At 73.0% G+C, this 57,320-nt stretch carries 53 protein-coding genes (1 of these 53 cut by a window edge); 19 read left to right on the top strand and 34 right to left on the bottom strand.

Annotated features, from left to right (window positions below; genetic code table 11):
- Nucleotides 1–167: 167 nt before the first annotated feature.
- The 11 genes from CFP66_RS31045 to CFP66_RS31095 form a co-directional block, all read right to left on the bottom strand.
- Complete coding sequence (locus CFP66_RS31045; RefSeq protein ID WP_094928768.1) at nt 168–848, bottom strand: uracil-DNA glycosylase; 681 nt, start codon at nt 846–848, stop codon at nt 168–170.
- Nucleotides 848–1,369: a gamma carbonic anhydrase family protein gene (locus tag CFP66_RS31050; protein ID WP_094928769.1), complete on the bottom strand. Its 522-nt coding sequence runs from the start codon at nt 1,367–1,369 to the stop codon at nt 848–850. Before CFP66_RS31050 ends, CFP66_RS31045 begins: the two co-directional genes overlap by 1 nt.
- Before the next feature lie 10 nt (nt 1,370–1,379).
- Entirely contained in the window at nt 1,380–1,763 is a 384-nt protein-coding gene (gene mnhG, locus CFP66_RS31055) for a monovalent cation/H(+) antiporter subunit G (protein ID WP_094928770.1), read from the bottom strand.
- Nucleotides 1,760–2,026 carry a monovalent cation/H+ antiporter complex subunit F gene (locus CFP66_RS31060; RefSeq protein WP_094928771.1) on the bottom strand — a complete coding sequence of 89 codons (267 nt, stop codon included), beginning with the start codon at nt 2,024–2,026 and terminating at the stop codon, nt 1,760–1,762. Before CFP66_RS31060 ends, mnhG begins: the two co-directional genes overlap by 4 nt.
- Nucleotides 2,023–2,613, bottom strand: coding sequence for a Na+/H+ antiporter subunit E (locus CFP66_RS31065; RefSeq protein ID WP_094928772.1), 591 nt, complete (start codon nt 2,611–2,613; stop codon nt 2,023–2,025). Before CFP66_RS31065 ends, CFP66_RS31060 begins: the two co-directional genes overlap by 4 nt.
- Nucleotides 2,613–4,145: a Na+/H+ antiporter subunit D gene (locus CFP66_RS31070; RefSeq protein ID WP_094928773.1), complete on the bottom strand. Its 1,533-nt coding sequence runs from the start codon at nt 4,143–4,145 to the stop codon at nt 2,613–2,615. Before CFP66_RS31070 ends, CFP66_RS31065 begins: the two co-directional genes overlap by 1 nt.
- Nucleotides 4,142–4,609 carry a Na(+)/H(+) antiporter subunit C gene (locus tag CFP66_RS31075; RefSeq protein ID WP_094928774.1) on the bottom strand — a complete coding sequence of 156 codons (468 nt, stop codon included), beginning with the start codon at nt 4,607–4,609 and terminating at the stop codon, nt 4,142–4,144. Before CFP66_RS31075 ends, CFP66_RS31070 begins: the two co-directional genes overlap by 4 nt.
- On the bottom strand, nt 4,606–5,172 hold the full coding sequence (locus tag CFP66_RS31080) for an MnhB domain-containing protein (RefSeq protein WP_094928775.1): 567 nt from the start codon (nt 5,170–5,172) through the stop codon (nt 4,606–4,608). Before CFP66_RS31080 ends, CFP66_RS31075 begins: the two co-directional genes overlap by 4 nt.
- Nucleotides 5,169–7,502 carry a hydrogen gas-evolving membrane-bound hydrogenase subunit E gene (mbhE, locus tag CFP66_RS31085; protein WP_094928776.1) on the bottom strand — a complete coding sequence of 778 codons (2,334 nt, stop codon included), beginning with the start codon at nt 7,500–7,502 and terminating at the stop codon, nt 5,169–5,171. Before mbhE ends, CFP66_RS31080 begins: the two co-directional genes overlap by 4 nt.
- Nucleotides 7,503–8,062: 560 nt before the next feature.
- The gene (locus CFP66_RS31090) at nt 8,063–8,338 is read right to left on the bottom strand and encodes a hypothetical protein (RefSeq protein ID WP_094928777.1); all 276 of its coding nucleotides are present in this window, start codon (nt 8,336–8,338) and stop codon (nt 8,063–8,065) included.
- Between the two features lie 11 nt (nt 8,339–8,349).
- Nucleotides 8,350–10,035, bottom strand: a complete 1,686-nt coding sequence (locus CFP66_RS31095; protein ID WP_369805215.1) for a sodium:solute symporter family protein — start codon at nt 10,033–10,035, stop codon at nt 8,350–8,352.
- Between the two features lie 320 nt (nt 10,036–10,355).
- Between CFP66_RS31095 and CFP66_RS31100 the strand changes: the two genes are divergently transcribed.
- From CFP66_RS31100 to CFP66_RS31110, 3 genes are read left to right on the top strand one after another with little or no spacing between them, the layout of a single operon-like run.
- Nucleotides 10,356–11,255, top strand: coding sequence for a carbohydrate ABC transporter permease (locus tag CFP66_RS31100; protein WP_094928778.1), 900 nt, complete (start codon nt 10,356–10,358; stop codon nt 11,253–11,255).
- Nucleotides 11,252–12,064: a carbohydrate ABC transporter permease gene (locus CFP66_RS31105; protein ID WP_094928779.1), complete on the top strand. Its 813-nt coding sequence runs from the start codon at nt 11,252–11,254 to the stop codon at nt 12,062–12,064. The genes CFP66_RS31100 and CFP66_RS31105 overlap by 4 nt, the downstream gene beginning before the upstream one ends.
- 6 nt (nt 12,065–12,070) lie before the next feature.
- Complete coding sequence (locus tag CFP66_RS31110; RefSeq protein ID WP_094928780.1) at nt 12,071–13,348, top strand: ABC transporter substrate-binding protein; 1,278 nt, start codon at nt 12,071–12,073, stop codon at nt 13,346–13,348.
- Between the two features lie 117 nt (nt 13,349–13,465).
- Here the strand turns inward: CFP66_RS31110 and CFP66_RS31115 are convergent, their stop codons facing one another.
- The 4 genes from CFP66_RS31115 to CFP66_RS50030 all read right to left on the bottom strand — a co-directional run bounded on the left by CFP66_RS31115 (nt 13,466) and on the right by CFP66_RS50030 (nt 17,662).
- Nucleotides 13,466–13,981 (bottom strand): GNAT family N-acetyltransferase, encoded by a 516-nt coding sequence (locus tag CFP66_RS31115; protein ID WP_369805211.1) that lies wholly within the window; start codon nt 13,979–13,981, stop codon nt 13,466–13,468.
- A 43-nt stretch (nt 13,982–14,024) separates the two neighbouring features.
- Entirely contained in the window at nt 14,025–15,290 is a 1,266-nt protein-coding gene (locus CFP66_RS31120) for an MFS transporter (protein ID WP_369805212.1), read from the bottom strand.
- Nucleotides 15,283–17,433: a malate synthase G gene (locus tag CFP66_RS31125; protein ID WP_094928782.1), complete on the bottom strand. Its 2,151-nt coding sequence runs from the start codon at nt 17,431–17,433 to the stop codon at nt 15,283–15,285. The genes CFP66_RS31120 and CFP66_RS31125 overlap by 8 nt, the downstream gene beginning before the upstream one ends.
- A gap of 94 nt (nt 17,434–17,527) precedes the next feature.
- Nucleotides 17,528–17,662, bottom strand: coding sequence for a hypothetical protein (locus tag CFP66_RS50030; RefSeq protein ID WP_255413904.1), 135 nt, complete (start codon nt 17,660–17,662; stop codon nt 17,528–17,530).
- Nucleotides 17,663–17,800: 138 nt separating this feature from the next.
- Between CFP66_RS50030 and CFP66_RS31130 the strand changes: the two genes are divergently transcribed.
- Together CFP66_RS31130 and CFP66_RS31135 are read left to right on the top strand one after the other, a co-directional pair.
- Nucleotides 17,801–19,285 (top strand): FAD-linked oxidase C-terminal domain-containing protein, encoded by a 1,485-nt coding sequence (locus CFP66_RS31130; RefSeq protein WP_094928783.1) that lies wholly within the window; start codon nt 17,801–17,803, stop codon nt 19,283–19,285.
- 67 nt (nt 19,286–19,352) lie between these two features.
- A complete protein-coding gene (locus CFP66_RS31135) occupies nt 19,353–20,591 on the top strand; it encodes an FAD-binding oxidoreductase (protein ID WP_094928784.1) in 1,239 nt (412 codons plus the stop codon).
- 45 nt (nt 20,592–20,636) lie between these two features.
- Here CFP66_RS31135 and CFP66_RS31140 read toward each other — a convergent pair whose 3' ends face one another.
- Complete coding sequence (locus CFP66_RS31140; RefSeq protein ID WP_198961778.1) at nt 20,637–21,830, bottom strand: RNA-guided endonuclease TnpB family protein; 1,194 nt, start codon at nt 21,828–21,830, stop codon at nt 20,637–20,639.
- 137 nt (nt 21,831–21,967) lie between these two features.
- Here CFP66_RS31140 and CFP66_RS31145 point away from each other — a divergent pair, with 137 nt between their 5' ends.
- Nucleotides 21,968–23,314 (top strand): (Fe-S)-binding protein, encoded by a 1,347-nt coding sequence (locus CFP66_RS31145; RefSeq protein WP_094928785.1) that lies wholly within the window; start codon nt 21,968–21,970, stop codon nt 23,312–23,314.
- A gap of 15 nt (nt 23,315–23,329) precedes the next feature.
- On the opposite strand, the gene CFP66_RS31150 is transcribed toward CFP66_RS31145, so the two are convergent.
- Complete coding sequence (locus CFP66_RS31150) at nt 23,330–23,965, bottom strand: TetR/AcrR family transcriptional regulator (RefSeq protein ID WP_094928786.1); 636 nt, start codon at nt 23,963–23,965, stop codon at nt 23,330–23,332.
- Nucleotides 23,966–24,094: 129 nt separating this feature from the next.
- Here CFP66_RS31150 and CFP66_RS31155 point away from each other — a divergent pair, with 129 nt between their 5' ends.
- Nucleotides 24,095–24,574 carry a peroxiredoxin family protein gene (locus CFP66_RS31155; protein WP_094928787.1) on the top strand — a complete coding sequence of 160 codons (480 nt, stop codon included), beginning with the start codon at nt 24,095–24,097 and terminating at the stop codon, nt 24,572–24,574.
- Nucleotides 24,575–24,599: 25 nt separating this feature from the next.
- Here CFP66_RS31155 and CFP66_RS31160 read toward each other — a convergent pair whose 3' ends face one another.
- From CFP66_RS31160 to CFP66_RS31180, 5 genes are all read right to left on the bottom strand, one after another.
- Complete coding sequence (locus CFP66_RS31160) at nt 24,600–25,481, bottom strand: carbohydrate ABC transporter permease (protein WP_094928788.1); 882 nt, start codon at nt 25,479–25,481, stop codon at nt 24,600–24,602.
- 3 nt (nt 25,482–25,484) lie between these two features.
- Nucleotides 25,485–26,420: a carbohydrate ABC transporter permease gene (locus CFP66_RS31165; RefSeq protein WP_233159862.1), complete on the bottom strand. Its 936-nt coding sequence runs from the start codon at nt 26,418–26,420 to the stop codon at nt 25,485–25,487.
- Nucleotides 26,421–26,434: 14 nt separating this feature from the next.
- Entirely contained in the window at nt 26,435–27,472 is a 1,038-nt protein-coding gene (locus CFP66_RS31170) for an ABC transporter ATP-binding protein (protein WP_094928789.1), read from the bottom strand.
- Between the two features lie 43 nt (nt 27,473–27,515).
- Nucleotides 27,516–28,937, bottom strand: a complete 1,422-nt coding sequence (locus tag CFP66_RS31175; protein ID WP_233159863.1) for an ABC transporter substrate-binding protein — start codon at nt 28,935–28,937, stop codon at nt 27,516–27,518.
- A gap of 113 nt (nt 28,938–29,050) precedes the next feature.
- Entirely contained in the window at nt 29,051–30,052 is a 1,002-nt protein-coding gene (locus tag CFP66_RS31180; protein WP_094928790.1) for a thiamine-phosphate kinase, read from the bottom strand.
- Between the two features lie 70 nt (nt 30,053–30,122).
- Here CFP66_RS31180 and CFP66_RS31185 point away from each other — a divergent pair, with 70 nt between their 5' ends.
- Genes CFP66_RS31185 through CFP66_RS31195 form a run of 3 tightly spaced genes read left to right on the top strand, consistent with a single transcriptional unit; the run spans nt 30,123 to nt 31,614 of the window.
- Nucleotides 30,123–30,359, top strand: a complete 237-nt coding sequence (locus CFP66_RS31185) for an Lrp/AsnC ligand binding domain-containing protein (RefSeq protein WP_094928791.1) — start codon at nt 30,123–30,125, stop codon at nt 30,357–30,359.
- Nucleotides 30,360–30,365: 6 nt separating this feature from the next.
- Nucleotides 30,366–30,923, top strand: a complete 558-nt coding sequence (locus CFP66_RS31190; RefSeq protein ID WP_094928792.1) for a DUF3515 domain-containing protein — start codon at nt 30,366–30,368, stop codon at nt 30,921–30,923.
- 25 nt (nt 30,924–30,948) lie between these two features.
- Nucleotides 30,949–31,614, top strand: a complete 666-nt coding sequence (locus CFP66_RS31195; protein ID WP_094928793.1) for a metal-dependent transcriptional regulator — start codon at nt 30,949–30,951, stop codon at nt 31,612–31,614.
- Nucleotides 31,615–31,622: 8 nt separating this feature from the next.
- Here CFP66_RS31195 and CFP66_RS31200 read toward each other — a convergent pair whose 3' ends face one another.
- Entirely contained in the window at nt 31,623–32,732 is a 1,110-nt protein-coding gene (locus CFP66_RS31200; RefSeq protein WP_094928794.1) for a D-alanine--D-alanine ligase family protein, read from the bottom strand.
- 204 nt (nt 32,733–32,936) lie between these two features.
- Between CFP66_RS31200 and CFP66_RS31205 the strand changes: the two genes are divergently transcribed.
- The gene (locus tag CFP66_RS31205; RefSeq protein ID WP_094928831.1) at nt 32,937–33,350 is read left to right on the top strand and encodes a pyridoxamine 5'-phosphate oxidase family protein; all 414 of its coding nucleotides are present in this window, start codon (nt 32,937–32,939) and stop codon (nt 33,348–33,350) included.
- A 20-nt stretch (nt 33,351–33,370) separates the two neighbouring features.
- Here CFP66_RS31205 and putP read toward each other — a convergent pair whose 3' ends face one another.
- Together putP and CFP66_RS31215 are read right to left on the bottom strand one after the other, a co-directional pair.
- Nucleotides 33,371–34,882, bottom strand: a complete 1,512-nt coding sequence (gene putP, locus CFP66_RS31210) for a sodium/proline symporter PutP (RefSeq protein WP_094928795.1) — start codon at nt 34,880–34,882, stop codon at nt 33,371–33,373.
- Between the two features lie 104 nt (nt 34,883–34,986).
- Nucleotides 34,987–35,910, bottom strand: a complete 924-nt coding sequence (locus CFP66_RS31215; protein ID WP_094928796.1) for a proline dehydrogenase family protein — start codon at nt 35,908–35,910, stop codon at nt 34,987–34,989.
- Between the two features lie 240 nt (nt 35,911–36,150).
- Here CFP66_RS31215 and CFP66_RS31220 point away from each other — a divergent pair, with 240 nt between their 5' ends.
- A complete protein-coding gene (locus tag CFP66_RS31220) occupies nt 36,151–37,728 on the top strand; it encodes a CdaR family transcriptional regulator (protein ID WP_233159864.1) in 1,578 nt (525 codons plus the stop codon).
- A 9-nt stretch (nt 37,729–37,737) separates the two neighbouring features.
- On the opposite strand, the gene CFP66_RS31225 is transcribed toward CFP66_RS31220, so the two are convergent.
- The gene (locus CFP66_RS31225; protein WP_198961780.1) at nt 37,738–38,118 is read right to left on the bottom strand and encodes a MerR family transcriptional regulator; all 381 of its coding nucleotides are present in this window, start codon (nt 38,116–38,118) and stop codon (nt 37,738–37,740) included.
- Nucleotides 38,119–38,143: 25 nt separating this feature from the next.
- Here CFP66_RS31225 and CFP66_RS31230 point away from each other — a divergent pair, with 25 nt between their 5' ends.
- A complete protein-coding gene (locus CFP66_RS31230) occupies nt 38,144–38,947 on the top strand; it encodes an aminotransferase class IV family protein (RefSeq protein ID WP_094928798.1) in 804 nt (267 codons plus the stop codon).
- Between the two features lie 122 nt (nt 38,948–39,069).
- The gene (gene pruA, locus CFP66_RS31235; RefSeq protein ID WP_094928799.1) at nt 39,070–40,695 is read left to right on the top strand and encodes an L-glutamate gamma-semialdehyde dehydrogenase; all 1,626 of its coding nucleotides are present in this window, start codon (nt 39,070–39,072) and stop codon (nt 40,693–40,695) included.
- Nucleotides 40,696–40,825: 130 nt separating this feature from the next.
- Here pruA and CFP66_RS31240 read toward each other — a convergent pair whose 3' ends face one another.
- The 5 genes from CFP66_RS31240 to CFP66_RS31260 form a co-directional block, all read right to left on the bottom strand.
- Nucleotides 40,826–42,238, bottom strand: coding sequence for a four-carbon acid sugar kinase family protein (locus CFP66_RS31240; RefSeq protein ID WP_094928800.1), 1,413 nt, complete (start codon nt 42,236–42,238; stop codon nt 40,826–40,828).
- Nucleotides 42,235–43,002: an SDR family NAD(P)-dependent oxidoreductase gene (locus CFP66_RS31245; protein WP_094928801.1), complete on the bottom strand. Its 768-nt coding sequence runs from the start codon at nt 43,000–43,002 to the stop codon at nt 42,235–42,237. The genes CFP66_RS31240 and CFP66_RS31245 overlap by 4 nt, the downstream gene beginning before the upstream one ends.
- The gene (locus tag CFP66_RS31250; protein ID WP_094928802.1) at nt 42,999–43,883 is read right to left on the bottom strand and encodes an NAD(P)-dependent oxidoreductase; all 885 of its coding nucleotides are present in this window, start codon (nt 43,881–43,883) and stop codon (nt 42,999–43,001) included. The genes CFP66_RS31245 and CFP66_RS31250 overlap by 4 nt, the downstream gene beginning before the upstream one ends.
- Nucleotides 43,880–44,605 carry a FadR/GntR family transcriptional regulator gene (locus CFP66_RS31255; protein WP_198961781.1) on the bottom strand — a complete coding sequence of 242 codons (726 nt, stop codon included), beginning with the start codon at nt 44,603–44,605 and terminating at the stop codon, nt 43,880–43,882. Before CFP66_RS31255 ends, CFP66_RS31250 begins: the two co-directional genes overlap by 4 nt.
- A 74-nt stretch (nt 44,606–44,679) precedes the next feature.
- Nucleotides 44,680–46,044, bottom strand: a complete 1,365-nt coding sequence (locus tag CFP66_RS31260) for a PLP-dependent aminotransferase family protein (protein ID WP_233159865.1) — start codon at nt 46,042–46,044, stop codon at nt 44,680–44,682.
- Between the two features lie 69 nt (nt 46,045–46,113).
- Here CFP66_RS31260 and CFP66_RS31265 point away from each other — a divergent pair, with 69 nt between their 5' ends.
- From CFP66_RS31265 to CFP66_RS31285, 5 genes are all read left to right on the top strand, one after another.
- On the top strand, nt 46,114–46,788 hold the full coding sequence (locus CFP66_RS31265; RefSeq protein ID WP_094928804.1) for a pyridoxamine 5'-phosphate oxidase family protein: 675 nt from the start codon (nt 46,114–46,116) through the stop codon (nt 46,786–46,788).
- Between the two features lie 90 nt (nt 46,789–46,878).
- On the top strand, nt 46,879–48,972 hold the full coding sequence (locus CFP66_RS31270) for a prolyl oligopeptidase family protein (RefSeq protein WP_094928833.1): 2,094 nt from the start codon (nt 46,879–46,881) through the stop codon (nt 48,970–48,972).
- Nucleotides 48,969–49,970, top strand: a complete 1,002-nt coding sequence (locus tag CFP66_RS31275) for a mechanosensitive ion channel family protein (RefSeq protein ID WP_233159866.1) — start codon at nt 48,969–48,971, stop codon at nt 49,968–49,970. Before CFP66_RS31270 ends, CFP66_RS31275 begins: the two co-directional genes overlap by 4 nt.
- 19 nt (nt 49,971–49,989) lie before the next feature.
- The gene (locus tag CFP66_RS31280) at nt 49,990–50,373 is read left to right on the top strand and encodes a globin (protein WP_094928805.1); all 384 of its coding nucleotides are present in this window, start codon (nt 49,990–49,992) and stop codon (nt 50,371–50,373) included.
- A 73-nt stretch (nt 50,374–50,446) separates the two neighbouring features.
- Nucleotides 50,447–52,072, top strand: coding sequence for an alpha-amylase family glycosyl hydrolase (locus CFP66_RS31285; RefSeq protein WP_233159867.1), 1,626 nt, complete (start codon nt 50,447–50,449; stop codon nt 52,070–52,072).
- 54 nt (nt 52,073–52,126) lie between these two features.
- On the opposite strand, the gene CFP66_RS31290 is transcribed toward CFP66_RS31285, so the two are convergent.
- From CFP66_RS31290 to CFP66_RS31300, 3 genes are all read right to left on the bottom strand, one after another.
- Nucleotides 52,127–52,750, bottom strand: a complete 624-nt coding sequence (locus CFP66_RS31290) for a hypothetical protein (RefSeq protein ID WP_094928836.1) — start codon at nt 52,748–52,750, stop codon at nt 52,127–52,129.
- Nucleotides 52,747–53,163: a thioesterase family protein gene (locus CFP66_RS31295; RefSeq protein WP_198961783.1), complete on the bottom strand. Its 417-nt coding sequence runs from the start codon at nt 53,161–53,163 to the stop codon at nt 52,747–52,749. The genes CFP66_RS31290 and CFP66_RS31295 overlap by 4 nt, the downstream gene beginning before the upstream one ends.
- Before the next feature lie 210 nt (nt 53,164–53,373).
- Nucleotides 53,374–57,320: the 3' portion of an NAD-glutamate dehydrogenase gene (locus tag CFP66_RS31300; RefSeq protein ID WP_233159868.1), read on the bottom strand. The gene runs 763 nt beyond the window's last position; the window shows 3,947 of its 4,710 coding nt (coding positions 764–4,710); the start codon falls outside the window, past its right edge; its stop codon occupies nt 53,374–53,376.

The following is a 57,320-nucleotide window of genomic DNA, read 5'->3' on the forward strand; positions in this document are numbered from 1 at the left end:
ACGACGGGTCGCGTCGTCGTACCCGGTGATCGTATGAGCGCCCCCGGCGTCCTGCCGGGGATCGTGCACGGCATGCCCCGAACGGGGCGGATCGCACCCACGAGGGTGATCACCCGGGCGTGGGCCCCGGCAACGTGGGGTGAGGGGGAGTCAGCGGTGGCGGAGGCTCAGGGCAGCTTCCACTCCACCGGTTCGCCGCCCAGCTCCTCGAGCAGGGTGTTCGCGCGGCTGAAGGGGCGCGAGCCGAAGAACCCGCGGTCGGCCGACATCGGGCTCGGGTGCGCCGATTCGACGCACGGCACGTCCTCGAGCAGCGGCACGAGGTTGCGCGCGTCGCGGCCCCACAGGATCGCGACGAGCGGCTCGCCGTCCCGGTCCACGAGCGCCCGGATGGCCTGCTCGGTGACCTTCTCCCAGCCCTTGTCGCGGTGGGATCCCGGGTTGCCGGGTTCGACCGTGAGCACCCTGTTGAGCAGCAGCACACCCTGCTCGGTCCACGGGGTGAGATCACCCGTGGACGGGGTGGGGTGCCCGAGGTCCTCGGAGTACTCGCGGAAGATGTTGGCCAGCGACCGCGGCACCGGGCGGGTCTCGGGTGCCACCGAGAACGACAGCCCGATCGCGTGCCCCGGCGTCGGGTACGGGTCCTGGCCCACCACGAGCACGCGCACCTCGTCGAAGGGCTGCTGGAAGGCGCGCAGCACGTGGGCGCCGGGCGGCAGGTAACGGCGTCCCGAGGCGAGCTGGGCCCGCAGGAAATCGCCCATGTCGGAGATCACCGGCGCCACGGGGGCGAGCGCCCGCGCCCACCCCGCCTCGACGACCTCCTCGAGCGGCCGGGCGGCCATCAGGAGATCCTCCGCAGCTCGACGCGGAACCGCTTCCCGCGCTGGACGTAGCTCCGCACGGCGTGGTCGAAGTAGCCCTCGGGCACCTCGTGGCCCTCGCGGACGCGCGCAGGCACGCCCATCGCCATCCGGCGGGGCGGGATCTCCGCCTTCGGCGAGACGACGGCGCCGGCCGCGACGACGGCACCCTCGCCGACGCGCGCGCCGTTCAGCACGACCGAACCGGAGGAGACCAGCGCGCGGTCGCCGATCACGGCGCCCTCGATGTGCACGTTGTGCCCCACGGTCACCTCGGCTCCGATGATCGTCGGCTCGTGCGGGGTGCAGTGGATGATCGAGCCGTCCTGCACGCTCGTGCGGGCACCCACCTCGATGCGGCCGTCGTCGCCGCGCAGCACGGCGGTGGGCCAGATCGAGGCCTCGGCCCCGATCGTCACGTTGCCGATCACCACGGCGTCCGGATGGACGTAGGCCTCGGGGTGGATGTCCGGTTCGACGTCGCCGAGCGCGTAGAGGGGCACGACCGGCAGCTTAGGAGGGCCGTTCCTCCTGCATCCTGTCGGCTGGTCCCTTGTCCGCCGGCGTCGTGTCGGCCGGCATCTTGTCGGCCAGCTCGTCCACGACCAGCCGGGCGCGACGCACCGACCCGCTGCGGTACGCCGACCGGCCGACGAGCTGCGAGATCACCGGTGCGGTGATCACCTGGAACAGGCCGACGAGCAGGAGGGTGACGGCGCTGTCGAGCGGCACCCGCAGGGCGGTGCCCATGAGGATCAGCAGCAGCCCGAGCGTCTGTGGCTTGGTGGCGGCCTGCAGCCGGGCGGGCACGTCCGGCAGGCGCACGAGCCCGAGGGCGCCCAGCAGGCAGGCCAGGGAGCCCAGGAGCAGCAGCGCGGCGGAGAAGACGTCGGTCACCGCGACCGCCCCTTGCGCTCGGCCAGGCGGGTGGCCGTGGCCGACCCGACGAACCCGAGCAGCGCCACCGCGGCGAGCAGCGGGATGTTGGAGCCGTCGCCGTAGATCGCGACGTACACCGAGGCGGCCGCCACGATGAGCACCACGAACACGTCGAGTGCCGCGATCCGGTCGAGCGTGTCCGGCCCGCGCAGAAGCCGCACGAGGGTGAGCACGCCCGCCACGCACAGCGCACTCAGGACGATGACGAACACGACGCTCACGACGCCCTCCCCACGGGCACCGCCGCCATCAGCCGCTCCGCCTCCGCCAGCTCGGCCGGCGTGCCGAGCGCGGTGAGCACCCGACGCTGCATGTCCAGCGTGCGCCTGCGGGCCCGCTGGACGCCCTCGTGGTCGCGGGGCCCGAGCGAGTAGACATACCAGACGTTGTGGTCGGGGTCGATCTGCAACGCCATCGAGCCGGGCGTGAGCGCGAGCGCGTTGGCCATGACCGTCACGACGCGGTCGGACGTCGACAGCAGCGGGACCGCGATGATCGCCGCGCGGGCACCGGAGCCGTACCGCAGCGCCTGCCAGCTCACCTCGGCCCCCGACACCACGAGGTCGTAGGCGAGGTAGCCGATCAACCCGAACAGCCGCACCGGGCGGATCGGCAGCCGCTCCCGCGACAGCGGCAGCCGGAACAACGCGGTGACCAGCAGCGCCACCAGCACACCGCCCACGACCGAGGCCGGCGTGAACGTGCCCCACAGCAGGACCCACACCACGGTCAGCCACACCACGGACGGCAGCCGGGCGCGGATGCGACGGGCGAGGGTGGGCCCGTCGCTCTCATCGGGGATCGTCATCAGCCCTCCTCCTGCACACCCAGTACGGCGACCCGGTAGGGCTCGCGGTCGAGCAGGTCAGCACCGGCCCGTTCCGTGATGGCCGCGAGCGGGCCCGCGAACACCGCGATGGCCAGGCTGGCCGCGACGAGCAAGCCGGTGGCGAGGTACATCGGCGCCGCGGTACGGACCGTGCCGACCACGACCTCGTCGGTGGGGTCGACATCGGGCAGCGGCGGTTGCGGCTCGCCCCAGAACACCTGCACCCACACGCGGACCAGGGCGTAGAGGGTGAGCAGGCTCGCCACTACCACGACGCCGGCCACGACCTGCGCGCCCACGCTGCTCGCCGCACCGGCCTGCAACAGCGCGAGCTTCGCGACGAACCCCGCCGTGGGCGGCACCCCGGCCAGGGTCAACGCGGGGATGGCGAACAGGATCGCGAGCCCGGGCGCGTCACGCAGCAGGCCACCCATCCGGTCCAGCGCCACGGTGCCGGTGCGGCGTGTGATGAGGCCGCTGACCAGGAACAGCGTGGCGAGCACGGTGATGTGGTGCGCGGCGTACAGCGCGGCCCCGGACACTCCGGCCGGGTCGAACACCGCGAGCCCGAACAGCAGGAAGCCGATGTGGCTGACCAGCAGGAACGACAGCAGCCGGTTGAGGTCGTTCTGGGCGAGCGCACCGAACACCCCGACCAGCATCGTGGCGACCGCCAGCACGAGCATGAGCGTCCACGGCTCGTCGCGCGGGAACAGCAGCGTCTGCGTGCGGAGCAGCGCGTAGAAGCTCACCTTGGTGAGCAGGCCGGCGAACAGCGCCGCCACGGGCCCGGGCGCGTTGGGGTAGCTGTCGGGCAGCCAGAAGTGCAGCGGCACGATCGCCGCCTTGATGCCGAAGACGACGAGCAGCATCATCGCCAGCACCGTCTGCAGCCCGGGAGGCAGGGCGCCGACCCGCCCGGCCAGATCGGCGAGGTTCACCGTGCCGGTGGCCGCGTAGACCATCGCCACGGCCGTGAGGAACAGCAGCGACGACAGCAGGCTGACCGTCACGTACGTCATGCTCGCCCGGATCCGCGACGTCCCGGTGCGCCGGGTGATCAGCACGTAGGACGCGGTGAGCATCAGCTCGAACGCCACGAACAGCGTGAACAGGTCACCGGTGAGGTAGGCCAGCGACACGCCCGCGCAGAGCATCAGGTACATGGGGTGGAACGTGGTGCTGGCGGTGGTGCGGCCGTACTCGGCGATGCGCTGGTCGATGGCGAAGACGAGCACCGAGAGCGTGACCAGCGTGGAGACGAGCAGCAGCAACGCCGAGAGCCGGTCGGCCACCAGCGCGATCCCGACGGGCGCGGGCCAGCCGCCCATCTCCGCGACGATGGGGCCCTGCTGGTCCGCAACCACCAGGAGGACGCCGGCGAGGAGCGCCACGACCGTGAGCACGACGACCCCGACGATGCGCTGCAGGGCCGCAGACCGGCTGCCGACGACCGTCAGCGCCGCGCCGAGCATCGGCAGCAGCACCGGGAGCGTGAGCAAGGTGCTCATGCGTCATCCCGTCCCTTCGCCGCCGACTCGACCTCGTCGTCGGCGTGCTCGGCACGCGCGAGGGGATCGGGCTCCTCGTCGTCGTCCTCCAGCGGGACCGACGGGCCCTTCTGCCGCGCGATCCGGCGGTCCTCGACGTCGTCCTGCACCTCGTCGTGCCCGACGAGCACGTAGGAGCGGTAGCCCAAGGCGAGCAGGAACGTCGTGAGGGCGAAGGTGATCACGATGGCGGTGAGGGCGAGGGCCTGCGGCAACGGGTCGGTGAAGGTCTCCGGCGCCGCCGAGCCGAGGATCGGCGCCCGGCCGGGCGGACCCCCGACCAGCTGCAGCAACAGGTTGGTGCCGTGGCCGAGCACCACCACCCCGATCAGCACCCGCATCAGCGAGCGCGAGAGCAGCAGCGTGAACCCGGTGCCGTAGAGCACGCCGACCGTGCCGGCCATGACCAGGTTGATGGCGTTCATCGCGCCTCCCCCGCGTCGTGCATGTCGCGCTCGATCCCGGCCCCGAGCGAGCGCAGCAGGTCCAGCACGACCCCGATGAGCAGCAGGTACACCCCGATGTCGAGGAACAGGCTCGTCTGCGTCTCCAGGTGCCCGAGCAGGGGGACGTCCACGGCGAGCGGCGCGGTGGAGAGCACCGGCGCCCCGAACGCCACCGGTGCCAGCGCGCTGAGCAGCGCGATCGTGAGGCCGACCCCGTAGACCACGGGTGGGCGCACGCGCACCGCCGCCCCGAGGTCGTCGCTGCCCCCGGCGATGTGGCGCAGCACGAACGCGAGCCCGGCCACCAACCCGGCGGCGAACCCGCCACCGGGCCCGTAGTGGCCCACGAGCAGCAGGTAGAGCGAGAACACCAGCACGGTGGAGAACAGCGCCCGGGTGGTCATCTCCAGCAGGAGGCTGCGCTGCCGGTGAACCCGGCAGATGCCGGACAGCAGCCACGCCTCGCGCGGGTGGTCCCACTCCTCGAACGGGAGCGGCTCCCCGCCGGGACCGTCGCCGCGGGCGTCGTCGATCGTCGTCATCCGAGCGCGTCCTCCTCGTGCCGGGGGCTGGCCTGGCCGCTCTCCACGGCCCCGCGGACGCGCCGGTCGTAGCGGGTGGCGTGGACGAGGCTGGCCACGCCGGCCGCCGCGACGAACAGCACGCCGATCTCGCCGACGGTGTCCAGGGCGCGGAAATCGACGATGATCGCGTTGACGACGTTGTACGCACCCGCCTCCGGGGCGAGGCGGGCGAACTCGCCGCTCACGGCGGACGGCTCGCTCCGAGCACCGGACAGCACGATCGCGAACACCGCGACGGCCACCCCGCCCACGGTGCCGAGCAGCATCTTCGGTACCCGCACCCGCCGGGTCGGGCGGCGCTCGGTGAACTGCGCGGGGAGCCTGCGCATCACGAACACGAACGCGACGAGCGAGAGGGTCTCCACGAGGAACTGCGCCAGCGCGAGGTCGGGCGCGCCGTCCACGATGAACAGCCCACCGACGCCGTAACCGATCACGCCGACCAGCAGGACGGCGGTGAAGCGGCGACGGGTCCGCGTGACCGCCACGGCCGCGACGACCACGACGAGGGCGAGCGGCACCTGGATGGCGGCGTGGTAGAGCGGCGGGAGCGTCGGCCACGCGCCCGACATCACGGTGGCCGCCCCCGGCAGGAGGATGAACGCCACGATGATCGTGGCCAGGTACGAGGGCAGCGACCCGACCTGCAACCGCCCGGTGATCACCACACCGAGCCGCCCGATGCCCGCGATCGTCTTCTCGTAGGCGCGTTGGGCGTCGAGCGGGCTGTGCCCGGCGAGCGCGCTCGTGCGCGCCCGGGCGGCATGCAGCGCCAGCCCGCCCGCCACCGCGATCGCGGAGAAGAGCAGAGGAAGGCCCAGCCCGTGCCACAGCGCCAGGTGGTAACCGGCCTCGCCGGGGTACGCGGCCGCGTAGCCGGCGGCCTCGGCGTCGACGATCGGGGTGGCGATCCCGAGCACGGGGCCGGCCACGGCGCACAGCCACACCGGGACGGTGAGGGTGGCACCGAGCCGGTGCACCGGTGTGTCCTCCCGCCCGGGCTTGCGCGCGAACGCACCCCACAGGAAGCGCGCGCTGTAGGCCACGGTGAGCACCGAGCCGAGCAGCAGCCCCGCCGCCACGGCGTAGTTCTGGACGGTGCCGTGCAGGAACGCCTCGAACGCCGCCTCCTTGCCGACGAAGCCGATCAGCGGGGGGAGCCCGGCCATCGACGCGGCGGCGAGCGCGGCGGCCACGGCGAGGCCGGGCAGCGCACGGCCCACGCCGGACAGCTCGCGCACGTCGCGGGTGCCGGTGGCGTGGTCGACGGCGCCGACGGTGAGGAACAGGGTGGCCTTGAACAGGCCGTGCGCGAGCAGCATCGCGATGCCGGCCATCGCGGCGACCCGGCCACCGGCGCCGAACAGCACCATCAGGAACCCGAGCTGGCTGACCGTGCCGAACGCGAGCAGCCGTTTGAGGTCGGTGGCCGACAGCGCGCGCCAGCCGCCGATCAGCATGGTGGCGATGCCGGCGACGAGGATCGGCACCGTCCAGACCGCGAGGTCGGCGAACGCGGGCGAGAGCCGGCCCACCAGGTACACACCCGCCTTGACCATCGACGCCGCGTGCAGGTAGGCGCTGACGGGTGTGGGAGCGACCATCGCGGCCGGCAGCCAGGGGTGGAACGGCAGCTGCGCCGACTTGGTGAACGCGCCGAGCAGGATGAGCAGCAGGGCCGGCACGACCAGCGCGCCGCGCGGCGGGTCGGCGAGGATCTCCGAGATCCGGTAGGTGCCTGCGGCCTCTCCCAGCAGCACGAACCCCAGGAGCATGGCCAGGCCCCCGAAGACCGTGACCAGTAGCGCCTGCACCGCGGCGCGACGCTCCTCGCGACGTTCCCCGCCCTGCCCGACCAGCAGGAACGACGCGATCGAGGTGAGCTCCCAGAACAGGTAGAGCGTGAGCAGGTCGTCGGCGAGGACCAGGCCGAGCATCGCGCCGGCGAAGGCGAGCAGCAGCGCCGCGGACCGCGGGGCCTCCGGGGAGTCGCGGCCGAAGTACCCGACGCAGTAGACGAGGATGACCGCGCCGATCCCGGAGACCAGCACGATCATCGCGAGTGCCAGCGCGTCGAGCCGGAAGGACAGGGTGAGCCCGAGCGCGGGCGACCACGCGGTGGTCTCGGCCACCCCGCCGCTCAGCGCGGCACCGGCGTTCGCCAGCCCCCACACCAGGGTGGCGGCCGGCAGCACGGCCGCCACGCCGAAGGCCGCGCGCCTGCTGCGCCTGGACACCAGCGGTAGCAGGCCTGCGACCACGAGGTGTGCGGCGACGAGCGCGAGCACGCGGTACTCCTCCCGGTCAGGGCCGATGTCCGCGCCGCCGAAGCTCCCGCTCGGCGGACGGGCGAGGCCTCCCTCGGGCGCGAGGTACCCCGGATCGGGCCGATCATCGTCCGGCGGCCCCGCATACCGCCGATGGCATCGCAGGAATGGACATTCCGGGCCGGGGCCGCGAGAACCACCTTACCGACCGGCACCGTCACTCCCGACCACCGCGGGGCGTGTCCGCAGGTCCGACGCCACCGTGGGTCGACTCACAGCAATCAACTGGAACGATCCAGACCTCCCGTGCGCTGTACACGGTGGAACCGGACACCGAGACCCCCGAGGAGGACCCCATGACCGGCACCACTCGCCTCACCGGCGCCGTCCGGCGGGCCCTGCGTCGCCTCGACGCCTGGACCCTGACGACGTTCAACCCGCGCTACCCCACCCCGCGCGACTGATCACGCCGCTGACCGGGCGCGGCCGGCCCGCCCACGAGACGTACGTGAGCGCGGTCGAGAGGACCCTGGCGTGCGGCTCGTCGCTGACGAAGCCGGCGGCCGCATGTGGTCGACGCGCTACTCGGGCCCGCTCGACGGGATCAGCGGCCGCAGCCGCGCCCACAGCAGGAACAGCGCCGCCACCACGAGCATCACGATCCCCGACCAGAGGTTGATGTCGATGTCCCCGGCCTTCGCCAGCTGGGCCTCGTCCTCGAAGAACGCGCCCTGGACCGTCAGCACGATCCCGTAGACGCCGAACAGCACCGCGATGACCGTGCGCAGGTCGAACAGCTGCGACGCCGCGCTGGGCGTCGCGCCCTGGTCGACCGCGGACTCCTCGGGCTCGGACATCACAGCACCTCCTACGCGAAGACCAGGTACAGGGCGAGGGTGAGGACGAGCACGATCCCGCCGAGCACGACCGGGGACTGCCACCAGCTGCCCTCGTCCTCACCGCCGCGCCCCCGCTCCCGCGGGGTCAGCGACCAGACCAGCCCGGCCAGCTCGGACTCCGGGCGCGGCGCGGTCACCATCGTCACGACCACGCTCACCGCGATCCCGACGACGAACGCGGCGCTCGCCCCGATGAACGACCCCGCCTGCGACGACACCCCGATCACCCCGGTCCGCACCAGCGCGTCCACGGTGACCGCCGCGATCGTGCCCGCGATCAACCCGGTCCAGCCCGCCGTGCCGCTCATCCGCTTCCAGAACAGACCCAGGATGAAGATCGCGAACAGCGGGGCGTTGAAGAAGCTGAACAACGCCTGGATGTAGTCCATCAGGTTCTCGAAGCTGCCCGCGATGAACGCCGTGCCGATCGCCAGCAGGCAGCCCACCACGGTGACCGCCCGCCCCACCCGCAGGTAGTAGTCGTCCGGGCGGCCCGGGCGGATCCAGTCCTGCCACAGGTCGTAGGTGAACACCGTGTTCAACGAGCTCACGTTCGCGGCCATGCCCGCCATGAACGAGGCCAGCAGCCCGGCCAGCGCCACCCCGAGGATCCCGTTGGGCAGGACCTCACCCATCAGCAGGGTCAGGGCGTCGTTGTAGGTGACGTCGGACTGACCGCCGGTCTTCAGCGTGGTCAGCTGCGGCACCAGCACCCCGGCGATCATCCCCGGGATGACCACCACCAGCGGGATCAGCGCCTTCGGGAACGCCGCGATGATCGGTGTGCGGCGCGCCGCGGACATGCTGCGCGCCGAGAGCGCCCGCTGCACCTCCGCGAAGTTCGTCGTCCAGTAGCCGAACGACAGCACGAAGCCGAGCCCGAACACGATCCCCAGCACCGACAGGAACGGGTTCGCGATCTCGGTCAGCGACGTGCCCGGCCACGACGACACCTGCTCCGGGCCCGGCGGCAGCGCACTCACCCGCTCGACCAGCCCGTCCCACCCCCCGACCCGGGCCAGCCCGGCGACGGTGAGCGGGATCAGCAGCGCCAGGATCACGAAGAACTGCAGCACCTCGTTGTAGATCGCCGCCGACAGCCCGCCCAGGAACGTGTAGCTCAGCACCACAAGCGCCGCGACCGGGATCGCCAACTGCAGAGACCAGCCCAGCAGCGCCTCGAGGATCAGCCCCAGCGCGAACAGGTTCACCCCGGCGATCAGCACCGACGCCAGCGCGAACGTCACCGCGTTCACCCGCTGCGTGGTCGTGTTGAACCGCTTCCGCAGGAACTCCGGCACGCTGCGCGCCTTGGAGCCGTAGTAGAAGGGCATCATCACGATGCCCAGGAACACCATCGCCGGGATGGCACCGATCCAGTAGTAGTGGAACGTCGCCACCCCGTACTGGGCGCCGTTGGCCATCATGCCGATCAGCTCGATCGCGCCCAGGTTCGCCGACACGAACGCCAGGCCCGTCACCCACGCCGGCAACGACCGCCCCGACAGCAGGAAGTCCAGGCTGGAGGCGATCGACCGGCGCGCCAGCACGCCGATGCCCAGCACCAGCACGAAGTAGAAGACGATGAACACGTAGTCGATCCACGTCGTGTCCAGCCGCTGATCGGTCTGCGCCAGCACCGCCGCTTCGGTCAGCACCAGATCCCCCCTCTCGCTCCGGCCACCACGCTCCGCGGATCATTCGCCACCCTCTGCGATCCCGCCACACGGGACCACCGATCGGGCGCCGGTACCGCAGGATCCGCATCACCGGTCGTCCACAGCAGTAGCCACGACCGCGGGCGACCGGAACCACGGATCGTGGACGGCCGCCGTCGGCGGCGCTGCAGTGATCATCGCGGCGCGCTCTTGCCTCCGCGCGCTGTGCGTGCCACCGTCGCGACGGCGTCCGGCGACGGTGCGGACACAGGAACGGTGGGGGGCAGCGTGCACGTGGGTCGCCGCGCCGGGATCCGATGACGCGCGCCGCCCTGCGCGCGGCCGACCCGGTGCCCGGCCCGCCGGCCGCGCGCGCCCGGCGACGGCGGTCGGACGCGTGGCCGCTCGTCCTCCCGGCCTTGCTGCCGGTCGCGCTCTTCAGCGTCTACCCGCTGGTCCAGGGCCTGTACCTGGGCTTCACCGACGCCCGCGCGGGCCGCGGTGTCGTCACCAGCTTCACCGGGTTCGACAACCTCACCCGGCTGCTGTCCGACGAGCTGTTCTGGTCCTCGTTCCGCATCGGGATCATCTGGGCGTTCTCGGTGACCGTGCTGCAGTTCGCCGCGGGCATGGGGCTCGCGCTCCTGCTGAACGAGGACCTGCGCCTGCGCTGGTTGGCCCGCACGCTGGCGCTCGTGCCGTGGGCGATGCCGCCGGTGATCATCGCGATCATGTGGCGGCTGCTGCTCAACCCGAACCACGGCCCGCTGCCGGGCGGGGTGAACTGGCTCGGTGAGTTCTCCACGGCGCTGCCGGCCGTGATCGTCATCGGGGTGTGGGCGGGCATGCCGCAGACCACGATCACGCTGCTCGCCGGGCTGCAGACGATCGACGGTGCCCTGCACGAGGCGGCCGCCGTGGACGGGGCCGGGCCGTGGCGCCGGTTCTGGCACGTCACGCTGCCCGGCCTGCGCCCGGTGATCGTCGCCATCACCACGCTCGACCTCATCTGGAACCTCAACTCGTTCGCCCTGGTCTACGTGCTCACCGCGGGCGGCCCCGGCGGGCAGACGATGCTGCCGATGCTCTTCGCCTACAACGCGGCCTTCCGCTACGGCGAGTTCGGCTACGCCTCGGCGATGGGCGGCGTGATGGTGGTGCTCGTCGTCGGGTTCCTGCTGTTCTACCTGCGCGCGCAGCTGCGGAGGATGCCGTGAGGCGCCCGCTGCAGTACGTCGCGCTCGCCTGCTACCTGGCCTTCCTGGGCTTCCCGCTGCTCTGGCTGCTCGGCACCGCGTTGAAGGGGCCCGGCGAGCTGGCCACGGGCGGGCTGGTGCCCCTCTCCCCCACGCTCGCGAACTTCGGCGACGCGGTGGCGCGCGCCGACCTCGTCACGGCCGCGACCAACAGCCTGGTCGTCGCGCTCGGCACCACGGTGCTCGTGCTCGTGCTCGCGCTGCCCGCCGCGTACGCGCTGGCCCGCTACCGCACCCGGCTGAAGCTCGTGGCCAACGGCTGGGTGCTGGTCAGCCAGGTGTTCCCGGTGATCCTCGTCGTGGTGCCGCTGTTCCTGATCCTGCGCCAGTTCCGGCTGGTGGACAGCCTCGTCGGGCTGACGCTGGTGCACGCCGTCTACTCGCTGCCCTTCGCGCTGTGGATGCTGCAGGGCTTCATCGCCGCCATCCCGCGCGACGTCGAGGAGGCGGGTGTGGTCGACGGCGCCGGCCGCGTGCGGGTGCTGGCGAGCATCGTGGCGCCGCTGCTGGCACCCGGCCTCGTCGCCACCGCGATGTTCACCATGATCTCGTCGTGGAACGAGTTCTTCTTCGCGCTCGTGCTGATCCAGGACCCGGCGAAGGTGACCCTCCCGCTCACCCTGGCCCGGTTCGTCGGCGCCGAGGGCCAGGTCCAGCTCGGGGCGCTCGCCGCAGGCGCGCTGCTGGCCACGGTGCCGAGCCTGCTGTTCTTCGCCGCGGTCCAGCGGCGGCTCACGTCCGGGCTGCTCAGCGGCGCGGTGAAGGGATAGGAAGACATGCACCTGCGCAGGCTGGGTCTCGCCGTCGCGGCTGTCCTGCTGACCGGCTGTGCCACCACGCCGGTCGGGCCCGAGGTCGACGAGGGCACCGGCCCCGTCACGCTCACCTTCCAGAGCCTCGCGTTCCAGGAACCGAGCGTCGCCGCCACGGAGCGGATCGTCGCCGCCTGGAACGCCGCGCACCCCGACGTCCAGGTGGAGCTGACGCAGGGCAGCTGGGACTCGGTGCACGACCAGCTGGTGACGCAGTTCCAGGGCGGCACGGCACCTGATGTCATCCACGACGAGTCGGCCGACATCAGCGGCTTCGCCCGCCAGGGCTACCTCGCCGACCTCGCGCCGCACCTGTCCGACGAGACCCGCGAGGCCGTGCCGCAGGGCGTGTGGGACGCCGTCACCGTCGACGGGACGACCGTCGCCGCCCCGACGCTGCTGCAGTCCTACGTCGTGTTCGCGAACACGACGATGCTGGAGCAGGCGGGTGTCCCGATCCCGACGAGCCCGACCCTGACCTGGGACGAGCTCGCCGCCGCGGCGCGCAGCACCACCACCGCGACGACCACCGGGCTGGGCTGGGGCCTGCGGCAGCCGACGGCCACGGTCATGAGCCTCGGCATGGGCTTCGGTGGCACCTTCTTCACCGGCACCGGCGAGGCCACGGCCGTGCAGATCGGCGACGCCGAACTGGAGGTGCCTCGACGCATCCACGAGATGGCCTACGTCGACCGGTCCCTGGACCCGACCTCGCTCACGCAGAGCGGCTCCGACGTGGTCACCACGTTCCTCGACGGGCGCTACGCCATGGTCGTGGCCGGCAGCTACCTGGCACAGCAGATCGCGGAGGCCGCGCCGCCCGGCTTCTCCTGGACCGTGCTCCCCGCGCTGGCCGGCACCTCACCGGAACAGGCCGCCAACCCGCAGACGCTCTCGGTGCCCGCCGACAGCCCGCACGTCGCCGAGGCCGCCGACTTCATCGAGTTCTACCTGCAGGCGGAGAACCTCGCGGCGGTGGCGCAGGGTGAGTGGCTGATCCCCACCACCGGGGCGGCGCGCGGCATGGTGGCGACCCACACGCGCGGGCAGAACGGCTGGGCCTCCACCCTCTCGGGGGCGGAGTACCTGACCACGGCCCCGTTCCAGGCGGTGACCGACTACCCGCAGTGGAAGGACCAGATCGCCACTCCCGCCCTGCAGCGCTACCTGGGCAACCAGAGCGACCTCGCGACCCTGCAACGCGAGCTGCAGGAAGGTTGGACGCAGGTGAGCGGCGGCTGAGGCCCCCGGGCGCAACGAACGGCACTTTCGTCGCTTCCTAGCCGACGAAAGTGCCGTCCGTTCGGCAGGGGTGGCGCGTGATCGGTGTGAGCGGCACGTCAGCGTGCTCGCCGCCGCTCAGCCCGGCGAGATCAGGGTGCCGGACGCCGCCCGCGACGGCAGCGGCTTCGCGAAGTAGCGGCTCGACTCCGAGTCGGCGTAGTGGCCGAACGCCGGCATCGGCGCGTAACCCGAGCTCGCGTACAGCGCGATCGCCTCGGGCTGGCGGGTGCCGGTCTCCAGCACGAGGCGCGCGTGCCCGGCCGCGGCGGCGGCGCGCTCCAGCTCGGCCAGCACGGCGCGGGCGTGGCCGTGCCCGCGGTGCGCGGCGTTCACGTACATCCGCTTGACCTCGGCGTCGCCGTCGCGCAGGGCGGGCGCCTCCCCAGCGCGCCGCGACCGCCAGCCGCCGCACGCCACCGGCTGCCCGTCCGCGTACCCGACGACGAAGAAGCCGGCGGGCGGCGCGAACTCCCCCGGGTCGAGCACCGTGGCGTCCTCGCCGCCGTAGCGCTCGACGTAGACCTGCTGGACCTCGGCGATCAGGCGGGCGGCGTCGGGGTGGTCAAGGGGCGTCGGGCGGAGATCGAGCACGCCGTCGATCCTACGAGCGGTCACTCGCCGGTCCGCCCGTCGATCAGCTCGCGGACCGCGTCGAGGTGTCCTGCATGCCCGCCGTCGGCTCCCGCACCCGGCCCGCGCTCATCACGGCCGCCAGGCTGAGCGCGGCCAGCAGCGCCACGACCACCAGCAGCACCGGGTAGCCGGCCAGATCGGTGAGCGCCGCGAGCAGCACGGGCAGGAGGAAGCCGATGTAGGTGAACGCGTAGTAGACGGCCGTGAGGCCGGCGAGCTGGGCGGGCTCGGCCATCCGCTGCACCTCGATCAGGCCGGCCACCAGCAGGAGCCCGTATCCCGCGCCGAGCACGACCGCGGCCGGCACGGCGAGCACGGGGGACGTCAGGGCGGCGGCCGCCGCGGCGCCGAGCAGTCCGACGACGAGGGCCACGAGCCCGAGACGCGCGCCCGTGGCCGGCGAGAGCTTGCGGGCCCACGACTGCACGGCGATGCCGGTGCCGAGCGTCACCGTGGTGAGCAGCGTGGCGTAGACCAGCCCGAAGCCGGCCAGCTGCGGACTCAGCGCGGCGGGCTGCACGGCGAAGGCCAGCGCGGGCGCCCCGAACACCCAGGGCGCCATCGGCACGACGACCCGGCGGAACCGCCGCGGCAGGTGCACCCGCAGGCCGGACCGGAACGCCCCGGGCGGGCGCGTCTCGGGCAAGCGCACCACCAGGGCCACCACGACGGCGGTCAGCACGATGTGCACGAGGTAGGGCAGCTCCATCGGCAGCGGGGCCCATTGCGCGAGCACCCCGGCCACCAGCGGCCCGGCGCAGAACCCCGCCGACAGCCCGAGCGCCGCCCGGCGCGCGCCCGCCGCGGCGTCCGCCCCCGGGTCCCACGGTGCCTGCGACAGCTCCTTGACCCACGTGGTGCCCACGGCCATCGCGATGCCGGTGACCGCCCCGAACAGGAACCGGCCGGTGTAGAGCGCGGGCTCGGACACCGCGGCCACACCGCCGAGCGCGAGCACGCCACTGGCCGGCGCCGACACCACCAGCGAGGGCAGCAGCAACCGCCGCCGCCCCCACCGGTCCGACGCCGGGCCGCCCAGCAGCAGGCCGGGCACGAGCCCCGCGGCGTAGACGCCGAAGAACGCCGCCACGGTCACCGCCGAGTAGTGCGCCTGCTCCCGGTACATCACCATCAGCGAACTGAACTGGTTCGCCCCGTACCCGATCGCGAACAGAGCCGCCGCCGCCCGCATCCATCCCTGCACGCCCACCATGCTGCGCGCCGGACGGTTCGGCCGCGCCCGAACTGTGGCCGGAAGCTCAGGCACCGGCCTTGGCCGTACGACGCCAGGTGGTCAGCACGCGCTCGGTGTAGCCGTTGGGCTCGGTGCGGCCGGTGAACACCAGCTCCAGCGCCGCCTGGAACGACGGGCTCGCGTCGAGGTCGGACGCCATCGGCGCGTAACCCGGCTCCCCGGCGTTCTGCTCGTCGACGAGCACGGCCATCCGTGCGAACGTCTCGCGCACCCCTGTCTCGTCGACGAGGCCGTGGTGCAGCCAGTTGGCGATGAGCTGGCTGGAGATCCGCAGCGTGGCGCGGTCCTCCATCAGCCCGACGCCCTCCAGGTCCGGCACGGTCGAGCAACCGATGCCCAGGCCCACCCAGCGCACCACGTAGCCGAGGATCGACTGGGCGTTGGTCTCCAGCTCGTGCTGCTTCTCCTCCTCGGGGAGCTCACCGGTGAGCAGCGGGACCTCCAGCAACAGCCGCCGGCCGGTCTCCCGGCCGGCGAGCTCGCGCTGGCGGGCGGCGACGTCGATGCGCAGGTAGTGCAGCGCGTGCAGGGTGGCGGCCGTCGGAGAGGGCACCCAGGCGGTGTTGGCGCCCGCCTGGGGGTGGGCGCCCTTCGTGGCGAGCAGCTCGGCCATCGCGGCGGGCTTCGCGAACATGCCCTTGCCCACCTGCGCGTTGCCGACGAACCCGGCGCGCAGCGCCACGTCGACGTTGCGGTCCTCGTAGCCCTGCAGCCACGCCGTGGACTTCATGTCGTTCTTGCGCACCACCGGGCCGGCGAGGAAGTCGGAGTGGATCTCGTCGCCGGTGCGGTCGAGGAACCCGGTGTTCACGAAGATCACGCGGTCCTGCGCCTGCGCGATGCACGCGTCGAGGGTGAGCGAGGTGCGCTTCTCCTCGTCCATGATCCCGACCTTGAGGGTGGCGGGCACGAGCCCGAGCGCCTCCTCGACGGCGGCGAACAGCTCGGCGGTGAGCGCGACCTCGTCGGGCCCGTGCTGCTTGGGCTTGACGATGTAGACGCTGCCGGCGCGCGAGTTGGAGTAAAGGCCACGCCCACGCAGGTCGTGCAGGGCGGCGGTGGCCGCGACGAGCGCGTCGAGCACGCCCTCGCCGACCGGCTGCCCGTCCACCAGCACGGCGTCGGTGAACATGTGGTGCCCGCAGGTGCGCACGAGCATCAGGGAGCGCCCGTGCAGGGTGAGCGCCGAGCCGTCCGGTGCCGTGTACTCCCGGTCGCCGTTGACCCGCCGCTCGACGGTCTCGCCGCCCTTCTCGAACCGCGAGACCAGCTCACCGGTCATCAGGCCCAGCCAGGTTCGGTAGGCCAGCGCCTTGTCCTCGCCGTCGACGGTGGCCACGGAGTCCTCGAGGTCGACGATCGTGGTGATCGCTGACTCGAGCGCCACGTCGGCGACGTCGGCGTGGTGCTGGCGCCCGACCTGGTGCTCGGGGTCGATCGTGAGCTCGACGTGCAGGTTGTGGTGGCGCAGCAGGATGGCCTCGACGGCGCCCTGCGACCCGCCGCCGCCGTCGGAGCCGCTGCGGTGGCCGGCGAACTGCCCCGCGTCGGCGAGGCCCGTCTCCCCCGTGCCCGTCGCGACGACCAGCCGCCCGTTCTCCACCCGGTAGGCCGTGGCGTCGGCGTGGCTGCCCTGGGCGAGCGGGAAGAACTCGTCGAGCAGGCGGTCGGACTCGGCGATGACCTGGGCCCCGCGCTTCTCGTCGTAGCCGCGGGCGAGCTCGTGGTCGAGCGGGAGGGCATCGGTGCCGTAGAGCGCGTCGTAGAGCGAGCCCCAGCGGGCGTTCGCCGCGTTCAGCGCGTAGCGCGGCACGGTGGCCGGCACCACGAGCTGCGGGCCGGCGATCTCGGCGATCTCCGGGTCGACGCGGTCGACCGCCACCTTCGGCTCGGCCGGCGGCACCAGATAGCCGATCTCGGTGAGGAAGGCCTCGTAGGCCGCGGCGTCTCCCCCGCCGTTCTCGGCGTGCCACGCGTCGAGCTTCGCCTGCAGCTCGTCGCGACGCCGCAGCAGCTGTGTGATCCGGCCGTCGAACCGGCCGTGCAGCGCGGCGAGCGTGGACCAGAACCACTCCGGCTCCAGGTCGAGGCCGGGCAGCAGCTCGTCGGCCACGAACGCCCTCAGTGCCGGGTCGACCTGCAGTTGCGCACTCATCTCTCACCCTCCGGTCGGCAGGACGCACGACGGGTACCCGCCCGGCGACTTTTCTACCAGACGGACTTGCACTTCCGCATCGCGGAAGCAACACTCAGCGTGTGAGGACCGCGGCAGGCGCAGGGATGGGGTCGACCGACGCGGGGCCGACGACGCCGCTGAGCGCCAGGACCACTGCGACGGCAGCCATGACGACGAGGCACAGCTGCAGCTTCCGGCGAGGACCCACCGATTCGACCTCCCAGGGGCACTTCGTTGGTGCGCGGCCGGTCCGGGAGCCGTGGGGGCCGCTGAGGACCGGGCGGCCCGTGGACCGCCGCCGTAGTCTCCATGGACGCCAGCAGCCCGTGACGGAGGGGGCCGGTCGATGAGCCTCGACAGCACGATTTCCGACAGCACGATCTCCGACAGCGTGATCCTCGGGGCGTTCGCGTCCGCCCTCGATCCGGCCGACGTCATCAGCGACCCGGTGCGGTGCCGGTCCTACGAGTGCGACGGGCTCACCGGCTACCGCGTGGTCCCCCGGCTCGTGCTGCTTCCGCGCAACGCGGAGCAGGTGGCCGCCGCGGTGCGGGTGTGCCACGAGCACGGGGTGCCGTTCGTCGCGCGCGGGGCGGGCACCGGCCTGTCGGGCGGCGCGCTCCCGGTGGCCGACGGCGTGGTGATCAGCCTCGCCCGGCTCAAGCGGGTGCTCGAGGTCGACCCCGTCGACCGGCGCGCCGTCCTCGAGCCCGGCGTCACCAACCTGGAGATCACCGCGGCCGCGGCCCCCTACGGGCTCTACTACGCGCCCGACCCGTCGAGCCAGCAGGTCTGCACGATCGGCGGCAACGTCGCGGAGAACTCCGGCGGCGCCCACTGCCTCAAGTACGGCTTCACCACCAACCACGTGCTGTCCTGCGAGGTGGTGCTGCCCGACGGCTCGCTGGTCACCCTGGGCTCCGACACCGGCGAGCAGGCCGGCCCCGACCTGCGCGGGGTGTTCCTCGGCTCCGAAGGCACGCTCGGCATCACCACGAAGATCACCGTGCGGCTGCTGCGCGCGCCGGAGTCGGTGCGCACGCTGCTCGCCGACTTCCCGTCGATCAGCGCGGCGGGCGACGTGGTGTCCGACATCGTCGCCGCGGGCATCGTCCCGGCGGCCGTCGAGATGATGGACACGCTCGCCATCGAGGCGGCCGAGGAGGCCGTGCACGCGGGCTACACGGTCGGGGTGCCTGCCGCGCTCGTCGTCGAGCTGGACGGGCCCGCCGAGGAGTGCGAGATCCAGTTCGAGCAGGTGAAGCAGATCTGCGACCGGCACGGCTGCACTCGCCTGCACATCGCAGGCTCCCCCGAGGAGCGCGCCGCGATCTGGCGGGGGCGCAAGGCCGCCTTCGCGGCGGTGGGCCGGATCTCCCCCGACTACTTCGTGCAGGACGGCGTCGTGCCGCGCACCCGGCTCGCCGAGGTGCTCGACCGGATCGCCGCGATGGGCGAGGACGCGGGCCTCCGCGTCGCCAACGTCTTCCACGCGGGCGACGGCAACCTGCACCCCCTGGTGCTCTACAGCGCCGCGGCGGGCGAGACCGAGCGCGCCGAGGAGCTCTCCGGGAAGATCGCGGAGCTGTGCGTGGAGCTGGGCGGGTCCCTGTCGGGCGAGCACGGCATCGGCACGGACAAGGCGTGCTCGATGCCGAAGATGTTCGGTGCGGACGACCTGGCGGTCATGGGCCGCGTGCGCTCGTCGTTCGATCCGCGCGGGCTCTGCAACCCCGGCAAGGTGCTGCCCACGCCGCGGCTGTGCGGCGAACGGCCCGGCAAGTACCGCCCCCACCCCCTGGAGGAGTCGGGAGCGATCGAGCGCCTGTGAGTGCCCCCTCCGCGAGTCGCGGTCCGAGTGCGAGCGTGTCGCGCGATCAGCGCGAGGAAGGAGACGGATGAGCCAGGGCAACGCGACCGCGTCGCCGCTGCGGCCCACGGACCTGCGGTCCCTGCGCGACGCGCTGCTGGACACCGCGGGCACCGTGCGGATCGCAGGTACCGGCACGGCCGCAGGCTGGGCGGGCACACCCGCGCCGGTCGACACGGTGCTCGACACCACGGGCCTCACCGGCGTGATCACCCACAACCCCGGCGACATGACCGTCTCGGTCCGCGCCGGCACCCCGCTGCGGGAGCTCCAGGCCGAGCTCGCCCCGCACGGCCAGCACGTGGCGTTCGACGCCGCGCGCGTCGCGGACGGCGCCACCGTCGGCGGCCTCGTCGCCACCGCCGACGCCGGCCCCGCGGCGCTGGTCTTCGGCTCGATGCGCGACCTCGTCATCGGCGTCACGGTCGTGCTCGCCGACGGCACGGTGGCCCGCAGCGGCGGGCACGTCATCAAGAACGTCGCCGGCTACGACCTCGCGAAGCTGCTGCACGGCTCCTACGGCACGCTCGGCGTGCTGGCCGAGGTGGTGCTGCGGCTGCACCCGGTGCCGAAGCGCACCGCCACGCTGGCCGTCGCCTGCTCCCTGGAGGAGGCGGCCGCCCAGGCCGCCACGGTGCTCGGCGGCCCGTACGAGCCGGCGGCCCTGGAATGGACGAGCGACGGCACGCTCCTGATCAGGCTGGAAGGCACGGAGGACGCCCTGGACGCGAGGCTGCAACGCCTGCGCGAGGCGCTGGGCCCGGCGACGTCGGACGAACGGCACGTTCGTCGGCTAGGTAGCGACGAAAGTGCCGTTCGTCCGGAGGCGAGCGCCGCGCCCGGGCCGGACCCGTCGGACCAGTGGCACGTTCGTACCACTAGATCGGACGAGGGTGCCGCTCGTACAGGGGATCCGTGGGAGCGGCACGCCTCCCTCGTGCTCGGCACCTCCTCGCACGCCTCGCTGCGCATCGGCTTGCGGCCCTCTCTGCTGCCTCACCTCCTCGGCGCTCTGCCTGCCTCGGCTGTCACCGCGGGGTTGGGCACCGGGGTCGCCACCGTCTCGCTCCCGCTCGACGCCGTCGCCGAAGCCCATGAGCGTGTCTCCGCCGCGGGTGGCACCTCCGTGATGCGCTCCCGCCCGCCGGGCGCGGACGTCCCCGCGTGGGGGCCGCCGCCGTCCGCGATCGCCGTCCTGCGCGCCGTCAAGACCGAGCTCGACCCGCGGGGTCGTCTCGGGCCGGGCCGCTTCGACCCCTGGATTTGACGTCCTCCCCGGCCTGGCGGCGGGGATTCCAACCTTTTCGCCCACCTACGCGGCAGGAGATTCTGGTTGAGGTTCACGGTTCACAGCCCCACCTGGTGGTTGAAGGGCTCCCCGTGCTGCCAGGGTCGTCCTACCCCGGTTGTTGATGTTGATCGCCGCGTTGATGTCGGCATGCACCTCATGCCCGCAGGCCACGCAGCGAAACCGCGCTTGGCTCTCACGCGATTCCGCTGCAATGTGCCCGCAGACGGAGCATTCCTGGGACGAGTACGCCGCATTCACCCCGTCGACTCGGCCTGGCGCCTTGTGTCTGAGGCGTACCGCCAGCAAACCCCATCCGGACGCGAGGATCCGCCGGTTGAGGCTGGCTTTCTGACGTACGTTGCGGCCCGGCGCTGTGACCGTGCCGCGCGCCGACTTGGACATTGCGCGAATGTTCAACTTCTCGACGTAGACTCGGTCGAATCGGCGAGCCAAGTCTGTGCTCGTCTTCTCGGCCCAGTCTTTGCGGCGGTCCGCCGCGCGGGCCCGCAGACGGGCGGCCGCGCGCTTGAGGCGCTTGCGCCGGTTCGAGCCCCGCTTGGCCCGAACGAGCCGCCGTTGCAACCGAACCAGCCGCTCAGCTTCTTTCACCGACAGGTCCGGGCAGCGCAGCAGTTCGCCCGTCGACAGTGCGGCGGACACCGCCACGCCTCGGTCCACACCGACCGTCTCGCCGGTGCCGGGTGCGGGGATCGGTTCTGGAACGGCAGCGAACGCGACATGCCACCGCCCGGTCCGATCCCGGGTCACCCGATAGGACCTCACCCCTCCGGGCACGGCGCGGGAGCGCCGAGACCGCACCCACCCGATCTTGGGCACCGACACGGCCGAGAGCTTCCGGTTGAGCTTGCGGATGTGCTCGGGCATCACGCCAACCTGCCGAAATCCCTCGTGCACCCCGGCCTTGCGCCATGTCGGCCGCCGATGCGTAGCGCTGAAGAAGTTGCGCATGGCCTGGGCGAAGTCCCGCAGTGCCTGCTGCTGCACCGTCACCGAGCCCGCCGCAAGCCAGTCGAAAGCCGCGCGTGCCTCGGTGAGCTGGCGACACTGGTCGTTGTAGCCCGGCGCCGCGGTGCGACCCTGCCGCCAGTGCGCGTACTGCTCAACCGCCAGGTTCCACACGAACCGCGCATGCGCACAATGCGTCAGCAGCGCCGCCTCCTGGGCGGGATCGGGCAGCAGCCGGAACCGGGACACGAGAACGACGCTAACGTCCATGTCCGACAGAGCCCGGCAATGTCTTGCCGACGCCGCCCCGGCTTGACAGGGTTCGCCCTGGTGAGCTCGGGATTTCTCCCAGCCCAAGAAGCATACGTCTCCGTCGGAGGGCCCCGATGACCACACCCGCCGGTTCCGCCGACACCAACCTGCCGCAGACGGGCGCGTCCCGCTTCGACGAGCACCGCCCCCCGGAGCGGGAGCTGCTCGACGACTGCGTGCACTGCGGCTTCTGCCTACCGACCTGCCCCACCTACCAGCTGTGGGGCGAGGAGATGGACTCCCCGCGCGGCCGCATCTACCTGATGGACCTCGCGGAGAAGGGCGAGATCGAGCTGCCCGGGCCGTTCACCGAGCACATCGACCGGTGCCTGGGCTGCATGGCGTGCGTGACGGCGTGCCCGTCGGGCGTGCAGTACGACCGGCTGCTGGAGTCGGTGCGCCCGCAGATCGAACGCAACGTGCCGCGCGAGCGGTCCGACGCCTGGTTCCGCAACGCCATCTTCGCGTTGTTCCCCTACAAGCGGCGGTTGCGCGCCGCGGCCGTGCCGGGCGCGTTCTACCAGCGGCTCCGGAAGATCCCCGCGGTCGCGAAGCTCGCGGGGAAGCTCCCCGGGCGGCTCGGCGCGATGGAGTCGCTGCTGCCGCCGGTATCGGTGCGCGAGGCGTTCGCCCGGCTGCCCGTGCACACCCCCGCGGTCGGTGAGCGCCGGGCACGGGTGGCGCTGCTGTCGGGCTGCGTGCAGGACGTGTTCTTCCACCGCGTCAACGAGGCCACCGTGCGGGTGCTGGCCGCCGAGGGCTGCGACGTCCTCGTGCCGCGCGAGCAGCAGTGCTGCGGCGCGCTCGAGCTGCACGCCGGCCGCGAGGACAGCGCGCTGGCCAGGGCGAAGCGCGAGATCGCGGTCTACGAGAAGCTGGACGTCGACCACGTCGTCACCAACGTCGCCGGCTGCGGCTCCTCGATGAAGGAGTACGGCCACCTGCTCGACGACGACCCCGAGTGGGCCGAGCACGCGAAGGCGTTCAGCGCCCGGGTGCGCGACGTGCACGAGGTGCTCGCCGACCTGCTGTCCGACGGGGGGCCGCGCGCACCTCGGCACCCGTTCCGCGGCCGGGTGGCCTACCACGACGCCTGCCACCTCGGGCACGCCCAGCAGGTGCGCAGCCAGCCGCGCGACGTGCTGCGCTCGATCCCGGACCTGGAGCTGGTGGACCTTCCCGAGGCTGCCCTGTGCTGCGGCTCTGCCGGCATCTACAACATGCTCATGCCGGACGCCGCGGCCGACCTCGGCGCCCGCAAGGCCGCGAACGTCCGGTCGGTGGAGCCGGACCTGGTCGTCACCGCCAACCCGGGTTGCCTGCTGCAGATCGGCAAGCACCTCGGGCAGGACCTCCCGCTGCTGCACCCGGTGCAGCTGCTCGACGCGTCGATCCGCGGGGTCGCGGTGCCCCGCAGCTGAGGCAGGCGCGCGCGTCTAGGGCAGCGTCAACGTCACGCTGCCCGGCACCGCCGCGAACGCCGTGCGCACGCACTCGGCGAGCGCGTCGCGGCTCAGCGGGCCCGGCCGGGCGGTCCACTGCTCGAGCGCCCCGTGGAAGGCGGCCACGAGCAGGTCCAGGACCAGCCGCACGCGCAGGTCGTGCTCGGCGAACCCGTAGTGCTCCCGCAGGATCGCCATCGCGGCGCGGGTGGTGCGGTCGCAGAACTGCAGGCCGTGCGCGTTCATCGAGGGGGTGACCGCGGCCAGGCGAGCGCTGACGGCCGCCCGCTCGGCCCACTCCTGCCCGGGCATCCGGGCCAGCGTGGCGAGCAGCGTGTCCTGCAGCAGCTCCAGGAGGGTCTCGCCCGACGCAGGCCTGCGGGCGTCGAGCTCGACCAGGAACGCCGTCCACAGGTCGCTGGTCGGCGCCAGCGCGACGTCCTCCTTGCTCGTGAAGTACCGGAAGAAGGTGCGCTTGGAGACCTCGACCTCGGCGCACAGGTCGTCCAGCGTGGTGGCCTCGAAGCCCTCGTCGGTGAACCGCCGCAAGGCGGTGTTCACGAGGGCCTGCCGCGTGCGGAGCTTCTTGCGCTCCCGCAGCGGTAGCTCGGCGGCCGACAGCGTGTCCATCACCGCTCACCGTATCCCGTGGTGCCCCTGAGTGCCATTTGCTACCCGGTGGAGGACCGACTTCTTAAGAGTCGGTGACCACACCCCGAGATCGCCACATTCGACGCTGCGCGCTCCTAGCGTCGGCACATGTCCCTGCTCCAGCCCGGCGACAAGTTCCCGGCACTGTCCGTGCAGCCCACCGACGGCGACGCGCTCCAGCTCCCGGACGCGCTGGCCGGCCACTACGGCGTCGTCCTGTTCTACCGCGGCTCGTGGTGCCCGTACTGCAACGCGCAGTTGCGCGCGTTCGAACGCGCCCACGACGCGCTGGCCGAGGTCGACGCCGCGGTGGTCGCACTCTCCGTCGACGACGCGGCGACCACGCGCACCCTCGTCGAGAAGCACCGCCTGCGCTTCCCGGTCGGCCACAGCGCCGATGCCCCCGCGATCTCCGCGGCCACCGGCGCGTTCGTCGACGGGCAGCACGGCCACCTCGAGTCCACCGGCTTCGTGCTCGACCCGACCGGCGCCGTCGTCGTCAGCGTCTACTCCAGCGGCGCCATCGGACGGCTCGTGCCCGAGGACGTCGTCGGCCTCATCCGCTACCTGCGCGAGCACGCAGCCTGATCCCGGCCGCCCGGGGCGCCGCCACTCATCCCTTGACGGCCCCCTGGGTGAACCCGGCGATGAACCGGTCGAGGAACAGGTTGAACACCAGCGCGATCGGCACCGCGACGAGCACGGTTGCGGCCTGCAGCGACTGCCAGAAGAAGACGTCGCCGCGCACGAGCTCGGTGGGCACGCCGGTGCTGATCACCTTCTCCGAACTGGGCGAGATGAACGCGAGCGCGTAGATGAACTCGCTCGCCGTGAGCGTGAAGGCGAACACGACCACGGCGACGAGTGCGGGGAACAGCAGCGGGGCGACGACCCGCAGCATCGCGCCCACGCGGCTGTAGCCGTCGACCATCGCCTGTTCCTCGATGTCGCGCGGGATGGTCTTGAGGAACCCGATGAGCAGCCAGACCGAGACCGGCACGGTGATCGTCGGATAGATCACCACCAGCGACCAGGTGGAGTCCTGCAGCCCGAGCGCCACCACGAGCCGCGACAGCGACAGGAACAGCAGCGTGGGCGGCACGAGGTAGACGAAGAAGATCGCGATGCCCATCCGGCCCGCCCACGGGCGGTCCAGCCGGGCGAGGCTGTAGGCCGCGGGGAGGGCCAGCGCCAGGGTGATCAGCACGACGACCACGCCCACCCACAGCGTGTTCCACGCGAAGGTCAGGAACCCGGTCTGGTTGAACAGCAGGTCGACGTGGTCGGTGGTGGGCGTCTCGTTGAAGATGAACGGGTTGTTGCGGCGCCGGTAGAGGTCGGTGTCCTGTTTGAAGGCGGTGATGGCCGCCCACACGAACGGGCCGGCCGCGGCCAGCGCGGTGAGGATCGCGATCGTGTACAGCGCGATCCGCGCGCTGCGGTGCCGCCGGGCGTAGCGGCGCCGCTGCGCGTCGGTGACGACGAGCTGGTCCACGGGCTAACTCACCTCCATGCGGCGCACGACCCGCAGGATCGCGACGGCCGCCGCGAGCAGCAGCGGGAACAGGAACAGCGCGATCGCGGCGCCCTGCCCGATGTCGCTGCCCTCGATCCCGCGGAAGAACGCCCAGCTGGCCAGGACCTGGGTCTCGTTGGTCGGGCCGCCGCGGGTGAGGACGTAGACCACGGTCATGTCGGTGAAGGTGAAGATCGCGCCGAACAACGCCGAGATCGCGATGACCGGGGCCGTCAGCGGGATCGTGATCTCGAACATCCGCCGCCAGTAGCCCGCGCCGTCCACCGTGGCCTGCTCCTGGACGTCCTTGGGCACCGACAGCAGCCCTGCCATCATGATCACTGCGGCCAGCGGCACCAGCCGCCAGACGTGCACGGCGATCACCGAGATCATGGCCAGGTTCGGCTGCCCGAGCCAGAACATGTTCGACTGGATGATCCCGACCTCGCGCAGCACCCAGTCGATCGGCGAGAACACCGAGTCGAGCAGCCACAGCCAGGTGATGGTCGAGAGCGCGACCGGCGTGGTCCAGGGCAGCAGCACGCAGAACCGGACGATCCACCGGCCCCGGAAGTCGGCGATGAGGACGTTGGCCAGCACCTTGCCGAACACCACGATGAAGAACATCGACACCGCGGTGAACAGGAGCGTGTTCCACAGGGACCGCCAGAACACCGGGTCGCCGAAGATCCGCTCGAAGTTCTGCAGGCCCACCCAGTCGAAGCTCGGGTCGCCGCCGGTGACGTCGGAGAGGCTGAACGCCACTGCGAGCACGAACGGGACCCCGACCAGCGCGAGGATGTAGACCACCGCAGGGGCCAGCATCAGCCAGGACAGCACGCCGTCGCGGTCGGCCACCTTGCGCCGGGAGAAGTCGACGGATCGCGACGCGCGGTCGCCGGACCTCGACGGGGCCACGGGCGGCGAACCCATCACGCCCCCAGCCGCACCGGCTCGGTACGCAGGCCCGTGCCGGCGTCGAAGAACCGCAGCCTGCCGGCCGGCACCGCGAAGTCGTGCCGGTCGCCCACCGCGATGGGCGTCTCCACGGTGGCGGGCAGCCGGGCGATCACCCGGCACGGCCCGTCGCCGATGTCGACGGTGCCGTAGATGTGCCGGTCGCCGGACAGGTACTCCATCCGCTGCACCTCCAGCGTGGCCGTCACCCGTTCCCCGGGCACGTTCTCGACGGGCAGCAGGTGCTCGGGCCGGAACCCGACGAGCACCTCGCCGTGCGGCACGAGGTTCATCGGCGGCGACCCGATGAAGGTGGCGACGAACGTGTCGGCCGGGTCGTCGTAGATCTCGACGGGCGCCCCGATCTGGCGGACCCGGCCGTCGGACATGACCGCGATCCGGTCGCCGAGCCCCATCGCCTCGCTCTGGTCGTGGGTGACGTAGATCGTGGTGGCGCCGATGTCCTGCTGGAACCGCTTCAGCTCGTCGCGCGCGCTGGTGCGCAGCTTGGCGTCCAGGTTGGACAGCGGTTCGTCGAGCAGGAACGCCGTGGGGTCGCGCACCAGCGCCCTGGCCAGCGCCACCCGCTGCCGCTCGCCGCCGGAGAGCTGGCGCGGCTTGCGGTCGAGCAGGTGGCCGATGCCCAGCATCCCGGCCGCCGTGCGGGCCTTCTCCTCACGGTCCGCGGGCGCCATGCCTTCCGCCCGCAGCGGGAACACGATGTTGGCCTGCACGGTCTTGTGCGGGTAGAGCGCGTAGCTCTGGAACACCATCGCGATCCGCCGGGCCCGCGGTGGCAGCCCGGTGACCACCTGCCCGCCGATCAGGACGTCGCCGCTGGTGGGCGCCTCGAGCCCGGCGATGGTGCGCAGCAGGGTGGTCTTGCCGCAGCCCGACGGGCCCAGCAGCACCAGGTACTCCCCCTCGCCGGTGGCCAGGTCGACGCCGTCGATCGCGTGCACCCGGCCCGAGTCGAAGGACTTGCGCAGGTCGCGGACCTCAACCGTGCTCATGCCGCCTCCGCGGAGGCGATACGTCGGCGGTGCTCAAGAACGCTCAACTCCCGCCCGTGCCGATCAGGCCTCGCGTCCGCCAGTTGTCGAAGATCGGGGTGATCTGCGCCTCGGCGTCGGCGACCGCCTGCTGCGGGCTGACCTCGCCCCGCGCGGCCCTGGCGAACATGTTCGGGATGACGAACGTGGCGAACACCTCGCCCTCGGCCGTGTTGGCGGTGCCCGGGTACCCGATGTTGGTGCTCCAGTCGATGGCGCTCTCCAGCAGCGCGAGCTTGTTCGCCGGCTGCGCACCGTAGGGGTCCGCGCTCAGCCACGCACCGAGGTCGGGCACGACGTCGGGGTAGGCCGGGAAGTCGTAGAGCTTGGAGTGCCAGGCCACCACGTCGAGGTTGCCCGTGTAGTGCAGCAGGAACTCCTTGGCCGCCTCCGGGTTGGCGGCGTGGTTCGGGACGATCCAGTTGTACATGACGTGGCTGGCGGCGCGGGCGTCCGCGGGACCGCGCAGGGCCGGGGTGAAGAAGATGTCGGCCGCGGTCTCGGGGTCGGTCTCCTGCGTGGTCCGCCAGGCCGAGAGCGAGTTGAGGATGTAGGACAGCTGCCCCGCGGCGAGGCCCTGGTTGTTGGACGCGGCGTTCCACGAGAAGACCTCGGGGGTCATCGCGTCCGTGTAGAGCCTGCTCATGAACTCGACCGCCGCCACGGTCTCGGGCGAGTTGATGACCACCTGCTCCGAGGCGTCCTGGATCGACGCGCCGAACGACCACAGCAGGGCCCGGCCCGCCATGTTGGAGTCGATCTCCTGCGACATCCCGACGCCCAGCTGGACGCCCTGGTCGTTCTTGATCTGGGTGCCGGCCCGGAGCAGGTCGTCCCACGTGGTGGGGCCGTCGGGGAGCCCCACCGGGGTCCAGAGGCTCTTGCGGTAGTCGCCGGGGTCGGGGACCCAGGCCGGCGCGTACGCGAAGTACCTGCCGGTGGTGGGGTTGAACGAGGACTTCTGGCAGAGCTCCCGCATCTCGCCGTGGCGGTTGTTCGCCTCGGTGACGACGTCGGTGAGGTCGAGGACGCTCGGCTCGTACTGCGGCACCGGGGAGATGTGCAGGATCAGGTCGTGCCCCTGACCTGCCTGGATCTCGGCCTGCGTGCGGGCCGGCAGCTCGGCGTAGTTGATGTGGTCGACGGTGACCTCCACGCCGACCCGGCTGCCCCACTCCTTGACCCACGGGTCGAACCACGTGTCGTGCGCGGGCACGAAGTGGCTCCACATCAGGATCGACAGGGCCCCCGACAGCGGCGCAGTCGGCTCCGTGAACGTGCCGGCAGGTGCGGGGCTGCTCGGTGCGGGCGCCCCGCCGCCGCCCTCGTCACCGCCCCCGCCGCACGCCACCATCGTGCCGCCGAGCGCCGCCAGGCCCGTGGCCTGCAGAAACCGGCGGCGGTCGAACTCCATACGGACATTCATCCTGGCGCTCCCCGAGGCATCGTCGACTCGATCGGGTGATCGTAGGTCGACCCCGCACCCCGAGCGACGAAAAGGACACGATCGTTACCGCGCCGGTGTCGCGGTGCCGTCGGTCAGCGGGCAGCGAAGTGTTCCCAGCCTTCCGGGCCGCCTTCGTAGGCCCGGCCGTTCACCAGGACTTCCGGTTCTCCTTCCGACACGGTGCCGATCGCCGTCCAGCCGTCCGGGAGCGCTCCGGGGAAGGTCGCGACGAGCGCGTGGTCCTCGCCCCCGGTGAGGAACCAGTGCAGGGGGTCGACACCGAGTGCCGCGCCGACGTCGACCAGTCGGGAGGGCACCTCGAACGCGGCGCTGCGCACGTCGATGCGCACCCCGGAGGCCCGGGCGACGTGGCCGAGATCGGCGAGCAGCCCGTCGGAGACGTCGATCATCGCCGTGGCGCCCGCGTCGGCCGCCTGCGGACCCGCCGCGTACGGCGGCTCCGGCACCCGGTGCGCCGAGACCACGGCCACCGGCGAGCGGAAACCGCGCGCCAGCACGGCCCACCCGGCCGCCGCCCACCCCACGCGCCCGGCGATCGCGACCCGGTCCCCGGGACGGGCGCCGGCGCGCGTCACCGCCTCCCGCCCGTCCAGCGAGCCGAGCGCGGTGACCGACAGCACCAGCGTGGCCGACGACGCCACGTCGCCGCCCACCACGCCCGCACCCACCGAGCGCGCCTCCGCCCACAGCCCGTCGGTCAGCCCGGTGAGCGTCTCGACGGGGGTGTCGGGCGGGCACGCGAGCCCGACGAGCAGCGCCGTGGGCACCGCGCCCATGGCGGCGATGTCGGCGAGGTTGGCCGCCGCGGCCTTGCGCCCGATCTGCTCGGGGCTCGACCAGTCCAGCCGGAAGTGCACGCCGGCGACGAGCACGTCCGTGCTCGCCACCACCCTTCCGTCCGGCGCGGCGACGACGGCGGCGTCGTCACCAGGCCCGAGCAGGGTGGCGGGTGTCGGCACGCGCTCAGCGGTGAGCCGGTCGATCAGACCGAACTCGCCGATACCGGCGAGTGTGTTCGCGGGTGTGTTCTCCGCCTCCGCACCCCCCGTCGGGGGCGGTTGCGATGTGGGCACGGGCGCCTCCTCCGGTACGTTCGGTCTCCGACTCTCCTACGCCCAACGATCGAACTGGAAGGGGCTCGCCGTGGTGCAGGCTTACATCCTGGTGCAGACCGAGGTCGGCAAGGCCGCCGCCGTCGCCGCCGAGATTTCCAAGATCGCTGGGGTCGTCTCCGCGGAGGACGTCACCGGCCCGTACGACGTGATCGTGCGCGCCCAGTCCGACGACGTCGACCTCCTCGGGCAGCTCGTCGTCGCGCAGGTGCAGGGCGTCAGCGGCATCACGCGCACGCTGACCTGCCCGGTGGTGCACCTCTCCTGACCTCCCGTGCGTACCCGGGTCTCCCTGCCGGTGGCGATCGCGATCGCGCTGCCGCTGCTGCTCGCCGTCACGGTGGCCGCCATCGCGGTCGTCGCGCGCGTGCAGGGCGTCGGCGCGCCACCGCCACCGGACACGGGGCCGCTCGCGGTCGCCCCGGTCGACTCCCCCGGCGCCTCCGGACCGGAATGCGCGAGCCTGCTCGCCGCCCTCCCCACCGAGCTGGACGGTCCGGACGGCCCCCTGCCGCCCCGCCCGATCGCCGAGGCCGAGCAGCTGCCGGGCGTGCGCGCCTGGGCGGCGGCCCCCCGGCCGGTCGTGCTGCGCTGCGGACTGCCCCGCCCTGTCGAGCTGACGCCGACCTCGGCCCTGCTGGAGGTCAACGGGGTGCGCTGGCTGCAGCTCGACGACGGCCTGCCCGAACCCGTGCAGGTCAGCTACATCGCCGTGGACCGGCCGGTGTACGTGGCGGTGACCACGCCCGTCGACGCCGGGAGCGGGCCGCTGCAGCAGGTGGCCGACGTGGTGCGCGAGACCCTGCCCGCCACCGCGGTGGCGGTGCGCTGACCTCGCGCGGCATACGATTCCCCGCATGGTGACGTTGTCCCGGGCGACCGAGGACTACCTGAAGGCGATCTACCACCTCGCCCATCGCGGCGAGCCGGTCACCACCGGGCAGCTGGCGAGCGAGCTCGGCGTGTCGGCCCCGTCGGTCTCGGCCATGGTGAAGCGCCTCGAGGACGGGCGGATGCTGGTCCGCCCGGACAGCCGCTCGCTGGAGCTCACCGCGTCCGGGGAGCGGGCCGCGCTGCGCGTCGTACGGCGGCACCGGCTGCTGGAGACCTTCCTGGCCCGCATGCTCGACGTGCCGTGGGACGAGGTGCACGCCGAGGCGGAGCTGCTCGAGCACGCCCTGTCCGACCGGCTCGAGGAACGCATCGACGCCGCGCTCGGCCACCCGACGCACGACCCGCACGGCGACCCGATCCCACCCCGCGACGGCCCGCACGAGGAGGGGTGGGGCGAGTCGCTCGACGCCGCACCCACCGGCGACTGCTTCCACGTGGACCGGGTGTCCGACCGCGACAGCGCGGCCCTGCGCTACCTCGGCGAGCTCGGCATCTACCCCGGCGTCGTGATCGTGGTCGAGGAGCAGGCGCCGTTCGGCGGGCCGCGGTGGGTCCGGGTGGGCGAGCAGCGCCACGCGCTGGGCCCCGCCCTCACCCGCCTGGTGCACGGTCACGCCGCACCGGACTGAGCCGGGATTCAGCGCAGGCCGGTGCCGCGGGCCTGCGCCGTCTCGACGAGCGTGGTCAGCAGCGTCGCGAAGTCGATGCCGGTGACCGCCCACGCCCGCGGGTACATCGAGATCGGCGTGAACCCCGGCATCGTGTTGACCTCGTTGACGGTGAGCTCCCCGTCGGGGCCGACGAAGAAGTCCACGCGCGCGAGGCCCTGCCCGTCGACGGCGCGGAAGGCGTCCACCGCCATGGCGCGCAGCCGCTCGGCCACGTCGTCGTCGAGCTTTGCGGGGATGTCGAACTCGCAGACGTCGTCGAGGTACTTGGCCTCGAAGTCGTAGAAGCCGGGTGTGGTGCCGCCCGCGGTGGTGCCGGTGATCCGGATCTCCGCGGGCACGCTGGCGCGCACGCTGCCGTCGGGGAGCTCGAGCACTGCGCACTCGACCTCCCTGCCGACGACCGCCGCCTCCACCAGCACCTTCGGGTCGTGCTCGCGGGCCAGCGCGATCGCGGCGTCCAGGTCTGCCCAGTCGGTGACGCGGGTGATCCCCACCGAGGAGCCCGCCCGGGCCGGCTTGACGAACGCCGGCAGGCCGAGCCGCTCGCGTTGCGCCGCCGTCAGCGTGGCCGTGCCGGGTCGCAGCACGACGAGCTCCCCGACGGGAAGGCCCTCGGCCGCCAGCAGCTTCTTGGTGAACTCCTTGTCCATCGACACGGCGCTCGCGAGCACGCCCGCCCCGACGTAGGGCAGGCCCGCCATCTCCAGCAGCCCCTGGATCGTGCCGTCCTCGCCGAACGGGCCGTGCAGCACCGGGAACACGACGTCGACGCCCGAGAACACCTCGCCCGCCCGGTCCGCGTCGAGGACGACGAGCCCGCCGCGCGTGGGGTCCCCGGGCAGCGCCAGCGCGGTGCCGGTGGCATCGACCGAGGGCAGCGCCCGATCGGAGATCACGAGCTCGCGGGGGTCGGCGGTGCCCAGCACCCAGGCCCCGTCGCGGGTGATGCCGACCGGCACGACCTCGAAACGCTCCGGATCGAGGTGCGACAGCACGGCTCCGGCGGAGACGCAGGAGATGGCGTGCTCGCTGCTCCGGCCCCCGAACACGACAGCGACCCGCACCTTCTGCGTCATGGAACGGGAGGGTAGGCGCTGGGAACCCGACCGACCGATCCGGGCACCCACCCCCACCTTGGAGCCTTAGTGCTGTTTTTGAGCGCTCAGAACAGCAGCAAGGCTCCAAGGTGCTGGTGGGGCGGGGCGTCCATCCCCTCCGCCGTCCCTGATCGGTGCCAGACTTGCCGTGTGTCCGCCATCGATCTCGCCCCGGTCCGCAGCATGGTCACCCGCGAGCACGGCCTGGCGAGCGTCGCCGTCGTCCGCGCCGACGGCACGCCGCACACCTCGCTCGTGAACGCGGGCGTGCTCGAGCACCCGCTCACCCACCGCCCGGTGGTCGGCTACGTCACCTACGGCCCGGTGAAGCTGCGCAGCCTCCGGGAGCGCCCGGACACGTCACTGCTGTGGCGGGCCGGGTGGCAGTGGGTGGGCGTCGACGGCCGCAGCGAGCTCATCGGCCCCGACGACCCGGCCGACGGTCTGGACGCCGACGGCGTGCGGTTGCTGCTGCGCGCCGTGTTCACCGGCGCCGGGGGCACGCACGACGACTGGGACGCCTACGACCGAGTGATGCGCGAGGAGCGCCGGGTGGCCGTGCTGGTCGAGCCCGAGCGGGTGTACGGCAACTCCTGAGCACGGCCACCGGCGGCGCACTACGACGCGGCCACCCGCTTCTCCTGGAGACCCTCGATCGCCGCGTCGAACTCGCGCTCGATCTCCGCGTTCGGCACGTAGGTCATCCTGCTGACGACGGCGGCCACCACGAGGTTCACGGCGAACGCGGGCACGATCTCGTAGAGGTCCACGCCGGAGACGGCCTCGCCGTAGGCGTCCCACGCGAAGACGGTGACCGCGCCGGCGACCATTCCGGCCAGAGCGCCCCAGTTGGTGAGCTTGCGCCAGAACAGGCACAGCAGGACGGCCGGGCCGAAGGAGGCGCCGAATCCGGCCCAGGCGAACGCGACCAGGTCCAGGATCGTGTCACTCGGGTTGAGGGCCAGCACGCCGCCGATCAGGGCGACCCCCAGCACGCACAGCCGGCCGAGCAGCATCAGGGTGCGCGGCGAGGTGTCGCGGCCGAAGACCTTGTACAGGTCCTCCACGAAGGCCGAGGAGCTGACGATCAGCTGGCTCGACACGGTGCTCATGATCGCCGCCAGCACGGCGGCGAACACGAAGCCGACGACCAGTGGGTGCAGCAGGAGCTGCGACATCGCCAGCACCACGAGCTCGGGGTCGTCCAGCGGACTGGGCGTGCGCAGGAAGAACGCGATGCCGATGAGGCCGCAGGCGACCGCGCCGAGCAGCGACACGACCATCCAGCTGATGCCGATCCGCCGCGCCGGCCCGGCCGATGCGACGTCCCGCATGGCCATGAACCGCACGATGACGTGCGGCTGGCCGAAGTACCCCAGGCCCCAGGCCGCTGCCGAGATGATGCCGATCGCTGCCGTCGCGGTCAGCCCCGCTCCGCCCACCAGGGACAGCCGCGCCGGGTCGACCTCGCGGATCCCCGCGGCCGTCTCCCCGAGCCCGCCGACCGCGAAGATCGCGGCAACCGGCACGACCAGCAGGGCGAGCATCATCATCACGCCCTGCACCACGTCGGTGAGGGAGGCTCCGAGGAAGCCGCCGAACAGCGTGTAGCTCAGGGTCACCACGGCGACGAGGATCATGCCAAGCAGGTAGGGGCCGTTGAAGGCGAGCTCGAAGAATTGGCCGCCGGCCACCAGCATCGAGGACACGTAGAACGTGAAGAACACCAGGATGATGGCCCCCGACGCCACCCGCAACGCCCGCGAACTGTCGTGCAACCGGTTCTCGAAGAAGCTCGGGATCGTGATCGAGTTCCTCGCCACCTCGGTGTAGGAGCGCAGCCGCGGCGCCACGAACCGCCAGTTCAGGTAGGCCCCGACGGTCAGGCCGATGGCGATCCACGCCTCGACGAGGCCGGCGACGTAGATCGCTCCGGGAAGGCCCATCATCAGCCAGCCCGACATGTCCGAGGCGCCCGCGCTCAACGCGGCCGTCCACGGTGGGAGCTGGCGCCCGGCCAGCATGTACCCCTCGTGATCGCTCGTCTGCCGGTAGGCGTAGTAGCCGATCCCGATCATCGCCGCGAAGTAGATGACCAGCGCGGCGACCTCGTAGGTCTGATCGGACATCGCAGTTCCTTTCGCCCGTCGAGGAGTACGTACTCGGGAGCCGGCGTACCGGCCGGAATGTCGGTCGGGGGTACTGCGTTGTCGAACGGGATCTTCTCCCAGATTCAGCCGCGCGTCACGAGCGAACGGGCGAAGAACGCCAGGTTCGCGGGCCGCTCGGCCAGGCGCCGCATGAAGTACCCGAACCACTCGGTGCCGTAGGGCAGGTACACCCGGATCTGCTGCCCTTCGGCCGCCAGGTCGGCCTGTGCGCGTGGCCGCACGCCGTAGAGCATCTGCAGCTCGTAGTCGCGCGCGCTGCGCCCGGCGCGCTGCGCGAGGTGGCGCGTGATCGCGACCAGCCGCGGGTCGTGCGTCGCGACCATCGGCAACCCGTCCCCCGCCATGAGCACCTTGAGGCAGCGGACGTAGGACCGGTCGACCTCGTCCGTGCGCCGGAACGCCGCCGACTCGGGCTCGTCGTAGGCGCCCTTGCACAGCCGCACCCGCGATCCCGGTCCGGCGAGGTCGCGGCAGTCGCCCTCGGTGCGGCGCAGCTGCGACTGCAGCACCGCGCCCAGCCAGGGGAAGTCGACCCGCAGGTCGCGCACCGCCTGCAGCGTGGCGTCGGTGGTGGTGTGGTCCTCCATGTCGACGGTGACGGTGGTGCCGACGGCCGCGGCCGCCTCGCACACCTGCCGCGCGGACTCCAGCGCGATCTTCTCCCCGTCGCGGGGCAACCGCTGCCCGAATGCGGACAGCTTCACCGACACCTCGACGCGGTCGGCCAGACCCTCGTCGCCGAGGCGGTGCAGCAGCGCCCGGTACGCCGCGACGTTCGCGTCGGCCCGGTCGCGGTCGGTGGTGTCCTCGCCGAGGTGGTCCACCGTGACCAACCGATCGACGGTGATCCGCCGGGCCGTGGCGACGGCCTGGTCCAGCGTGGTGCCGGCCACGAACCGGCCCACCAGCGCGTCGAACGGTCCGGACTCGACGGCGGCGCGGACGGCGTCCGACCGGGCCGCGGCCAGCAGGGTGCTGCGAAGCATGCGGAGGACCGTAGAGCGCGGGCGGAGCCGACCGGCTGGTCCGACCGGACAAGGATCCGAAGACCCCTTGGTCCGGCCGGACAGCGCCCCGCGCCCGTGATCACGAGTATCGGTTGCTCATGGTTGTGATCACGACAATGAGCAACCGATACCGCGGATCTTGGACTGGCGCTTGTCCGGCCGGATAAGGTTCGCCTCCTCCCCTCGTCCGATCCGATGAGGAGCCAGAGGAGGCCGCCCGTGGACACGACGCTGCGCCAGCTGCTCGCCGCGATCGGCGAGCCGCTGGTCGAGGTCGCCGCGACGCCGGCGGGACTGGACGTCGCGCTGACCGGGCTCGCGATCGTCGATCCCGACGACGAGCCGGACCGCTACCCGGGCCAGCTGGTCCTCGTGATCGGGGTCCGGGGTCGGGCGGCGACGGCGGCCCTGCGCGCCGCGGCCCGGCGCGGGGCCGCGGCCGTGGCCGTGAAATCCGGCGGGGCCGCCGACGTGCTGCGGGCCGCCGCGACCGAGGCGGGCACAGCCCTGCTGCTCGTGCGGCCGGACGTGCGTTGGGAGCGGCTCGAGTCGCTCGCGCGCGACGTGCTGCACGAGGGCGGCGCCACGGGCGAGGACGGCCCGGGCGACCTGTTCTCGCTCGCGCAGACCGTCGCGCTGCTCACCCGCGGCGTCGTGAGCATCGAGGACACCGCCAGCCGGGTGCTCGCCTACTCCCGCTCCGACGGCGACGCGGCGCAGGTCGACGAGCTGCGGAGGCTCTCGATCCTGGGCCGCCAGGGCCCGCCGGGCTACCTGCGGACGCTGCGCGACTGGGGCGTGTTCGACCGGTTGCGCGCCGGCGAGGACGTCGTGCACGTCGACGAGCACGCCGATCTCGGCATCCGGCGCAGGCTGGCCGTCGGCATCCACGCGGGCCCCCGGCAGCTGGGGACGATCTGGGTGCAGGAAGGGGCGGAACCGTTCGCCGAGCGGGCGCCCGACGTGCTGGTCGGCGCCGCGCGCGTGGCGGCCGGGCATCTCGTGCGCCGCCGCAGCCAGCAGGCGCCCGGGGGCCGCTGGGAGCGGGACCTGGTGGCCGGCCTGCTCGACGGGCGGGCGAGCCCGGACCTCGTCGCCGGCACGTTCGGGCTGGACGAGAACGTCGGCGCGCTGGTCGTCGCGTTCGCCGTGCGCGACGGCGACCCCACCAGCCACGACCTGGGCCTCGCCGAGCTCACCGAGATCGTGTCGGTGCACGCCGCGGGCCATCGGCGGGCCGCGCTGTGCGCTGCGGTGGAGTCGCGGGTGTACGCGGTGCTGCCCGAGGTGCGGCGCACCGACGCGGCGCTCACGACGATGTGCGCCGAGGTCGTGACGGCCGCCCGGCGCCGCAGCGGGGTCCGTGCCCAGGCGGGGATCGGGTCCCCTGCACCGGGCCTCGCGGGTGTGCCGGGCTCGCGGCGGGAAGCCGACCGGGTGCTGGACGCGATGGGCGAGGCACAGGACGTGGCGGTGTTCGGCGAGATCCGCGCGGAGGTGCTGCTCACCCAGACCCTCGGCCTCTTGGAGGCGAACCCGGACCTGCGCGACCCCGGTGTCGCCCGGCTCGTCGCCTACGACCGGGAGCACCGCACCGACCTGGTCATATCGGTGGTGGCCTGGCTCGACGCGATGGGCGACGTCCGCGCCGCGGCCGAGGGCCTGACCGTCCACCCCAACACGCTGCGCTACCGGGTGCGGCGCGCGACCGCGATCGCGGGTCTGCGCCTGGACGACCCCCGCGCCCGGTTGGTGCACCACCTGCAACTGCTGGCCGCCGCGCGCGAACGCGCTTGATGCCGAGGGCTACCGGGCGGGGCTCGAGGAGTCGATCAGGCCCTGGAGCGCGTGCCGGGTGCCGAGGAGGCCCGCGATCCGCTCGTCGTGCGCGCGCAGGTGCTCGACGAGGGTGGGCACCGCACAGGGCTCAAGGCGGCCCGATTCCCGGATGCAGCCGAGGAGCTCGCCGATGACGCGCGTCGGCAGCCCGGCGTCCAGCAGCTGCCGGACGTAGCGGACCTGCTCCACCGCGGTCGGCTCGAAGAGTCGTTGGCCGGTCGAGGACCGAGCCGCTTCGATGAGCCCCTGGTTCTCGTAGTAGCGCAGGAGCCGCGGGTTCACCCCCGTGCGCGCCGCCAGGTCCCCGACGCGGAGCAGCTCGCACGCCTGGCGACTTGCCTGTGACACTGGTGTCAACTCCTACGTTCCCGGTATGTCGATCTCGATCGCCCACCTGAACGGTCGGGCCGCCACCGCCGAGGACCTCGCGCCGCTGGCATTCGCAGGCTACGCCCACTTCACCGCCATGCAGGTCCGTGATCGGGCCGTGCGGGCCCTGGACCTGCACCTCGACCGCCTCCGGACGGCCAGCGACGAACTGTTCGGCCGACACCTGCCGGACTCGCAGGTCCGGGAGTACCTGCGCACCGCGATCGCCGCCGCTCCGCCGGACTCGTCGCTGACCTGCGTCGTCACGTCACGCCCGGGCGAGTTCATGCCCGCGGACCCGGCAGGGGGTCTCGACGTCGTCGTCCGGATCACCGAGGCCGCGCAGCCACCCGCGGGGCCACTGGCGCTGGACGTCGTCGGGCACGAGCGCTACCTGCCCCGCATCAAGCACGTCGGCGAGGTGGCGAAGACGCACCACCTCAGGAGAGCGCGTGCCCGCGGCTTCGACGACGCCGCCTTCGAGGACCGTTCCGGTCGTCTGAGCGAAGCGACGATCTGGAACCTGGCCTTCTGGGACGGCGACTCCGTGATCTGGCCGGAGGCCGACGTACTGCGCGGGGTGACCATGCAGATCCTGGCCCGCCGGCTCAGCGCCCGCGGAGTTCCCCAGCGGTCTCGGGAGATCCGCCGGTCCGATCTGACGGACCGCATCTGCGCGGTGGTGATGAACTCCTGGACCCCGGCCGTCCCCATCACGCGCCTCGGCGGGCATCGTCTGGCGAACGACCCCCTGATCACCCGGCTCCTCCACGAGGCCTACGACTCTGAGGCCTCCACGCCGGTGTGAGGGCTCTGGGTGGTTGTCCGGTCCGACAACCGCCCTGGCAGATCGTCGTCGCTACGGACGACACGCGAACGGGGCGCTCTTCCTAGGGTTCAAGGCACCTCCGACCCTGGGAGCCCCCTGCCATGGACGCGATCACCACCACCCCGACGCCGCGCAACGAGCCGGTGCACGACTACGCGCCGGGCTCACCGGAACGCGCGAGCCTCCAGGCCGCGCTCGCCGACCTCGGCGGGCGGCACCACGAGCTGACCGTCACCATCGACGGCAAGCAGCAGATGGCGGGCGGCGCGCGGTTCGATGTCGTCGCCCCGCACGACCACGCCCACGTGCTGGGCACCGCGGCGAACGCGGGCCACGGCGAGGCGAAGGCCGCCGTCGAGGCCGCGCTGCGGGCCGCGCCCGCGTGGCGCGCGATGCCGTTCGAGGACCGCGCGGCGATCCTGTTGCGCGCCGCCGACCTGCTGTCCGGTCCGTGGCGCGACCGGCTCAACGCCGCCACCATGCTCGGCCAGAGCAAGACCTGCATCCAGGCCGAGATCGATGCGGCCTGCGAGCTCATCGACTTCTGGCGCTTCAACGTCTCCTACGCCCGCCAGCTCCTGGAGAACCAGCCCAACAGTGCCCCGGGCGCGTGGAACCGCATGGACTACCGCCCGCTGGAGGGCTTCGTCTACGCGATCACGCCGTTCAACTTCACCGCGATCGCCGGGAACCTGCCCACGGCCCCCGCGCTGATGGGCAACACGGTGATCTGGAAGCCGTCACCCACGCAGACGCTCGCCGCGCACCTCACGATGCGGCTTCTGGAGGCGGCCGGCCTGCCGCCCGGGGTGATCAACCTGCTGACGGGTGACGGCCGCGAGGTCTCCGAGGTGCTGCTGGCCGACCGGGCACTCGCCGGCGTCCACTTCACCGGCTCGTCCGCGACGTTCCAGCACCTGTGGCAGCAGGTCGGGGCGAACATCGCCGGCTACGCGAGCTACCCGCGGCTGGTCGGCGAGACGGGCGGCAAGGACTTCGTCGTCGCGCACCCCAGCGCGGAGGCGGACGTCGTGCGCACCGCACTCGTCCGCGGCGCGTTCGAGTACCAGGGCCAGAAGTGCTCGGCGGCATCGCGCGCGTTCGTGCCGCGCTCGCTGTGGTCACGGCTGCGCGACGACCTCGTCGCCGAGGTGGAGGCGCTGCCGATGGGCGACGTCGAGGACTTCGGCAACTTCCTCGGCGCCGTGATCGACCGCAGGGCCTACGACAAGGTCACCACCGCGATCGCGCGGGCCCACTCCGACCCGGGCCTCGAGGTGATCGCGGGCGGCACCGCCGACGACAGCACGGGTTACTTCGTGCGGCCCACGGTCGTCGTCGGCGGCGACCCGGGCAACGAGGTCTTCTCCACCGAGTACTTCGGCCCGCTGCTGGCCGTCAACGTCTACGAGGACGGCGACTTCGACCGCACGCTGCAGCTCGTCGACCAGGGCTCCCCGTACGCGCTGACCGGCTCGGTGATCGCCCAGGACCGGTCGGCCGTCGTGGCCGCGGCGGAGGCGCTGCGCTTCACCGCCGGCAACTTCTACATCAACGACAAGCCCACCGGCTCGGTCGTGGGCCAGCAGCCCTTCGGCGGCGCCCGCGCGTCCGGCACGAACGACAAGGCCGGCTCGATCTTCAACCTGCTCCGCTGGGCCAGCCCTCGCACGATCAAGGAGACCTTCGTGCCGCCGACGACCTCCCGCCTCCCCCACCAGGGCTGATCGCGAGCGGCGTACCAGGACAACGACACATCCGCCCTCACACCCCGACTCGCGAGAGGTGGGACCCCACCTCTCGCGAGTCGGGGTCCCCTGCGCGCGAGTCGCGTGGTGCCGCCCGCCCCGCGGCCGCTCAGGTCGTGGCGCTCAGCACGCGCACGACGTCCAGCAGCGACCCGTCGTCCCCCACGTTCCCCGCGAACACGACGTAGGGGATGCCCGTCGCCGGGCCGTCGACCGGTTCCCACAGCGAGACGATGCCCGGCAGCATCGGGCCGCGGACGATCGCGCGGCGGATCTGCAGGCCCTCCCCTGCGACGTCCGACGACGTGATCCCGCCCTTGGCGATCACGAACCGGGGCGGGCGCTGGGCGAGCGTGCGCCGCACGACCTCGACGAGCGCGGCCGAGACGGTACGGGCGATCGCCAGGCTCGCGGCGGCGGAGTCGCCCCGCACCAGCGCGCGGCTGGTGTGCAGCACGACGTCGCCGTCGGCGAGCCCGGCCACGACGTCGGTGACCACGGCGTCGACCTCGGCGGGCGCGTCGCCGAGCAGCTGCGGCACGTGCAGCTCGACGGTCCGCACGTCCGGGCGGCCCTCGCGCAGCGCGTCGAGCTGCCGCGTGGTGAGCCCGACGTGCGACCCGATGACGATCAGCCCCCCGCCGGGAGCAGGCGTCCCGCCGTAGGCCTCCTCCGCGGTGAGCGGCGCCCGCGCCTCCTGCCCGATCCGGCCCCGGACGAACGGCGGGCCCACGCGGTAGAGCAGCACCTTGCCCCGCCGCTCCGCCTCGGCCAGGCCGAGGGCCAGTGCGCGCAAGTCGTTCTCGGTGACGATGTCGGCGACGACCGGACCGCCGCCGGACACGTCGGCGAGGGCGTCCGCGATGCCGCCGGCCCCGCCCCGGATCACGCCCAGGTCGAGCACCACCACGTCGCGCGCCGCGTACCGCCCTCCCGACTTCTCCTCGACGTACTCGGCCAGGTGCGAGCGCGTGAAGCCGAACGTGGCGTCCTGCGCGAACTCCGTCTCGGCCACGGGGACGAGGGTCTCGCCCCCGCCCCGCATGTAGTGGGTGCCGCCGATCGTCACCCGTCCGGCGTCCGGGAACGCGGGGACGATCACGACGCCGTCGGTGCGCACGCCCACGCGCGCGAGCTCGTCGGCGATCACCTCGGGCTCGAGCGGGAAGTGGCCGCGCAGCGTGGAGTCGCTGCGGCTGACGAAGCCGAGCGGGCGCCCGTCCGCCGCGGCGAGGGCGTTGGCGACGACCTCGCGGTTGCGCGCCGCGGCCTCCTCCGGGTCGAGGCTGCGGGTGTTGGTCAGCACGTAGACCGCGGGCGCGTCCTGTTCCAGGGCCCACCGCAGGTCCGCGACCGTCCAGCGGGTGAGCACGGGGAGGTCGGCGACGGACTGGGTGCCGGTCGGGTCGTCGTCGAGCACCACGAGGGTGCGCCCCGACGCGGCGACCGAGGCGGCCACCTCGCTCGCGGCGACCGGCACCTCGGGCGGGTAGCCGGCGAGCAGCGCGGGTTCACTCGTCATGAGATCTGCAGCCCGCCGTTGATGTCGTAGGTGGCGGCGGTGATCCAGCCGGCCTCCTCGCCGAGCAGGAACGCGATCAGCGCCGCGACCTCGTCGCGGGTGCCGACCCGGCCCACCAGGGTGTCTGCCGCCATCGCCGCCTTGCGCTCCTCGGTGAGGGTGCCGCCCATGATGTCGGTGTCGATCGGCCCGGGGCTCACCGCGTTGACCGTGATGCCGTGCTCCCCCACCTCCCGGGCGAGCGCGCGGGTGAAACCGATGATCGCGGCCTTCGAGGCGCTGTAGGCCACCTTCGAGTAGGTGCCGCCGCCACGCTGGGCCGACACCGACGAGAGGCTGACGACGCGCCCGAGCTTCCGGTCGATCATTCCGTGCAACACCCGCTGCGTCACGACGAACGTGCCGCGCGCGTTCACCGCGAAGACCCGGTCCCACCCCGCCACCGTCTCCTGCACGAACGGGGTGGGTGAGCTGATGCCGGCGAGGTTGACGAGCCCGACCAGCGGCGGCAGCTCCGCCTCCACCCGCGCGACCGCCGCGTCGACCGCGGCCTCGTCGGAGACGTCCGCGCCGACGCCGACGGTCGGCACACCCCGGGCCTGCGCGATCTCGGCCGCCGCGGCCTCCGCCTGGCTCGCGTCGACGTCGAGCACGGCGACCGCCCACCCCTCCCGGGCCATCCGGTCGGCGGTGGCGCGGCCGATGCCGCGCGGCGAGGCCGCACCCGTCAGCAGCACGGTGCGTTCGGCGGGGAAGGGGGTCATCGCTGGTCTCCCGAGTAGGTCTCGATCACGCGTGAGTCGTCACGTGCGGTGAGCCCGGCGTCGGCGGCCGCCAGGTAGCGGTCGCGGGCGGCGTCGAGCAGCGGCGTCCCGGCGGCGACGGCGCGGGCGGCGTCGGCGACGAGCCCGCTGTCCTTCACGAAGATCCCGATCGCGCTGGCCACCTCGACGTCGGTGTCCTCGAGCATGCGGCGACCGCGGTCCGACAGCATGAACGAGCCCGCGGCGCCCTGCTCCACGAGGGAGAGGACCTTCTCCTGGTCGAGCCCGAGCGCGTCGGCCAGCGCCAACGCCTCGGCGGCGGCCACGATGTGGACCGCGCACAGGTGCTGGTTCACGACCTTGATCGCCTGCCCCTCCCCGACCTCGCCGCCGACCTCGCGGACGGTGCCGAGCGCCTCGAGCACGGGGCGCGCCGCGGCGACGTCGACCGCCGGGCCGGAGGCGAACATCGTCAGCTCGCCGGCCTTGGCCCGCGCCACCCCGCCGGTGACGGGGACGTCGAGCACGCTCGCTCCCGCGGCGCGCAACCGCTCGCCCTGCGCGCGCACCGCGTCCGGCCCGACGGTGCTCATCACGATCCAGCACTGCCCGTCCACGTCCCCGGCCAGCGCCTCGCCGACCAGTGCCGCGAGCTGGTCGGGCGTCGCGACCATCACGATCACGAACTCGGCCCGCGGTGCCTCCGGGAAGGCGGACACGGCGGGCAGACCCGCGTCGGCGGCCCGTTCGAGGGCTGGGGGGAGCGGGTCCACACCGGTGGTGCGGTGGCCTGCGGCAGCCAGCCGCCCGGCCATCGGCAGGCCGATGGCCCCGATGCCGACGAAGGTGACGTTCCTCGGGGTCGCGTTCCTTGGGGTCATGGCAACTTCCCGTCCGTGGGTTGCTCGCGGGTACCGGTGGCGTCGCGCCACACCAGGAAGTGGCGACGCATCGCGGTGCGCGCCGCGTCACCGTCCCCGGCGGCGAGCGCGTCGACGATCTCGTGGTGCACGGCGTCGGACGGCCGCGCTGCGCCGGGCGGCGCCGGCTCGCGTTCCGCGGCCAGTCGCCTGCGGTCGACGACGGCGTCGCGCAGGACGTGCGCCAGCCCGTTGCGCATCATCGTGAAGATGGGGTTGTCCACCACGGCGAACAGGCGCCGGTGGAACTCCACGTCGGCCTCGAGGGCGCGGTGGTCCTCGCCCGCGTCGGCGGCGCGCACCATCTCGTCGACGAGCGCGCGCAGCTCCGCGACGTCCGCGCGGGTGGCCAGGCCCGCCGCGGCCTCGGCGACGGAGATCTCCAGCATCTCCCGCGCCGCGCCGAACTGCCCGCGCGTCAGCTGGCCGAGCTGCTGCGACAGGTCGAAGGAGAGCTGCAGGAACCCGGCGTCCGGGACCCGCAGGTAGGAGCCCCGTCCCTGGGTGCGCTCCAGGAAGCCCAGGGCTTCCAGCATCGACAGCTGCTCGCGCAACGCACCCCGGCTCACCTCCAGGGAGGCACCGAGATCGCGTTCGGTGGGCAGCCGCAGCCGGCCCGTACCCGGTTCGGGGACCGCCTGCTCGGCGAGGCTGCGGATCAGGGACGACAGGTCCAGGCCCACCCCGCACCTCCTCCGACATTGGTCCAACCAATGTGCGGAGCCTAGGCGCGGGCGCGGTTGCCGTCAACGACCCGTCACGAGGTTCGGAGGGCCTCTGCGACCAGAGGCAGCGCCCACTCCAGCTCCGCGCTGCCGGGGCCCGCGTACCCGAGCACGATCCCCGCCCGTACCGGCGAGGCGCTGTGGTGGCGCCCGAGGCCGTCCAACACCACCCCGCTCGCTGCGGCGGCGGCCACGACCGCACGTTCGGTGGCCGCGTCGGGCAACGGGACGAGGACGTGGGCACCGGCGGCGTCGCCCTGCACCGTCCGCCCGGCGGCCTGCACCGCGGCGACCACGGCCGCGCGGCGCCCGGCGAGCTCGCGGCGCAGCCGCCGCAGGTGGCGGGCCAGGTCGCCGTGCGCGCCGAACGCGGCGAAGACGCGCTGCCCCGCAGGCGCCGGCCTGCTGCCGCTGCGGGTGCGCACGGCCAGCACCGCGGCGCGGACGGCGGGCGGGGCGACCAGCCACCCGGCGCCGAGGGTCGGGGTGAGCAGCTTGCTCGCCGTACCCAGGTGCGCCACGACGTCCGGGCCGAGCGCGGCCAGCAACGGCATCGGCGCCACGTCGTAGCGCAGCTCGCCGTCGTAGTCGTCCTCCAGCACAAGGAAACCCTCGGCGCGAGCGCGTTCCACCAGGGCGACCCGGCGCCTCGCCGACAGGCGCGATCCCAGCGGGTACTGGTGCGCCGGGGTGCAGTACACGGCCGCGACCCCGGTGGGGATCGCCTCCACGACCAGACCGGCGCCGTCGACCGGCACCCCGACGACGTCCAGGCCCGCATCCCGCAACGCCACGACGGCCCGCTGGTAGCCCGGCTCCTCCACCGCGACCCGCGCACCGGGGGGCAGGGTGCGCGCCACCTCGCCGATCGCGCCCGTGCTCCCGGCCGTGGCGAGCACGCCGGCGGGGTCGGCGGGCAGGCCGCGGTGGCGCAGCAGGTGCTCCACGACCACCGACCGGAACTCCGGCAGCCCCACCGGGTCGGGCGTGGCATCGGGTGCGGGATCGGCGGCCGCGCGCCACGCCCGTCGCCAGGCGGCCCGGTCCAGCACCGTGAGGCAGGGGGTTCCGGCGCTGAGGTCGACCAGGTCCCCGTCCCGCTCCGGCGCGACGGCGGTCGCCGCGGGGACGGCCGCGCGGGACGCGGCCGGCGCACCGACGACGAACGTGCCCGACCCGCGCCGTCCCTCCGCCCACCCCTCGGCGAGCAACTGGTCGTACGCCGCGGCCGTCACGGTGCGGCTCACGCCGAGCGTGGCGGCGAGCGCCCGCGTGGACGGGAGCCGGTCACCCGCCCGGAGCGCGCCTCCCGTGGTGGCGGCGCGCAGCGCGTCGGCGAGCTGGGCGGCGAGGGGACGCCCGGCGGCACGGTCGAGCGGCAGCGGCGGCAGATCCACGAGTGGCCTTCCCAAGTTGACCGGAAGTGGCCCTACCACGATGCCACCTTCAGCGGCGACGATGATGCTGTGAGCCTCTCGACGACCGACCGCACCACCGTCACCCGCCATCGCGAGCGCGCCCGCACTGAGCGCGCCGACCTGCACGCCGTGCTCGACGCAGGGCTCGTCGCGCACGTCGGGCTCGTCCGGGACGGTGCCCCCGTCGTGATCCCCACCGGTTACGGGCGCATCGACGACACCGTCTACGTGCACGGCTCCACGGGCGCGGGCTGGCTCCGGATCGCCGACGGCACGCCCGTCTGCCTGACCGTGACCCACCTCGACGGGATCGTCTACGCCCGCTCCGTGTTCAACCACTCCATGAACTACCGCAGCGCGGTCGTCCTCGGCCCGGCCCGGCCCGTCACCGACCAGGACGAGCACCTGGCCGCGCTGCGAGCGATCGTCGAGCAGCTCTCGCCCGGGTCGTGGGAGCACGCGCGCGAGCCCGACCGGCGCGAGCTCGCCGCCACCGCCGTGTTCGCCCTCGACCTCACCGAGGCCAGCGTCAAGATCCGCACCGGCCCGCCCGCCGACGACGAGGCCGACGTCGACGCCGGTGGCCGCTGGGCCGGCGTGCTGCCGGTGCACACGGTGTTCGGCACCCCCGAGCCGTGCCCGACCCTGCAGGCGGACGCGCAGGTCCCCACCCACGTCACCGACCGCCGCTCCCCCGCGACGAACGGCACTCCCGTCGGCTAGGTGCCGACCGACCGCCGTTCGTCGGCGGGGGTCGGCGGTCCGGCGCGGGCCGCCACGACCACCGGACCGGGTGACGTAACCTCGGCTCGCGTGAACGTCCCCTACCCCGACGCCCTGCGGCTGGACCTCGTCGAGGACCTGCACGGCCACCGCGTGGCCGACCCGTACCGCTGGCTCGAGGACCCCGAGGACCCGCGCACGCGGGAGTGGTCGGCGGCGCAGGACGCGCTGACCAGCGGTCACCTCGACGAGCTCCCCGGCCGCGACGGCCTGGCCGCCACGCTCACCGCGCTCCTGTCGGCCGGTTCGGTGTCGGCGCCGCTGTGGCGGGCCGGCCGCCGGTTCGCCACCCGGCGCGAACCCGGCCAGGAACACTCGGTGCTGTACGTGCGGGAGCCCGGCGGTGCCGAGCGGGCGCTGCTCGATCCGATGGCCCTCGACCCCAGCGGCCTGACCACGCTCGATTCCTGGGTACCCGACCTCGAGGGGCGGCGGCTGGCCTACCAGCTCTCCTCGGGCGGCGACGAGCACTCGGTGCTGCACGTGCTCGACGTCGCCACCGGGCAGGACGTCGAGGCGCCGATCGACCGCTGCCGCTACTCCGCCGTCTCGTGGCTGCCCGGGGGCGAGGAGTTCGTCTACGTCCGCATGGTGGCCGAGGACGCGGCCCCGCCCGGGCAGCAGGCGTTCCACCGGCGCATCTGGCGTCACCGGATCGGCTCCCCCGCCGACGCCGACGAGCTGGTCGACGGCCCCGGCCTCTACGACGAGCACACCTACTACGGCGTGCAGGTCTCCCGCGACGGCGCCTGGCTGGTCGTCACCGCCAACATCGGCACGGCCCGGCGCGACAGCGTCTGGATCGGCGAGCTGGGCGGGCCCGACGTCAAGCTGGTCCCGGTGCTCACCCAGGCCGACGACGTGCAGTGCCACGCCTGGGTGGGGCGGGACGGCCGGCTGTACCTGCACACCACGGACGCCGCACCGCGCTGGCGGCTGGCCGTCACCGACCCGCGCACCCCCGAGCGGGAACACTGGCGCGAGCTCGTGGCGCAGGACCCGGGATCGGTGCTGCAGGCCGTGCGCCGGCTGGAGGCGCCCGACGGGAGCGCGCTGCTGGCGCTCGCCCGCGCCCGGCACGCGGTGGCCGAGGTGGCGCTGCACGACGCCGCCGACGGCACGCCGCGCGGCACCGTCCCGCTGCCCGGCACCGGATCCCTGCTCGGGTTCTCGGTCGCCGACCGGGACACCCCCGCCGAGGCGGGCCGCCTCTGGCTCGGCTGGACCGATCTGGTGACCCCGCCCGAGGTGCACCGCTTCGACCTGACGACCGGGGAGACGGTCCGGGAGGAGGCGGCACCGGGTGCGGTCGACGTGCCCGCCGTGCGCAGCGAGCAGCGCGAGTTCACCTCCGCCGACGGCACCACGGTGCGGATGTTCGTCCTCTCCCCGCCCGGTGCGAGCGGTGCGCGCCCCGCGCTCGTCACCGGCTACGGCGGCTTCGGCATCAGCCGCGAGCCCGCCTACACCGCCTCGGCGCTCGCTTGGGTGGCGGCCGGCGGCGTGTACGCGCTGGTGTCGCTGCGCGGCGGTGGCGAGGAGGGTGAGGAATGGCATCTCGCCGGCAACCGCGGGAACAAGCAACACGTGTTCGACGACCTGCATGCCGCGGCCGCCGCGCTGATCGACGCCGGCGACACCGCCGCCGACCGGCTCGCGATCATGGGCGGGTCGAACGGCGGGCTGCTCGTCGGCGCCGCACTCACCCAGCGCCCCGAGCTCTACCGCGCCGTCGTCTGCTCGGCACCGCTGCTGGACATGGTGCGCTACGAGGAGTTCTCCCTCGGCCGCACCTGGAACGACGAGTACGGCACTGCCGCCGACCCCGACGAGCTGGGCTGGCTACTGTCCTACTCGCCCTACCACCACGTCCGGGACGGGGTCTCCTACCCTGCGGTGCTGTTCACCGTCTTCGACTCCGACACCCGGGTCGACCCGCTGCACGCCCGCAAGATGTGCGCGGCGCTGCAGCACGCCACCACCGGTGACCCGACGACGCGTCCCGTCCTGATCCGCCGCGAGACCGACGTCGGGCACGGCGCCCGCTCGGTGTCGCGCACCGTCGCGCTGGCGGTCGATCAGCTGGCCTTCCTCGCCGCCCACACCGGTCTGGAGCTGTCGTGACCACCCCCGTACCCCCGCCCGACGCCGCCCTCCCCGTGATGATCTCCCCCGACCAGCCCGCCTGCGCCGCGGAGGCGGGGAGCTGGTGCGCCAGCTTCTACCAGTGGACCAACAGCGACTTCCTGGCGCGCTCGGCGGACACGATCGTCTCCACGACGCTGTCCGTCACCCTGATCATGGTGTTCGCGCTCATCGCGCGCTACCTCATCCACCGGGCGATCAACCAGGTCGTCGAGGGCGCCGCGAGCTCCCGCGTCTCCAAGCTCATCGGCCGCACACCACGGCTGCGCGCCGCCGGCAACGCGCCCGTCACCCCACGCCGCGCCCAACGGGCCCGCACGATCGGCTCGGTGCTGCGCTCCCTCAGCTCGGTCGTCGTGCTGACCATCGCGGCGGTCATGGTGCTCGCCGAGTTCGGCGTGGCGCTGGGGCCCATCCTCGCGTCGGCGGGCATCGTCGGCGTCGCGGTCGGCTTCGGCGCGCAGAACCTCGTGCGCGACTTCCTGTCCGGCATGTTCATGCTGCTCGAGGACCAGTACGGGGTCGGTGACATCGTCGACCTCGGCGACGCGATCGGCGTCGTCGAGGCCGTCGGCCTGCGGATAACGACGCTGCGCGACCTCAAGGGCACGGTCTGGTACGTCCGCAACGGCGAGATCCTGCGCGTGGGCAACATGAGCCAGGGCTACGCGGTCGCCGTCGTCGACGTCCCGCTCGCGCACACAGCCGACATCCCGTTGGCCACCGCCCTCGCGGAGCGCGCCGTCACCGATCGGGTGGCCGTCAAGGACGTCGTCGACTCGGTGCTGGAGCCGCCGCAGGTCCTGGGCGTCGACCGGGTCGCGCCGGAGGGCGTCACGCTGCGGCTGACCGTCAAGGTCAAGCCCGGCGACCAGTTCGCCGTCCAGCGCGCCCTCAACGCCGCGATCGCCGACTCGCTCGAGGACGCCGGCGTGCCACGGCCCACGGTGTTCCCCACCTCGCAGTCCAGCGCGTAGCAAGGGGGATGATGGAGGCGTGACCGAACCCCAGAACTTCTACGCCGAGGTGGGCGGCGCCCCGGTCTTCGAGAAGCTCGTGCGCCGGTTCTACGAGCAGGTCGCCGAGGACGAGGTGCTGCGGCCGCTCTACCCGGAGGAGGACCTCGGCCCGGCCGAGGTCCGGCTGCGGATGTTCCTCGAGCAGTACTGGGGCGGCCCCCGCACCTACTCCGACCAGCGGGGCCACCCCCGGCTGCGGATGCGGCACGCGCCGTTCAAGGTCGGGCCGATCGAGCGGGACGCGTGGTTGCGCTGCATGCGCGTGGCCGTCGACGACGCGGGCCTGGACGACGCGCACCGCGACCAGCTGTGGCAGTACATGACCTACGCGGCCGCGAGCATGGTGAACAGCAGCTTCTGACCGGGCGCGGTTCGGCGCAGTGAGCGCCGAACCGGAGCACCACCCGGAAGTGCACCCGAACGTGCTACTGCCCGTGACCGAGGGCACTCACAGCGTCCTCGGGGATGGCAAGATCTGGCGTGTGCAGTGGTGGCGCGACGCCGTGGTGTACCAGATCTACATCCGATCCTTCTCCGACGGCGACGGCGACGGTGTCGGCGACCTCGAGGGCATCCGGGCCCGGCTGGGCTACCTGGAGCTGCTCGGCGTCGACGCGTTGTGGCTCACGCCCTTCTACACCTCCCCCATGGTCGACCACGGCTACGACGTCGCCGATCCACGCAACGTCGACCCGGTCTTCGGTGACCTCGCCACCTTCGACCGGCTCGTCGCCGACGCGCACGAGCACGGGCTGCGCGTCACGATCGACCTCGTCCCGAACCACACCTCCAGCGAGCACGAGTGGTTCCGCGCAGCCCTGGACTCCGCGCCGGGCAGCCCGGAACGGGCCCGCTACCACTTCCGCCGCGGCACCGGCACGAACGGCGCCGCACCGCCCAACAACTGGCAGAGCGTCTTCGGGGGCCCCGCGTGGACCCGCGTGCAGGACCCGGACGGCGGCGCGGGCGAGTGGTACCTGCACCTGTTCGCCGCCGAACAGCCCGATCTGAACTGGACGAACCCGGAGGTGTGGGCCGATCTGGAGAAGACGCTGCGGTTCTGGCTGGACCGCGGTGTCGACGGGTTCCGCATCGACGTCGCGCACGGGATGAGCAAGCCGCCGGACCTGCCCGACACGCGCGATCCCCGGGGCGGCGCGCGCGACGACGCGCGCTGGGAGGGCTCCGGCGCGGAGCCCGACCCGCGCTTCGACCACGACGGCGTGCACGACGTGCACCGGATGATCCGCGGCGTGCTCGACCACTACCCGGGCCGGCTCGTCGTCGGCGAGGTCTGGATCGGCGACGACACGCGCTTCTCCCACTACGTGCGCCCCGACGAGCTGCACCTGGGCTTCGACTTCCGGCTCGTGCGCGCCCCGTTCGAGGCCGACGCCGTGCGCGCGGCGATCGAGCACTCGCTCGCCGCGGTCGCGGCGGTGGGCGCCCCACCGACCTGGACGCTGTCCAACCACGACGTCTCCCGGCCCGTCAGCCGCTACGGCGGCGGCCCCACCGGGCTCGCCCGCGCGCGGGCCATGTCGCTGGTGGAGCTGGCGTTGCCGGGCGTCATCTACCTCTACAACGGCGAGGAGCTGGGGCTGCCCGACGTCGAACTGCCCGACGAGGCGCTCCAGGACCCGGTGTGGGAACGCTCCGGCCGCACCCGGCGCGGACGCGACCGCTGCCGGGTCCCGATGCCCTGGGAGGGCGCAGGCCCGACCTACGGGTTCACCGAGGGCGACCCCTGGCTGCCGATACCCGCCGAGTTCGACCGGCTCGTCGCCGCCGACCAGCTGGAGGACACCGGCTCGACGCTGTCGCTGGTGCGCCGGGCCATCGAGCTGCGCAAGTCCCACCCGGGCTTCCAGGGCGCGGAGCTGGAGTGGTTCGGCGCCCCGCAGGGCTGCCTCGCGTTCCGCCGCGTCGGCACCACGCTGGTGTGCGCGCTGAACACCTCCACCGAGCCGGTGCCGCTCCCACCCGGGGAGGTCCTGCTGGCCAGCGGCCCGCTCGAGGACGGCCAACTCCCCCCGGACACGGCCACCTGGCTCACCTGACAACCCCCTCCCCCGCGAGTCGGGGTCCGGGTGCACACGTGTCGCGCCTGGGGGTCAGCCCACCAGCAAGGGGAGGGCCGTGACCCGCCGGCGGACCACGGCGCCGTAGTGCGCGTCCAGCCGCATCCAGGTACCGGTGGCCGACACCCGTACGGCGGGGCCGTCCTCGCCGAGGAACCCCATGCCGGACAGCGCGAACAGGCAGCGCAGCGGCACCTTCACCGCCGGCCGCGCGCCGGCCGACACGGTGAGCACCGTCTGGTCCAGCAACGACGCCGGCGGGCCCAGCGGCCCGGCGTTCTCCCGCGCGACCGCGAGCCCGCGTTCGGTGAGGGCGTCGAGCTCGGCGGCCGGGACGTCGTCCACCGGCTGCCAGCCCTCGGCCGGCGGCAACTCGCCCTGCCACAACCCGCCCGCGCCCGGGTCGACCGTCTCCGCCCGTTCCACCGTGAGCGCGGTGAGCAGGGCAGCGGCCGGCACCGTGACGTCGGCGGGCTCGAGCGCGCCGTGCACCGTGCGGGTGGCGAGCACGTCGAACGGGGTGGACGCCCACGCCGTCACCGTGTCGCCGCCACCTTGCAGGCGCACGATCGCCGCCTGGTCGAGCCGCACCACCCGCGCCACGAACGCTCCGAGGTCACCCCGCTCGTCCGGGTCGGGCACGGTCAGCCGCGTCATGCCGTCCACCTTCCCAGGAATGCCCGCTCGTCGGCCGTGAGCCGCCGCGGGCGTTGAGTCGTCAGATCGAAGGCGGCGAGCGCCGTCTCGGCCGTGACGGCGACGGCGCCGTCCGCCTCGGGCCCGTCGTGCATCGCGTACCGGATCCGGAACGTCGCCGCCCGCACTGCGTCCACCGTCATCGTCACGCGCAGCATCCGCGAGCGGTAGGAGATCTGGCGCTTGTAGTCCACGGAGAGCCCGGTGACGAGCAGCCCGTCGGCGAACCCGGCGACCCCCTCGGCACCCGCGGCGTCGAACACGAGCTGGATGCGGGCCTCCTCGAGCAACGTGACCGCGACGGCGTGGTTCACGTGCCGATAGACGTCCTGGTCGGTCCAGCGGACCGGAACCTGCGCGACGAAGGGGGCCACACCGCCCACCCTCTCAAGCCCCGCCCGCGCCCGGGACGCCAGGGCCTGCGCGCCCACGCCGCGACACACACGCCCCGAAACCCCGACTCGCGCGGCGGGGGCCCCGACTCGCGGGGGGGTGGGGTTCCCCTCCGCGAGTCGGGGCCCCACCCCCGCGAGTCGGGGCCCCATGCACGCGAGTCGAGGCCGGGGTGCGTCCGTGTCGCGCCCTCAGCGGGCGAGGCCGCGCAGCTGGCGTGAGATCACCGACAGCGTGGCCAGGTCCAGCTGGCCCGCCGTGCCCACCTCGTGCAGCGCCGACCGGGCACGCACGAGCCGGGAGGCGTTGGCCTTCTCCCAGAGGGCGATGGCCTTCTCCACCGACGTCCCCGGCCCGGCCTCGCGCAGCGCGTCGAGGGTGATCGCCCGCAGCGACGCGTACAGGTCGTCGCGCAGGGCCAGCCGGGCGAGCGCGTGCCAGCGGTCGCCCCGCTCGAGCGCGCTGACCGAGGTGAGCGCCGTGTCCAGGCCCAGGTGCTCGGACAGCCCGAAGTACAGGGCCGCGACCTCGCGCGGCTCCCGTTCCTCCCGGTCGCGCTCGGAAAGCTCCGTGAGCTCGACGACGTCGAGCAGCCCGTAGCTGTAGACGAGCGTGGCCGAGCGCATCGCCGCCTCGGGCTCGATGCCGGCCGAGCGCAGCTCCGCCGCCCGCATGTCGACGCTCGCCCGTTCCCGGCCGTGCATCAGCTCCGGCAGCGCGGCGCGCAGCTCGCGCACCGTGGCCGCGAACCGGCTCACCTCCGCCCCGACGGCGAGCGGTTGGGGCCGGTTGGTGAGGAACCAGCGCGACGCGCGGTCGAGCAGGCGCCGCGAGTCCAGCACGAGCTCGTCGGCCACCTCGGTGGGGATCCGCGGCGAGCGCAGCTCCTCCCACAGCGCCGGCAGCTCGAACACCCCCGTGGTGACGGCGTAGGCGCGCATCGCGTCGGTGGGGGTGGCCGAGAGCTCCTCCCCCAGCCGGAACGCGTACGTCATGCCGGCGCCGTCGACCATCTCGTTGACCAGCAGCGTCGTGACGATCTCGCGGCGCAGCGGGTGCTGCCGAACGGCACCGGCGAAGCGTTCCCGCACCTCCTGCGGGAAGTACTCCGGCAGGCGGGCGGCGAACGCCGCGACGTCGGGCAGGTCGGTGGCCAGCAACTGCGCGGTGAGGTCGAGCTTGGTGTGGGCGAGCAGCGTGGCCAGCTCCGGGCTGGTGAGACCGGCGCCCGCGGCTTCCAGCGCGGCGAAGCCGTCGGCGTCCGGGAGCACCTCGATCTGCCGGTCGAGGCCGCGGCGCGTCTCGAGGTCGGTGGTGAGCCGGGCCTGCACGCTGACCATCGCCGGCGCGTGCGCCCGCGCGATGCCCAGCACGCCGTTCTGGTCGCGGTTGTCGGCGAGGACGAGCGCGCCCACCTCATCGGTCATCTCCAGCAGGACCGCGTTGCGTGCGTCGCGCTCCAGCTCGCCCGCCGCGACCAGGCGGTCCAGCAGGATCTTGATGTTGACCTCGTGGTCGGAGCAGTCGACTCCGGCGGAGTTGTCGATCGCGTCGGTGTTGATCTTCCCGCTGCGCCGGGCGAACTCGATGCGCCCGCGCGCCGTGAGACCGAGGTTGCCGCCCTCGCCGACGACCTTCACCCGCAGTTGCGACGCGTCGGCGCGCACCGCGTCGTTGGCCTTGTCGCCCGCGTCGGCGTCGGTCTCGTCCGACGCCTTCACGTAGGTGCCGATTCCGCCGTTCCACAACAGGTCCGCGGGCGCGCGCAGGATCGCCGCGATCAGCTCCGGCGGGCTCAGCCGCTCGACGTCGTCGGCCAGCCCGAGGGCCGCGCGGATCTCCGGCCCGATCGGCACCGACTTCGCCGTGCGCGGCCACACGCCGCCACCGGCACTGATCACCGAGCGGTCGTAGTCGTCCCAGGACGAGCGCGGCAGCGCGAACAGCCGCTCCCGCTCGGCGTAACCCGCCGCAGCGTCGGGATCGGGGTCGACGAACACGTGCCGGTGGTCGAACGCGGCGAGCAGCCGGATGTGGCGGGAGAGCAGCATCCCGTTGCCGAAGACGTCGCCGGACATGTCCCCGACGCCGACGACGGTGAACTCCTCGGTCTGGGTGTCGACGCCCAGCTCGCGGAAGTGTCGCTTGACGCTCTCCCAGGCGCCCTTGGCCGTGATGCCCATGGCCTTGTGGTCGTAGCCGACCGACCCACCGGACGCGAACGCGTCACCCAGCCAGAACCCGTAGGACGCCGCGACGTCGTTGGCCGTGTCGGAGAACTTCGCGGTGCCCTTGTCCGCGGCGACCACGAGGTAGGAGTCGTCGGCGTCGTGGCGCACGACGTCGGGCGGGGGCACCGTCTCGCTGCCGTCGAGGTTGTCGGTGATGTCGAGCAGCCCGGAGATGAAGGTGCGGTAGCAGAACTCGACCTCTTCGGGACCGGCGCCGTCGCGCCGGACGACGAACCCGCCCTTCGCCCCGACCGGGACGATCACCGCGTTCTTCACGGCCTGCGCCTTGACCAGGCCGAGGATCTCGGTGCGGTAGTCCTGCGGCCGGTCCGACCATCGCAGGCCGCCGCGCGCCACCGGCCCGAACCGCAGGTGCACGCCCTCGACGCGCGGCGAGTACACGAAGATCTCGAACTTCGGCCGCGGCGCCGGCATCCCCGGCACCTGCGCCGGATCCAGCTTGAACGAGAAGAACGAACGGTCCCGGAACCAGTTGGTGCGCAGCGTGGCAGTGATCATCGCCAGGTAGCCCCGCAGGATGCGGTCGGCGTCCAGACCCGTGACGGCGTCGATCAGTTCCCGCACCTGCGCGAGCGCCGCCTCCACCGCCTGTTCCCGCTCCGTGGTGGCCGGGTCGAACCGTGCCCGGAACAGCGCCATCAGCGCCGTGGCCACCGACGGGTGCGCGAGCAGCGTGTTGGCCATGTACTGGGGCCCGTACGGGCTGCCGAGCTGCCGCGCGTAGCGCGCGTACGCCCGCAGCACCGCCGCCTCCCGCCACGGCAGACCGGCGCGCAGCACCAGCGCGGAGAACCGGTCGGACTCGGCGTCACCGCGCCACGCCGCGCGGAACGCGGTCCCGAACGATTCCTCGACCGCCGGATCGTCCAGCGCCGCCCGCGTGGTCTCGTCGACCCGCAGGCCGAAGTCGTAGAGCCAGCACTGCACCCCGTCGGCCCGGACGAACTGCGACGGGCGCTCGTCCAGCACGTCGACGCCGAGCTGCTGCAGCAGCGGCATCACCGCGGTGAGCGTGACCGGCGCGCCGGCGAGGTAGAGGGTGAACCGCGGCTCCCGCTCCTCGTCGTCGGCGAGGTACATCCGGGTGTCGAACGCCCCCTCCCCCGACAGCGCCGCGATCCGCCGCAGGTCCTCCAGGGCGTGCTGCGGCTTGACGTCCGCCTTGTACGCCTCGGGCACGCCGGGCAGCAGCGCCGCCATCCCTGCCGCGTCGGGTTGGGAGAGCAGCCGGTCGTCCCACGTCCGGGCGGCCTCGGTCAGCTCGTCCTGCAACGCGGCGACGTCGACCTCGCCGTAACCCGACGCATCCGCATCGGTCAGGACGGTGAAGTGCACCATCGCGAGGCTCGACTCCGACAGCCGCACGGTGAACTCGGCGCCGTGTCCGCCGAGCCTGCGCTGCAGGACGTCGGACATCCGGATGCGCGCGTCCGTGGCGTAGCGGTCGCGGGGCACGTAGACGAGGCAGGAGATGAACCGGCGGTACGGGTCCGGGCGCAGGAACAGCCGCACGGCCCGGCGCCCGGCCACCGCGAGCACCCCGACGGCGGTGTCGTGCAGGCGCTGCTCCCCGGCACCGAACAGCTCCTCCCGCGGCAGCCCGGAGATCACCTCGAGCATCTGCTGCCCCGAGTAGGACTCCAGGGGGAAACCCGCCCGGTGGATCGCGTCGCGCACCCGGCGCTCGACGACCGGGATGTCCAGGACGCTCTCGTACATCGCCGGCACCGTCAGCAGGCCCAGGAACCGGTGCTCACCGACGAGCGCGCCCGCCGCGTCGAACGCGCGGATCGCGACGTAGTACGGGTGCACCGGGCGCAACGGGCTCGGCGCGCTGGCCCGCGTCATGATCAGGAGATCGCTCGTGCCATCGGCCGACTCGACGC

The sequence above is a fragment of the Pseudonocardia sp. MH-G8 genome (genome assembly GCF_002262885.1).
Lineage (GTDB): Bacteria > Actinomycetota > Actinomycetes > Mycobacteriales > Pseudonocardiaceae > Pseudonocardia.

Coding starts and splice junctions, on each gene's coding strand:
- CFP66_RS31045 (WP_094928768.1), bottom strand. CDS start 848: ATGGCCGCCCGGCCGCTCGAGGAGGTCGTCGAGGCGGGGTGGGCGCGG.
- CFP66_RS31065 (WP_094928772.1), bottom strand. CDS start 2,613: ATGACGATCCCCGATGAGAGCGACGGGCCCACCCTCGCCCGTCGCATC.
- CFP66_RS31070 (WP_094928773.1), bottom strand. CDS start 4,145: ATGAGCACCTTGCTCACGCTCCCGGTGCTGCTGCCGATGCTCGGCGCG.
- CFP66_RS31075 (WP_094928774.1), bottom strand. CDS start 4,609: ATGAACGCCATCAACCTGGTCATGGCCGGCACGGTCGGCGTGCTCTAC.
- CFP66_RS31080 (WP_094928775.1), bottom strand. CDS start 5,172: ATGACGACGATCGACGACGCCCGCGGCGACGGTCCCGGCGGGGAGCCG.
- CFP66_RS31090 (WP_094928777.1), bottom strand. CDS start 8,338: ATGTCCGAGCCCGAGGAGTCCGCGGTCGACCAGGGCGCGACGCCCAGC.
- CFP66_RS31100 (WP_094928778.1), top strand. CDS start 10,356: ATGACGCGCGCCGCCCTGCGCGCGGCCGACCCGGTGCCCGGCCCGCCG.
- CFP66_RS31110 (WP_094928780.1), top strand. CDS start 12,071: ATGCACCTGCGCAGGCTGGGTCTCGCCGTCGCGGCTGTCCTGCTGACC.
- CFP66_RS31125 (WP_094928782.1), bottom strand. CDS start 17,433: ATGAGTGCGCAACTGCAGGTCGACCCGGCACTGAGGGCGTTCGTGGCC.
- CFP66_RS31130 (WP_094928783.1), top strand. CDS start 17,801: ATGAGCCTCGACAGCACGATTTCCGACAGCACGATCTCCGACAGCGTG.
- CFP66_RS31135 (WP_094928784.1), top strand. CDS start 19,353: ATGAGCCAGGGCAACGCGACCGCGTCGCCGCTGCGGCCCACGGACCTG.
- CFP66_RS31145 (WP_094928785.1), top strand. CDS start 21,968: ATGACCACACCCGCCGGTTCCGCCGACACCAACCTGCCGCAGACGGGC.
- CFP66_RS31150 (WP_094928786.1), bottom strand. CDS start 23,965: ATGGACACGCTGTCGGCCGCCGAGCTACCGCTGCGGGAGCGCAAGAAG.
- CFP66_RS31155 (WP_094928787.1), top strand. CDS start 24,095: ATGTCCCTGCTCCAGCCCGGCGACAAGTTCCCGGCACTGTCCGTGCAG.
- CFP66_RS31170 (WP_094928789.1), bottom strand. CDS start 27,472: ATGAGCACGGTTGAGGTCCGCGACCTGCGCAAGTCCTTCGACTCGGGC.
- CFP66_RS31175 (WP_233159863.1), bottom strand. CDS start 28,937: ATGAATGTCCGTATGGAGTTCGACCGCCGCCGGTTTCTGCAGGCCACG.
- CFP66_RS31195 (WP_094928793.1), top strand. CDS start 30,949: ATGGTGACGTTGTCCCGGGCGACCGAGGACTACCTGAAGGCGATCTAC.
- CFP66_RS31200 (WP_094928794.1), bottom strand. CDS start 32,732: ATGACGCAGAAGGTGCGGGTCGCTGTCGTGTTCGGGGGCCGGAGCAGC.
- CFP66_RS31205 (WP_094928831.1), top strand. CDS start 32,937: ATGGTCACCCGCGAGCACGGCCTGGCGAGCGTCGCCGTCGTCCGCGCC.
- putP (WP_094928795.1), bottom strand. CDS start 34,882: ATGTCCGATCAGACCTACGAGGTCGCCGCGCTGGTCATCTACTTCGCG.
- CFP66_RS31215 (WP_094928796.1), bottom strand. CDS start 35,910: ATGCTTCGCAGCACCCTGCTGGCCGCGGCCCGGTCGGACGCCGTCCGC.
- CFP66_RS31230 (WP_094928798.1), top strand. CDS start 38,144: ATGTCGATCTCGATCGCCCACCTGAACGGTCGGGCCGCCACCGCCGAG.
- pruA (WP_094928799.1), top strand. CDS start 39,070: ATGGACGCGATCACCACCACCCCGACGCCGCGCAACGAGCCGGTGCAC.
- CFP66_RS31240 (WP_094928800.1), bottom strand. CDS start 42,238: ATGACGAGTGAACCCGCGCTGCTCGCCGGCTACCCGCCCGAGGTGCCG.
- CFP66_RS31245 (WP_094928801.1), bottom strand. CDS start 43,002: ATGACCCCCTTCCCCGCCGAACGCACCGTGCTGCTGACGGGTGCGGCC.
- CFP66_RS31250 (WP_094928802.1), bottom strand. CDS start 43,883: ATGACCCCAAGGAACGCGACCCCGAGGAACGTCACCTTCGTCGGCATC.
- CFP66_RS31290 (WP_094928836.1), bottom strand. CDS start 52,750: ATGACGCGGCTGACCGTGCCCGACCCGGACGAGCGGGGTGACCTCGGA.